The sequence below is a fragment of the Kitasatospora sp. NPDC098663 genome (assembly GCF_044760075.1).
GTDB lineage: Bacteria > Actinomycetota > Actinomycetes > Streptomycetales > Streptomycetaceae > Kitasatospora.
Genome location: NZ_JBIWAP010000043.1, coordinates 1 through 57671, shown reverse-complemented (window position 1 = coordinate 57671; position 57671 = coordinate 1). Strand labels below are relative to the sequence as shown.

19 protein-coding genes (1 of these 19 running past the window's edge) are annotated in these 57671 nt (G+C 75.2%); 6 read left to right on the top strand and 13 right to left on the bottom strand.

Going from position 1 to position 57671, the window contains the following annotated elements:
- The 10 genes from ACIQVZ_RS33740 to asnB all read right to left on the bottom strand — a co-directional run.
- A protein-coding gene (locus ACIQVZ_RS33740; RefSeq protein WP_402455327.1) for a non-ribosomal peptide synthetase crosses the window boundary here: on the bottom strand, positions 1–1314 show its 5' portion. The gene continues 507 nt to the left of window position 1, outside the view; only the first 1314 of its 1821 coding nucleotides appear in the window; it begins with the start codon at positions 1312–1314; the stop codon falls past the left edge of the window.
- Positions 1315–1388: 74 nt separating this feature from the next.
- Positions 1389–4526, bottom strand: a complete 3138-nt coding sequence (locus ACIQVZ_RS33735; RefSeq protein WP_402455324.1) for an amino acid adenylation domain-containing protein — start codon at positions 4524–4526, stop codon at positions 1389–1391.
- Positions 4523–10081 carry an SDR family NAD(P)-dependent oxidoreductase gene (locus ACIQVZ_RS33730; RefSeq protein ID WP_402455321.1) on the bottom strand — a complete coding sequence of 1853 codons (5559 nt, stop codon included), beginning with the start codon at positions 10079–10081 and terminating at the stop codon, positions 4523–4525. The genes ACIQVZ_RS33735 and ACIQVZ_RS33730 overlap by 4 nt, the downstream gene beginning before the upstream one ends.
- A gap of 100 nt (positions 10082–10181) precedes the next feature.
- A complete protein-coding gene (locus ACIQVZ_RS33725) occupies positions 10182–18902 on the bottom strand; it encodes an amino acid adenylation domain-containing protein (RefSeq protein ID WP_402455318.1) in 8721 nt (2906 codons plus the stop codon).
- Positions 18899–23371, bottom strand: coding sequence for an SDR family NAD(P)-dependent oxidoreductase (locus tag ACIQVZ_RS33720; RefSeq protein ID WP_402455315.1), 4473 nt, complete (start codon positions 23369–23371; stop codon positions 18899–18901). Before ACIQVZ_RS33720 ends, ACIQVZ_RS33725 begins: the two co-directional genes overlap by 4 nt.
- Positions 23372–23492: 121 nt before the next feature.
- Positions 23493–24230 (bottom strand): aspartyl/asparaginyl beta-hydroxylase domain-containing protein, encoded by a 738-nt coding sequence (locus ACIQVZ_RS33715; RefSeq protein ID WP_350878856.1) that lies wholly within the window; start codon positions 24228–24230, stop codon positions 23493–23495.
- Between the two features lies 1 nt (position 24231).
- Positions 24232–30729: an amino acid adenylation domain-containing protein gene (locus tag ACIQVZ_RS33710; protein ID WP_402455312.1), complete on the bottom strand. Its 6498-nt coding sequence runs from the start codon at positions 30727–30729 to the stop codon at positions 24232–24234.
- A complete protein-coding gene (locus tag ACIQVZ_RS33705; RefSeq protein WP_402455310.1) occupies positions 30726–32492 on the bottom strand; it encodes a non-ribosomal peptide synthetase in 1767 nt (588 codons plus the stop codon). The genes ACIQVZ_RS33710 and ACIQVZ_RS33705 overlap by 4 nt, the downstream gene beginning before the upstream one ends.
- Positions 32489–33232: an aspartate/glutamate racemase family protein gene (locus ACIQVZ_RS33700; protein WP_402455307.1), complete on the bottom strand. Its 744-nt coding sequence runs from the start codon at positions 33230–33232 to the stop codon at positions 32489–32491. The genes ACIQVZ_RS33705 and ACIQVZ_RS33700 overlap by 4 nt, the downstream gene beginning before the upstream one ends.
- Complete coding sequence (asnB, locus tag ACIQVZ_RS33695; RefSeq protein WP_402455306.1) at positions 33229–35112, bottom strand: asparagine synthase (glutamine-hydrolyzing); 1884 nt, start codon at positions 35110–35112, stop codon at positions 33229–33231. The genes ACIQVZ_RS33700 and asnB overlap by 4 nt, the downstream gene beginning before the upstream one ends.
- Before the next feature lie 324 nt (positions 35113–35436).
- On the opposite strand from asnB, the gene ACIQVZ_RS33690 reads away from it, so the two are divergent.
- Positions 35437–36270: a thioesterase II family protein gene (locus ACIQVZ_RS33690; protein WP_402455304.1), complete on the top strand. Its 834-nt coding sequence runs from the start codon at positions 35437–35439 to the stop codon at positions 36268–36270.
- Positions 36271–36344: 74 nt separating this feature from the next.
- Here the strand turns inward: ACIQVZ_RS33690 and ACIQVZ_RS33685 are convergent, their stop codons facing one another.
- The gene (locus ACIQVZ_RS33685; protein ID WP_402455302.1) at positions 36345–43637 is read right to left on the bottom strand and encodes an amino acid adenylation domain-containing protein; all 7293 of its coding nucleotides are present in this window, start codon (positions 43635–43637) and stop codon (positions 36345–36347) included.
- A gap of 379 nt (positions 43638–44016) precedes the next feature.
- Positions 44017–44493 carry a GNAT family N-acetyltransferase gene (locus ACIQVZ_RS33680; RefSeq protein WP_402455299.1) on the bottom strand — a complete coding sequence of 159 codons (477 nt, stop codon included), beginning with the start codon at positions 44491–44493 and terminating at the stop codon, positions 44017–44019.
- 460 nt (positions 44494–44953) lie between these two features.
- Here ACIQVZ_RS33680 and ACIQVZ_RS33675 point away from each other — a divergent pair, with 460 nt between their 5' ends.
- From ACIQVZ_RS33675 to ACIQVZ_RS33660, 4 genes are all read left to right on the top strand, one after another.
- Positions 44954–45865: an ATP-binding cassette domain-containing protein gene (locus tag ACIQVZ_RS33675; RefSeq protein ID WP_402455296.1), complete on the top strand. Its 912-nt coding sequence runs from the start codon at positions 44954–44956 to the stop codon at positions 45863–45865.
- Positions 45866–45944: 79 nt separating this feature from the next.
- Positions 45945–46769 carry an ABC transporter permease gene (locus ACIQVZ_RS33670; protein ID WP_350878844.1) on the top strand — a complete coding sequence of 275 codons (825 nt, stop codon included), beginning with the start codon at positions 45945–45947 and terminating at the stop codon, positions 46767–46769.
- Complete coding sequence (ddaH, locus tag ACIQVZ_RS33665) at positions 46766–47644, top strand: dimethylargininase (RefSeq protein ID WP_402455377.1); 879 nt, start codon at positions 46766–46768, stop codon at positions 47642–47644. Before ACIQVZ_RS33670 ends, ddaH begins: the two co-directional genes overlap by 4 nt.
- A 49-nt stretch (positions 47645–47693) precedes the next feature.
- Complete coding sequence (locus ACIQVZ_RS33660; RefSeq protein WP_402455293.1) at positions 47694–47894, top strand: MbtH family protein; 201 nt, start codon at positions 47694–47696, stop codon at positions 47892–47894.
- Positions 47895–47986: 92 nt separating this feature from the next.
- Here ACIQVZ_RS33660 and ACIQVZ_RS33655 read toward each other — a convergent pair whose 3' ends face one another.
- The gene (locus ACIQVZ_RS33655) at positions 47987–48523 is read right to left on the bottom strand and encodes a hypothetical protein (protein ID WP_402455290.1); all 537 of its coding nucleotides are present in this window, start codon (positions 48521–48523) and stop codon (positions 47987–47989) included.
- Between the two features lie 265 nt (positions 48524–48788).
- Between ACIQVZ_RS33655 and ACIQVZ_RS33650 the strand changes: the two genes are divergently transcribed.
- Positions 48789–57671, top strand: an 8883-nt coding sequence (locus ACIQVZ_RS33650) for a LamG-like jellyroll fold domain-containing protein (RefSeq protein ID WP_402455288.1), incomplete at its 3' end; no start/stop codon positions are given.

Here is a 57671-nt window from a genome sequence, read left to right as displayed (position 1 = left end):
CCGGACCTCGGGCACCCGCAGGGCGGCGGACTCGATCTCGCCCAGTTCGATGCGGTAGCCGCGGATCTTCACCTGGAGGTCGACCCGGCCCAGGAACTCCAGGCCGCCCACCGGGTGGGTGCGGACGAGGTCGCCCGAGCGGTAGAGCGGGCCGGGGCCGTCGCCGAGGTGGTCCGGGACGAAGCGCTCCGCGGTGAGCTCGGGCCGGTTGAGGTAGCCGAGGGCGAGGCCCTCGCCGCCGATGTAGAGCTCGCCGGGCTCGCCGTCCGGTACGGGCTTGCCGTCCTCGTCGAGGATCCACAGGGTGGTGTCCTCGATGGCCGGGCCGATGTAGACGGTGTCCAGGCCGGGGTCGCGCGGGGGCACCCAGGCGGTGCAGTAGATGGTGCACTCGCTCGGCCCGTAGAGGTTGGTCAGCGGCGCGGTGGACTGGGCGTGGAAGCGGCGGACCAGCTCGGGCGCGAGCGGCTCGCCGCCGGTGAGGACGCGCCGCAGGCCGTCGAAGCGCTCCTCGGGCCCGCGGGCCAGCAGGAACAGCTCCAGCAGCGAGACCACGCAGTAGAAGACGGTGATGTCGGCCGCGCGGATGGTCTCGGCGAGGTAGTCGGCGTCGCGCTGGCGGCCGGGGGCGGCGATGACGATGGTGGTGCCGGTGATCAGCGGCCAGTACACCTCGATCAGGAACATGTCGAAGCTGCACGCGGTGTGGTGCAGCATCCGGTCGTCCGGGCCGAGTCCGTGTCCGCGCTGGAGCGCCCGCAGGCGGGTGGTCACCGCGCGGTGCGGGATCAGCGAGGCCTTGGGCCTGCCGGTGGAGCCGGAGGTGTAGATGACGACCGCGGGCTGCTCGGCGAGGTCGGCCGCCGGCTCGAACGGGTCGGCCGGGCGGGCCGCCGCGCACTCGTCGACGGTGACGACCTCGGTGCCCGGCGACTCGGGGAAGCGGGAGCGCAGTTCGGGGGTGGTGATCAGCAGTCGGGGCGTGCAGTCGGCCAGCATGTCGAGGGTGCGGGCGACCGGGTCGTTGACGTCGAAGGCGACCTGGGCGGCGCCGGCCAGGACCACCCCGGCCACGGCGACCACGAAGTCGGCCGAGCGCTCCAGGTAGACCGCGACCCGCTCGCCCGGGCGCACGCCCCGCTCGCGCAGCAGCGAGGCGACCCGCACGGTGCGGTCCCTGAGCTCGCCCGCGAGCAGGACCCGGTCGCCGTCGACCACGGCGGGGTGCGCCGGGTCGGCCTCCCAGCGGGAGAGGAGCAGGGTGTCGAGCCGTCGTTCGCCGTCGTCGAGAATCGTGGCCGTAGGGCTAGCCATGGAGGTTGTGTCCAATCGGTGTGGTCGGTGCAGGGGCGTCCCGGCGGCCGGGGCCGGCCGGGACGCCGGTTGGTTCACTGGTCGGCGTCGGAGCCCGGGGCGTCGGCGTCGGCCAGGGCGGGGCCGATGGCCGCGGTGAGGTCGCGGACCGTGGAGGAGTCGAAGAGCAGCTCGATGTCGAGCGAGCAGCCGAGTTCCGCCTCCAGCCGGGAGACCAGTCGCAGGGCGCGCAGCGAGTCGCCGCCCAGCTCGAAGAAGTCGTCGTCCAAGCCGACCTCCGGCAGTGCCAGGACCTCGCGGAACAGCCGGGCCACCAGCGCCTCGTGGTCCGCGGTGCCGCTCGGCCCGCCGGCCGGCGCGGCCTCGTCGGCGAACCCGGCCGGGGTGGGCAGGGCGAGCAGGTCGGTCTTGCCGGCCGGGGTGAGCGGCAGTTCGGCGAGGACGGTGACCGCCTCGGGGACCATGTACGAGGGCAGCGAGCGCCGCAGCCCGGCCTGGACGCCGGGGGCGTCGAGCGGGGCGCCCCGGTCGGTGGGCACCACCCAGGCGACCAGGCGGCCCTCCCGGACGGCGACCGCGGCGGCCGCGACCTCGGGCAGGGCCAGCAGGACCTGCTCGATCTCGCCGGGCTCGATCCGGTAGCCGCGCAGCTTGAGCTGGCGGTCCATCCGGCCGAGCAGTTCGATCCGCCCGTCGGGCAGGCGGCGGGCGTGGTCGCCGGTGCGGTACATCCGGCCGCCCGTGAACGGGTCGGTGACGAACCGCTCGGCCGTCAGCTCGGGCCGCTGCCAGTAGCCCTCGGCCACGCCGTCGCCGCCGATGCACAGCTCGCCGACGCAGCCGACCGGCAGCAGTTCGCCGTCCACGGTGTCCAGCACGTGCAGCACCGTGTTGGCGATCGGGCGGCCGACGGTGACCCGGGTGGTGTCGGCGGTGATCCGCTCGACGCTGGAGTACACGGTGGTCTCGGTCGGCCCGTACATGTTCCACACCGACTCGCCGCGCTCGGCCAGCGGCGCCGCCAGGTCCGCGGGGAAGGCCTCGCCGCAGCTGTAGAGCCGGGGCCGGCCGGCGCCCTGCCAGTCGGAGTCGAGCAGCGCCCGGTAGCGGGACGGGGTGGCCTGGAGTGCGGTGATGCCGTGCTCGACGCTGTAGCGGTCGAGTTCGCGGCCGCTCAGCCCGAGCGCCTGGCCGCCCACGTGCACCGTCGCGCCGACGGCGAGCGGCACCAGCAGCTCGGCCAGCGAGGTGTCGAAGCTGAGCGTGGTGAGGGCGAGGAAGCGGGTGTCGCCGTCGAGGCCGGGGTGCCGGCGGGCCAGGCTGTCCACCAGGTTCGCCAGGGCCCGGTGGCCGACGGCGACGCCCTTGGGGCGGCCGGTGGAGCCGGAGGTGAACATCAGGTAGGCGAGGCCGTCCGGGGCGGCGCCCGGCAGCTCGGCGGAGGCCTCCGGGAGCGTGAGGTCCAGGGAGGCCAGGTCGACGGCGGTGCCGTCCCAGCCGGCCAGCGCGGGCGCGCCGGTCGCGTCGGTGAGCACCACGGCCGGGGCCGCGTCCGCCAGGACGAGGCCGATCCGCTCCACCGGGTGGGCCGGGTCGAGCGGGACGAACGCGGCCCCGGCCCGGGCGACGGCCAGCATCGCGGTCACCAGGTCGGCACTGCGGCCCAGGCAGACGCCGACCCGGTCGCCGGGGCGCACGCCGCGCGCGGCCAGCTGCCGGGCCAGGGCGTCGGCCCGCCGGTCGAGTTCGCGGTAGCTGTACCGGGTCTGCTGGTCGACCACCGCCGGGTGGTCCGGGCGGCTGCGGACCGCGTCGTCGATCAGCCCGGACAGCAGGGCCGACGGCTCGCCGCGGTCGATCTCGCTGCCGTTCCAGGTGTCGAGCTGGCGGGCGCGGGCCGCCTCGGGGACGGCGAGCAGCTCGCGGACCGGGCGGTCGGGCCGCGCGGCGATGCGGGTCAGCACCGCGACGACGTGGTCGAGCAGCGCGCCGGTCTCCTCCGCGGTGATCCGCCCGGCGTCCACCACCGCCTGGAGCTGCATCTCGGCGGCGGCCCGCACGACCAGGGTGACCGGGTAGTTGGTCCGGGTCTCGTAGCGGACGTCGCCGACCGTGACCGCGCCGTGGGAGAGCACCGCCTCGGTGCGGTCCGGGTAGTTCTCGACGACCACGACGGTGTCGAACAGCGGCACGCCGGGCGCGGTCTCGGCCCAGCGCTGGATGTCGGTCAGCGGGGTGTGCTGGTGGTCCAGCAGCGGGTGGCGGGTCGCGGCGTGGCGGGCCAGCCACTCTTCGCCGGGCAGCTCCCGGTCGATCCGCACCCGGACCGGGACGGTGTTGATGAACATCCCGAGCATCTGGTCCGCCCGGTCCAGGTCGACGGGGCGGCCCGAGACGGTCACGCCGACCACCACGTCGTCGCGGCCGCTGTGGCGCGCGACCGTCCCCGCCCAGGCGGCCTCGACCAGGCTGCTGAGCGTGGTCGCCCTGCCGGCGGCCAGCCGCCGCAGCGCGGTGACGGTCCCGGCGGGCAGCTCGGCCCGCACCGTGCGGAAGTCGCCGGACGGCTTGGCGCCCGGGCGCACGCCCGGCAGGCTCAGCGTCGCCGGCTCGCGGTAGCCCGCCAGGTAGCCGGTCCAGAACGCGCGGTCGCGTTCGGCCTCCTGACGGCCCAGCCAGGCGATGTACTCGCGGAAGGCGGGCGGCGCGGGCGCCTCGGCGGCGTCACCGGACAGTCCGGCGGTGACCTCGGCCAGCAGCAGCGCGGCGGACCAGCCGTCCAGCAGCAGGTGGTGGTACGTCCACACCACCAGGTGCTCGTCGGGCAGGCGCAGCACCAGCAGCCGCATCAGCGGCGGCCGGGCCAGGTCGAAGCGCTCGCGGGCGCGCTGCTCCAGCTCCTCGGCGACGGCGCGCTCCCGGGCCGGCTCGTCCAGCCCGGACAGGTCGCGGAACTCGATCGGCAGGTCCGCCTTGGGCAGCACCACCTGGTGCGGGGTGCGGATCCGCTCGCGGACGAAGGCCGTGCGCAGCACCGGGTGCCGGGCGATGGCCCGCTGCCAGGCGGCTCCCAGCTCCGTCAGGTCCAGTTCGCCGCGCACCCGGAAGGTGGTCAGCTCGACGTACAGGCCGTGCTCGGGGGAGGTGGTGCTGTGGAAGAGCATCCCCTCCTGGGTCGGCGAGAGCGGGTAGATGTCCTCGATGTCGTTCACTTGGTGTCCTCTCCTGACCGGAACAGGGCGAATACCCGGGCCAGGTCGTCTTCGCTGAGGTCCGCGTCCGAGAACGCCTCGCCCGACCCCTTCGCGGGGGCCGGATCGGGCTCGGCGGGAGCGGTGGGCGGGGCGGGGGTGTCGGACGCCGGGGCGGCGGCGGGCGCGCGGTCCGCGCGCAGCCGGGCGGCGAGCTGTCCGACGGTGGGGTGGGCGAAGAGGTCGCCGGGGGAGACGGCCAGGCCCTGCCGCTGGAGTTCGGCGGTGATCTGGACGATCAGCAGGGAGTCGCCGCCGAGTTCGAAGATGCTGTCCTCGGGGCCGATCCGGGGGACGCCCAGCAGCCGGGACCAGACCGCGGCGATCTGCTCCTCCAGCCCCTCGGGGCCGGTCGCCGGCGCGGCCTGCGGCGCGGACGGTGCGGCCTGCGACGCGGCCGGGACGGGCGCGGCCGGCCCGGTCGCGCGGGGGCTGACCAGCACGTGCGGGAGGTGACGGTTGGCCAGGATCCGGTCGAAGGCCAGCAGGCCCTGCCGGGTCGGGATGCCGCTCTCCGCGTCCGGGCCTGGAGCGTCCGGGCCGGGAGCGTCCGGGCCGGGGGCGGCCGGGGCCGGGCGCAGCACGAAGCCCTCGACGAGCACGGCCGCAGTGCCGTCCGGCCCGGCGACGACCACGTCGACGACCAGCGTGTCGCCCGCCCCGGCGTCACCGGAGCGGCGGTCCACCCGCACCACGGCCTCGGGGCCGAGCGGGCCGAGCACCACCAGACGGCGGTAGGCGACCGGTAGGTGGCTGCCGGTGCGGGCGGTGACGGCGCCGGTGGCGGTGTCCAGCAGCGCGGGGTGCAGCGGGTGCGCGGCCAGGTCGCCGTGGAACGCCTCGGGCAGGCGCAGCCGCAGCATCGCCCCGCCGCTCCCGTCCTCGCGGACCTCGGTGACGCTCTCCCAGCGCGGCCCGGTGCGCAGGCCGCTGGCGCCGCCGGGCCGCTCCCCGGCGACGGAGGACACCGCGACCTGCGGCACCGGGGCGCAGCGGGCCGCGAGGCCGTCGAGGTCCAGGCGCTCGGGGGCATCGCCCCCGTACGGCGCGATCCGGCCCTGGGCGTGCGGCCTGGACGGCACGGCGGTGGAGCGCACCTCCCACAGGTGCCCGCCGTCGGGCGCCGGACGCAGCCGCAGGGTGACCTCGGGCGGGGCGTCGGCGGGCATCCGCAGCGGGTGGGTGAAGACCGCGTCCAGCTCGACCGGCCCGTCCCCGACCGCCAAGCGGTGCCCGGCGACGGCGAGTTCGAGCAGCGCGGTGCCGGGCAGGACCGGGACGTCGCCGATCCGGTGCTCCTCGGCCGGCCAGGTACTCTGCCCGGTGCGGCGCAGCCGCAGCTCCACCGTCCCGTCCGGCTCCGCCCGGCGGGCGTCGAACAGGGCGTGGTCGAGCACCTCGCCGCCGTCGAGCCAGTCGCGCCGGCCGGACCGCAGCGCCATGCCGGTCTGCGACCAGCGGTCCCAGCCGATCGACACGGCGGCCCGGGATCCGGCGGCGAAGCTGTCCAGGAAGGCGTTGGCGCCGGTGTAGTCGGCCTGGCCGACCGCGCCGGTGACCGCCAGCACCGAGGAGCAGAGCACCAGCACCGGCCGGTCCACGGCCGTCAGCCGCTCCAGCAGGACGGTGCCGAGCACCTTGGGGGCGAGCACCCGCGCCATCTCCCCGGTGCTGCGCAGGGCGGTGACACCGCCGCCGGGCACCCCGGCGGCGTGCACCACCCCGGCGATCGGGCCGTACGCGGACCGGACCCGGTCGAGCGCGGCGCCGAGCGCGGCCTCGTCGGTGACGTCCGCCTGGACGAGGCAGAGCCGGGCGCCGTGCGCCGTCAGCCCGGCGAGGGCCTCGGCCAGCTCCGGCGGGCAGCTCGCGGCGGGCGCCGAGCCCTCGGGACGCAGGCTCCGCCAGCCGGCGCCGTCGGGGACGGCGCGGCGGGTGAGCAGGACGAGCGTCCGGTCGGCGTCCTCGGCGAGGTGGCCGGCCACGGCCAGACCGATCCCGCCCAGGCCGCCGGTGACCAGCCACACGCCGGACGGCGCGGCGGGCTGCGGCCCGGCCGGGTCGGTGAGGACGGGCCGCTCCGGGGCCGGCACCAGGTGCGCCCGGCCGCGGACGGCGGTCAGCGGCGCCGCGGCGTGCCCGGCGCGCAGCTGCGCCACCACGGTCTGCGCCGCCAGGGCCAGTTCCGCGGGCTCCCGGGTCGGGCAGTCCAGGTCGAGGGCGTGCACGGTGACGCCGGGCAGCTCCTGCGGCAGCACCCGCACCGCGCCCAGCCCGGCGGCGGCCTGCGGGGTGCGGGCGGGCTGCCCGGGCAGCCCGTGGGCGGCGTCGGTGACGAGCAGCATCCGCAGCGGCCGGCCGGGGAACGCCTCGCCCAGGGCCCGGGCGAGTTGGACCGGGACGGTGAGGGCGCGCAGCGCGCCGTCGGCCGCCTCGCCCGGGGTGGCCGAGTGCAGCGGCGGGGTGTCCAGGGCCCAGCAGGAGAGGACGGCGTCCGGCGCGGTGCCGCGCGTGGCCAGGGCGGCGGCGAGCGCGGGGAAGGCGGCGGGGTCGTCGGCGTCGAGCGTGAAGGGGGTGTCGAGCGTGAACGGGGTGTCCTGCGCGGTGGACGCCCCGGCGCGGGCGCGGACCAGGCTGACCTGGGCGCCGGCGACGGTGAGCTCTCCGGCGACGGCCTCGGCGAGGCCGGACTCGTCGGCGAGCAGGAGCACCGACGGCGGGAGCGGCCCGGTGCCGGACGGCGGCAGCGCCTGCGTCCAGGACACGACGTGCAGCCAGTCGTCCACGCCGCTCGCACCGTCGGAGACCCGCGCGGGCTCGGCGGGGCCCTGGGCGGTGACGGCGGCGGTGGGCTCGGCGGCGGTGGGCTCGAACCAGTGCCGGGTGGGCTCGAACGGGTAGCCCGGCAGCGAGACGTGCCGGCGCCCGGCCCGCTCGCCGAGGGCGGACCAGTCGACCTCGGCGCCCCGCTCCCACAGCCGGGCCAGCGCGGTGAGCCGGGCCGGCGGCTGGTCCGTGGCGGGCGCGGCACCGCCGAGGGTGGGCAGCGCGGGGCGCCCGGTGCCCAGGGTCCGCACGGCGAAGCCGCTCAGCCCCCGGCCGGGGCCGAGCTCCAGCAGCGGGCCGTCGCCCGGCAGCGCGGCGAGCGCGTCGGCGAAGCGGACGGTGTGCCGCAGCTGGCGCGCCCAGTACTCCGGCGACGCGGCCTCCTCGGCGGTGAGCTCACGCCCGGTCAGGCCGGAGACGAGCGGCACGGCGGGCGCCTGGACCGGGACGGTGGCGACCAGCCGGGCGAACTCCTCCAGCAGCGGTTCGGCGTCCCGGGAGTGGAAGGCGTGCCGCACGGCCAGCTGCCGGGCGGCCACGCCGCGCGCGGCCAGCCGCTCGGCGAGCCGCGCGACCGCCTCGGGGGCGCCGGCCACCACGCAGCGGTCGGGCGCGTTGACGGCGGCCGGCTCCGGCCCGGCCGGGTCGTCCAGCAGGGCGCGCAGCTCCGGCTCGGGCAGCGGGACGCTCAGCATCGAGCCGGGCGCCATGGTGCCCATCAGCCGGCCGCGTTCGGCCACCAGCCGGGCGGCGCCGGGCAGGTCGAAGACCCCGGCGGCGCAGGCGGCCGCGAACTCGCCGACGCTGTGCCCGGCGAGTGCGACCGGCCGGATGCCGAGCCCCGTCCACCACGCGGTGAGCGCGTACTCCACCGCGAACAGGGCCGGCTGGGCGGTCTCGGTCCGGTCGAACAGGTCCGGGTGGGCCGGGTCGAGCAGCAGCTCGCGCAGCGGCGCCGCGGTCCACGGCCGCAGGGCGTCCAGGCAGCGGTCGAGCGCGGCGCGGAAGAGCGGCTCGGCGCGGTACGGCTCGGCCGCCATGCCGGGGTGGCCGGCCCCCTGCCCGGGGTAGAGGAAGGCGACCTTCTGACCGGTCCCGACGGCCTGGACGGCCTGGACGGCCTGGGCGGCGGGGGACGCCTCGCTCGAACGCCCGGTCAGGACGGCGCGCCGCCAGGAGTGGTGGCGCCGCCTGGTCTGGAGGGTGAACGCGGCGTCGCCCGCGTCGGGCGCACCGGGGCCGGCCAGCGCCGCGCCGATCCGCTCGGCGGCCCGGTCGAGCGCCCGCTCGCTTCTGGCGGACAGCGGCAGCAGCTCCCACCGCGCGGGCTCGGCGGCGGGCGCGGCGGGCTCGGCGGGCAGCGTCGGCGCGTCCTGGAGGATCAGGTGGGCGTTGGTGCCGCCGATTCCGAAGGAGCTGACGCCCGCGATCCGGGCGCCGTCGCGGCCGGTCCACGGCTCGGCCTCGGTCAGCACCCGGAACAGGCCGGGGGACAGTTCGGGACTGGGGTTCTCGAAGTGCACGGTCGGCAGCAGCGTGCGGTGCTGGAGCGCGAGCACCGTCTTGATCAGCCCGGCCATCCCGGCGCAGGTGTCCAGGTGGCCGACGTTCGACTTGACCGCGCCGAGCACCCGGCGGGAGTCCGGGGCGTCCGCGAACACCCGCCCCAGCGCGGCGAGTTCGATCCGGTCGCCGAGCGCGGTGCCGGTGCCGTGCGCCTCGATGCAGGAGACCTCGCCGGGCGTGACCCCGGCCACGGACTGGGCCGCCGAGACGACCCGGACCTGTCCGTCCAGGCTCGGCGCGGTGAAGCCGACCTTGCGGTTCCCGTCGTTGTTGACCGCCGAGCCGAGCAGCACGGCCCGCACGGTGTCGCCGTCGGCGACCGCGTCGGCCAGCCGCTTCAGTACCACCACGCCGACGCCGCTGCCGAAGACCGTGCCGGTCGCGTCGGCGTCGAAGGGGCGGCAGTGCCCGTCGGCGGAGAGGATGCCGCCCTCGGCGTGCAGGTAGCCGAGCCCCTGGCCGATCCCGGCGGAGACGGCGCCGGCCAGCGCCACGTCGCACTCGCCGCTGAGCAGCGCCTCGGCGGCCAGGTGGACCGCGAGCAGGGCGGAGGAGCAGGCGCTCTGCACGCTCAGGCTCGGGCCGGTCAGGCCCAGCCGGTAGGAGGTCTGGGTGGCGAGGTAGTCCTTGTCCCCGGCGGCCAGCCACTGGACGTCGGCCCGGTCGGCCAGGTGGGCCGCGTTGGGCAGCAGGTGGTGCGTCAGGTAGGAGTTGAAGCCGGCCGAGGCGTAGACGCCCACGCCGCCCTCGACGCCGTCGGTCAGCTGCCCGGCGTCCTCCAGCGCGGTGACCGCGCACTGCAGGAACAGCCGGTGCTGGGGGTCCATCAGCTCGGCGTCGCGGGGCGGGATGCCGAAGTACTCGGCGTCGAACTCCGCGAGGCCCTCCAGCACGCCGCCCGCCCCGACGAACCGGGGGTCGGCCAGCCGTTCGGCGGGGACGCCCAGGGCCGCCAGCTCCTCGGGGGTCCGGAAGGTGACGCTCTCGCGGCCCGCGACCAGGTTGGCCCAGAAGGCCCCGGCGTCGGGAGCTCCGGGGAACCGGCAGGCGAGGCCGGTCACGGCGATCGCGTCCGGCAGGTCCGGCGGTGCGGCGGCCGGGCCCCCGGGGGCGTGGGTGGTCATCGGGCTTTCTCCTCATGGGTGGTGATGCGACGCGGCTCGCGGGGGTCCGGCGGCCGACGCCCGGCACGGGGTGCGGGGTGTCGGCCGCCGGCCGTCCAGGTCAGCCGGTCGGGCCGGTGCCGGAGCCGCCTCGGCGGGCGGCGCGGCGCCGTTCGTGGTGCTGCCGGCGGTCGCCGCCGGCGGGCTGCGCGGTGTCTGCCGCGGCGGTGTCCGGGGCGGGCTCGGGTGCCGGTGCGGCCGGTGCGGCCGGTGCCGCCTGCGGCGCCGGGGCGGCGGCCGGGCGGTCCAGCAGTTCGGCCAGGTGACGGATGGTCGGCCGGTCGAACATCTCGACCACCGAGAGCTCCTGCCCGAAGTCCTCGGCGATCCGCCGCTGGACCCGGACCAGGTGGATGGAGTTGGCGCCGGCCTCGAAGAAGTTGGTGTCGACGCCGACCTCCGCCCCGTCCATCACCTCCCGCCACAGCTCGGTGAGCCGCTCCATCGCGCCGAGCGCGCCCGGCCCGTGCGCGCCCGGCCCGTGCGCCGCCGCTCGTGCCGCCGGTGCCGCCGGTGCCGCCGCGAGGGCGGGGGCGACGGGGCCGGTGGAGACGACGGCGGGGGCGGGCACCGCGGCGCCCAGCCGGGCGAGCGCCGCCCGGTCGACCTTGCCGTTGGCGGACAGCGGCAGCGCCTCCACCGCCCGCACCTGCTGCGGAACCATGTAGCCGGGCAGTCGCTCGGCGAGCGCGTCGCGCAGCGCGGCCGTCCAGTCCGCGCCGGAGCCGGTCTCCTCTGCGGCCGCGTTCAGCGGCCGACCGCCGACGAGCGTGTGCAGCACGCGCTGGCCGTCCTCCAGCCGCAGCGCCTCGTGCAGCGGCTCCGGGAAGACGTCGCCGATCGGGCAGAGCGCCACCGCGCAGTCGGCGGCGCGGTGACGCAGCAGCTGCGCCATCGCCCCGGCCTCCAGCAGGCAGAAGCGGTCGGCGAGGTCGCCGTACACCGGGGCGATCGCGGCGGTCCGGGAGACCAGGAAGACGGCGAAGCCGGCCTGGTCGAGCAGCGGCCCGTTGGCCTCGCTGTAGAGCGCCCGGTCCAGGGCCCGGGCCGAGCCCGGTGCACCGTCGAGGGCGACCAGCGCCGGCCCGGCCGGGTCGACGTAGTAGGTGCCGGCCGGCAGGCCCGCCACCTTGCCGGGGGCGACGGCCAGGTAGGTCTGCACCGGGTACAGGCCGCCGGCCGAGCCGTAGGCGTACCGGGGCACGCCGTCCTCGTCCTGGCGGGCGAGCACGGTCAGCAGCGCGTGCAGGTCGGCCAGCCGGACGGGGGCGTCGGCGAAACCGGTGGCGGCGCCGCGCAGGGCGGCGGCCCGGCGCAGGTCCAGGGTGTCGGTCGGCAGGGCGAACGGCAGGACCTCACGGCCCGCCAGGTCGGCGCGGCGGCCGGGCTGGCGCAGGCGCGCCTCCAGCCGGCGGACCCGCTCGGCGTCCAGGGCCGGGGCCACCGCGGGAGCGGGGGCGGCGGGCTGCGGCCGGGCGGCCTCGCGGACCACGAAGGCCGCGAGCCGGGCGCCGAGCCCGTTGCCCTCGACCAGCGCCGCCGCCTCCCGGACGCCGTCCATCCGGACCAGCGCCGACTCGATCTCGCCCAGCTCGATGCGCATGCCGCGCACCTTGACCTGGCAGTCCTCCCGGCCGAGGAACTCCAGCTCGCCGTCGGGCAGCAGCCGGGCCAGGTCGCCGGTGCGGTACAGGCGCTCCCCGGTGACCGGGTGGGTCCGGAACGCCCGGGCGGTGAGCTCGGGGGCGTTGCGGTACCCGACGGCCAGGCCCACGCCGGTGATGAACAGGGCGCCGGCGACGCCGACCGGGCGCGGCCGGAAGGCCTCGTCCAGGACGACCATGCCCTGATTCCGCATCGGCCGCCCGTACGGGATGCTCGGGCGGCCCGGCTCGACCGCGCCGATCGGGTGCAGCACGGACCAGATCGACGCCTCGGTGGCGCCGCCCAGGCTGATCACCTCGGCCTTGGGCGACAGCGCGCGGACGTGGTCGGGCATGCCGACGGGGATCCAGTCGCCGCTGAGCATGACCAGGCGCAGCGACTCCAGGTCGGCGGCCGGGTTGCCGCCGGCGTACGCGAGCAGCATCTCCATCAGCGCGGGGACGGAGTTCCAGACGGTGACGCCGTGCTCGGCGACCAGCCGGGACCAGCGCGCGGGGTCGCGTTCCTCCCCGGGCCCGACCAGCACCAGCGCGGCGCCGGCGGCGAGGGTGCCGAACAGGTCGTAGACCGAGAGGTCGAAGCCGAGCGAGGAGAGGCCGAGGACGCGGTCGGCGGGGCCGACCCGGAACCGGTCGTTGACGTCCACCACGGTGTTGAGCGCGCCGCGGTGGTCGATCATCACGCCCTTGGGGTCACCGGTGGAGCCCGAGGTGTAGATGACGTACGCGAGGTCCGCCGGGGTGGTGGGCACCGGGGCCGGCTCGGTGTCGGCCGGGGCGGCCAGCGCCTGCTCGAAGCCCAGCAGGGTGACGCCGGCCGGCACCGCGCCGGCCGCGTCCCAGGACTCCCGGGCGAGCAGCGCGGTGGCGCCGGCGTGTTCGAGCGAGCGGGCGACGCGGGCGGCCGGCAGTCCGGCGTCCAGCGGCAGGTAGGCGCCGCCGGCCCGGATCACGCCGATCGCGGCCGCGACCTGCTCCCAGCCCCGGTCGGCGCGCACGCCGACCAGCTCGCCGGGGCCGACGCCGGCGCCGCGCAGCGCGTGGGCCACGGCGGCGGAGGCGCGCTCCAGCTCGCCGTAGGTCACGGTGCCGGTGGCGGAGACGACGGCGGTCCGCTCGGGGGCGGTGCGCGCCTGGGCGAGGAACGGCTCGTGCAGCAGCCCGTCGGGCCGCGGGCCGTCCGTGGCGTTGAGCGCGCGGTAGGCCTCGGCGTGGGCGGCGGGCAGGGCGGCCAGGTGCGGGTCCGTCCAGGCGTCGGGCCGCTCGGCGAGGGCGGTGAGCAGGCCGGTGTAGGCCTCGAACATCGCGTCGAGCAGGCCCTCGGGGAAGAGCTCCTCGACGGCGTCCCAGGTCAGCCGCAGCCGGCCCTCGTCCTCGGAGATCTGGTGGTCCAGCCAGACCTGGGGGGTCTGGGTGATGGTGTGGGCGACCCTGGCGCCGAGTTCCCGCAGGACCCGGCCGCCGCCGACCTCGCCGGCGCCGAGCTCGCTGGTGAAGACGACCGGCATGGCGGCGTCGGCCACCCCGCGCCGGCGGGCCAGGTCGCCGCCGACCCGCACGCCGCTGACCAGCTGGTGGTCCAGGTCCTCCCAGAGCCGGTCCTGGAGTCGGCGGGCCCGGTCGGCGAAGGAGCCGGCGGTGGCGCCGTCCACCTCGAAGAGGCTGAGCGCGGTGAAGTCGCCGACCATGGCGGCCAGGTCGGGGTGCTCGCCGACGCGGTTGAACAGGGTGAGGTTGAGGGTGAAGCGGTCGGCCGCCGCCCAGGTGCCGAGCACGGTGGCGTAGGCGGCCAGGGCGAGCGCCGAGGGCGTGACCCGGCCGGCGGCGGCCCGGCCCTTCAGCCGCTCCCACAGCTCGGCGGGCAGGTGCGCCTCGCGGCGGTGGAACCTGGTCTGCGTCAGCTCCTCGGGGCGCCGGGCCAGCGGCAGCGCGGGGGCGGGCGGCAGGGTCTCCAGGCGGCCGTGCCAGTAGTCGAGGTCGCGCTGCAGGGCGGGGCCCTCGCGGCGGGTCTGCTCGGCCAGCACGTAGTCGCGGAACGAGAGCTCCATCGGGCGCGGGTCGAGCGAGCCCTGGTAGATCGCCAGCAGCTCGCGCAGCAGGATCTGCACGCTGCCGCCGTCGGCGATCAGGGTGTCGATGCTCAGGTGCAGCCGGGCGTCGGTGCCCTCGGTCCGGCTGGCGTGCAGCTCGAACAGCGGCCAGGTGTCGGCGGGCAGCACCTGGTGCGACATCCGGGCCCGGGTCCCGGCGAGGGCGTCGGCCCGCTCGGGCTCCGGCAGCCCGCGCAGGTCCTCGACGGCCAGCTGGTACGCGGGCACCTCGGGCAGGATGCGCTGGGTGCCGTCCTCGGCGAAGACCAGGCGCAGCGCGTCGTGCCGCCGCACCAGGGCCTGCCAGGCGTCCTGGAGGCGCAGCGGGTCGACGTCGGCGACGTCCACCTCAAGGTAGAGGTGGCAGGCGACGTCGCCGCCGACGGCGCCGCTGCGGCCGATCCAGTACGCGCGCTGCACGTCCGTCAGCGGGAAGGGCTCGTGGCGGCGGGCCGGGTCGGGCAGCAGCTCGACCGGTTCGGCGGGCGCCGCGGTGGCCCCGCCGGCGCCCAGCGCGTCCACGGCCCGGGCGAGGGCGGCGACGGTCGGCGAGTCGAACAGGGTGCGCAGCGGCAGCTGGACGTCCAGGTCGCGGCGGATCCCGGCGACCATCCGGGCGGCCAGCAGGGAGTGGCCGCCGAGCTCGAAGAAGTCCTCCTCGGTGCCGACCTCGTCGAGCGTCAGGGCCTCGCGCCAGATCGCGGCGATCCGCTCCTCGGTCGGCGTGGCGGGCGCGGTGCGGTCGCGGCCGGCGGCGGGGACGGTCTCGGGGGCGGGCAGCGCCGCGCGGTCGACCTTGCCGTTGCTCGTGAGCGGCAGCGCGTCGAGCGGGATGAACCGGGACGGGATCAGGAAGCCCGGCAGCTGACCGGCCAGGGCGGCCCGCAGCTCGGCCGGGGCGGGCGGGGCGGCCGGGTCCTCGGGCACCAGGTAGGCGGCCAGCGCGGCCCGGGCGGTGCCCAGGCCGTAGGCGGTGACCACGCACTGGCGGATGCCGGGCAGCGCGGTGAGCGCGGCCTCCACCTCGCCGGTCTCGATCCGGAAGCCGCGGATCTTGACCTGGTGGTCGTTGCGCGAGAGGTACTGGAGGCGGCCGTCGGGCAGGGTGCGGACGAGGTCGCCGGTGCGGTACAGCCGGGCGGTCGACTCACGGCCTGCCGTCTCGGGGGCGGCCGACTCGGGGCCCGCTGACTCGGGGTCGGACATCTCGGGGGCGGCCGTCTCGGGGTCGGCGACGAAGCGTTCGTCGGTGAGCCGGGGCAGCCCGAGGTAGCCGGCCGTCACCCCGGCGCCGCCGATCAGGAGTTCGCCCGGCACGCCGACGGGCACCCGGCGCCCGTACGGGTCGAGGACGCGCACGGTGGTGCCGGCGATCGGGCCGCCGATGGTGACCAGGCCCTCGGCCGGGTCGACCTCGGCGGTGGTGGACCAGACGGTCGTCTCGGTCGGCCCGTACATGTTGCGGATCGGGCCGCCGAGGTGTCCGGCCAGCCGGCGCACCAGCTCGGCGTCGAGGGCCTCGCCGCCGAGCAGCAGCTGCCGCAGGCCGCGCAGGGCCTGCGGGTCGGCCTCGTCGAGCAGGGTGCGGGCCCGCGAGGGGGTGCACTGCAGGTGGGTGACGCCGTGGGCGCGCACCAGCGCCGTCAGCTCGGTGTCGGCCGCGACCGCGAGGGCGGCCGGGGCGGGGGCCGGTGCGGCGGCCGCGGTGCGGCGCAGCTCGGCCAGCCGGGGCAGGGCGGCCAGCGCGACGTCGGTGTCGACGCCGAAGTCGACCAGGCAGCCGATCTCGTCCACGCCGGCCGCGGCCAGCCGGTGCACCAGAGGCAGGCACTCCTCGGCGGTGCCGATCAGCGAGCCGTGGCCCAGGTAGCGGGCACAGGCGTGGTCGAGCAGGGCCTCCTGGTCCTCCGCGGTGAAGTCGCTGCTGCGCACGTCCATGCCGAGGCCGCGGGCCAGGTTCTCGATCAGGCCGACCGAACTGCGCAGGTAGTCGCGGAACGGCTGCCAGGCGTGCGCCCGGACGTCGGCGGCGTCGGCGCCGACGTAGCTGTGCAGCATCAGGGTCACGTGCGGCTCGCCCGGGTGGCCGGCCTCGTGCCAGGCCTCCCGGTAGAGGGCGATCTTCTCGGCGAGTTCCTCGACGCTCTGGCCCAGCAGGTGGGTCAGCAGCCGGGCGCCGACCCGGCCGGCCGTGCGGCAGGTCTCGGGGTTGCCCGAGGAGGTGAGCCAGTACGGCAGCTCGGCCTGGACGGGGCGGGGCAGCACCTGGACGTCGACGGTGCGGCCGCCGGGCCCCTCGAAGGGGAGCCGCTCGCCGCGCCACAGCCGGCGCACCTGCTCGATCCCGCTGACGGTGAGCGCCTGGCGGTCCTGGTAGGCGTCCTTGGCGAGGACGAAGTCGTCGGCGTGCCAGCCCGAGGCGAAGGAGAGCCCGACCCGCCCGCCGGACAGGTTGTCGACGACCGACCACTCCTCGGCGACCCGGACGGGGTGGTGCAGCGGTAGCACCACGCTGCCGGCCCGGATCCCGATCCGCTCGGTGGCCTGGGCGATCGCGGCGGCCAGCACCGAGGGGGCCGGGAACGGCCCGCCGAAGGCGTGGAAGTGCCGCTCGGGCAGCCAGACGGCGGAGAAGCCGTTGGTGTCGGCGAAGCGGGCGCCGTCCAGCAGCAGCCGGTACTGGTCGGGGCCGGGCTCGGCGCCGGCGGTGTCGCTGGCGAAGTAGAAGAGGCTGAACCCGGGGACGGCCGGGGCGGCCGGGGCGTCCGACGAGGCCGGTGCGGTCGGTGCGGCCGGGGCGGGGGCCGCCGTGCCGGGGTCGGGGTTGACCACGACGCGGTGGCCCCGGCTGAGAGTCCAGAGCAGTTCCAGGACGGAGATGTCGAAGGAGACGCTGGTGACGGCCAGCCAGGTGGCGGGCTCCCCGTCGTCCGCCAGCACGCGGTCCATCGCCGCCAGGAAGGCGGTGAGGTTGCGGCGCAGCACGACGACGCCCTTGGGGCGGCCGGTCGAGCCGGAGGTGTGGATGATGTACGCGGGCGCGTCCGGGTCCACGGATACGGGTGCGGATACGGATACGGGTGCGGGTCCGGCGGATTCGGCGGACCCGGCCGGGGCGTCGAGGTCGAGCAGCGGCGCGCCGGCGGGCGCGGCGTCCCGGGTCGCGGCGTGCACCACGACCACGGCGGGCTCGGCGTCCTCGACCACGTGGCGCAGCCGGGCCGCCGGGTAGTCCGGGTCGAGCGGCAGGTAGGCGGCGCCGGCCCGGAGCACGGCGAGCATGGCGGCGGGCAGGTCGGTGCCGCGGCGCAGGCACAGGCCGACCCGGTCACCGGGGCGCACCCCGGCGGCCTGGAGCCGGGCGAGCAACTCGTCGACCCGGGCGTCCAGTCGGGCGAAGGTGAGGGCCAGGTCCGGGCGGCCGCCGGGCAGCACGGCCTCGGCGTCCGGGCGGGTGCGCACGGCCTCGGCGAAGGCCGTCACGACGTCCGGCGCGTCCTCGGGCAGCGCCGGGCCGTCGCCGGCCGAGACCAGCAGGGCCTGCTCGACGGGGGTGAGCGCGAGCAGGTCGGAGAGCCGCAGGCCGGGGTCGGCGGCGCCGCGGGCCAGCACCCGCTGGAGGGCTTCGGTCAGCGTGCGCACGGTGTCGTCGTCGAACAGGTCGCCGCTGAACTCGCAGACGCCTGCCGTGAGTTCGCCGTCGCGGGCGAGTTCCAGGCTCAGGTCGGTGCGACACAGGCCGTTGTCCAGCTCGACCAGCTCGACCGTGACGCCGGGCAGGGCGATGTCGGGGGCGGGGACGTTGCGGTAGCCGAACTGCACCTGGTAGAGCGGGGCGTGGCTGAGGTCGCGGTCCGGGCGCAGCTCGCGGACCAGGCGCTCGAAGGGCACCTGGGTGTGGGCCAGCGCGCCGAGCGAGGTCTCCCGGACCCGGCCGAGCAGTTCGCCGAAGGTCGGGTCGCCGGAGAGGTCCGAGCGCAGCACCAGGCTGTTGACGAACATGCCGACGAGCCCGGCGAGTTCGGGCCGGTCGCGGCCCGCGGTGGGCACGCCGACCACGACGTCCTGCTGGCCGGAGTGGCGCATCAGGACGGCCTGCCAGGCGGCCAGCGTGACCATGAACGGGGTGGCCCGGGCCGCCCGGGCGGCGCCCTCCACGGCCTCGGTGGTGGCGGCGTTCAGGGTGAAGTGCACCCGGCCGCCCCGGTGGCTGGGCACGGCCGGCCGGGGCCGGTCGGTGGTCAGCTCCAGGACGTGCGGGGCGCCCTCCAGACGCTCGCGCCAGTAGCCGAGCGGTTCGGCCAGCGCGGTGTCGGTGAGCTCGCGGCGCTGCCACTGCGCCCAGTCGGCGTACTGCACGGCGAGCGGCTCGGGGGCCGGGCCGCCCTCGCGGAAGGCCCGGTAGCGGGCGCAGAGCTCCTCCACCAGCACCGCGCGGGACCAGGCGTCGCCGACCAGGTGGTGGTTGACCACGACCAGCAGGGCGCGCTCGGGCGCGGAGCGGATCAGCAGGGCGCGCAGCAGCGGGCCGTGCTCCAGGTCGAACGGCAGGGCCGCCTCCCGCTCGGCCAGCGCGCGCTCCTCGGCCTCGCTCCAGCCGGCCTCGCCGCCGGCCGGCTCGATCACCCGCAGCACCGGTGCGGTGCGCTCCAGCACCCGCTGCACCGGGCCGTCCTGGCCGGCGGCGATGACGGTGCGCAGCGCCTCGTGCCGCTCCACCAGGCCGTCCAGCGCGGCCTCCAGCGCGGCGACGTCCAGCGGGCCGCTCAGGCGCAGGCCCACGTACTCGTTGAACACCCCGAGCCCGGGGGTGAGCTGCTCCAGGAACCAGAGTCGCTCCTGGCCGAAGGACAGCGGCGCCGGCAGCGCCGGGTCGCGCGGCGGCACGGCCGGGGCCGGGGCGGCGGGGCCGGCCGGGGTGGCCGGGGTGGTGCCTGCGCGGCCCCGGGCGCGCGCCTCGAAGGCGGCGCGCTGCTCGGGGGTGAGCCGGGCGAGGCGGTCCTCGCGGCGGCCTGCGGGGTTGGTCACTGGTTCTCCAGGTCGGCGAGGATGCGGTCTTCGATCTCGGTGGCGAGGTCGGCGACGCGGCCGCCCTCGAAGAAGACCCGGGCGGGGACGTCGACCTCGAACTCGGCCCGCAGCCGGGCCGCGATCTGGGCGGCCAGCAGCGAGTGGCCGCCGAGCTCCAGGAAGTCGTCGTCCACCCCGACCCGGTCGAGGCCGAGCAGTTCGGCGTAGATCTCGGCCAGGCGCTCCTCGGTCGGGGTGGCCGGGGCGGTGTACGGCGTGGCGAGCTCGGGGCGGGGCAGGGCCGCCGTCCGGGGGGCCTCGGCGGCCGGGGCGGCGGAGGTGCGCAGCGTGCCGTCCGCGATCGCGGCGCCGGCCCGGGCCACCACGGCCCGGCCGGGCGGGCCCTCCAGCAGGGCGGCGAAGGCGCGGGCGCCCTGCTCGGGGGTGAGCGCGCCGGCCAGCATGTCGGCCTGGAAGGCCCGTAGGGCCTCGGGGACCTCGGCCCGGCTGGCCATGCCGACGCCGGCCCACATGTCCCAGTCGACGGCCACCGCGTGGCGCTCGCCGCGCGCGGCCTCGGCCTCCGCGACGGCGGCGAGGTAGGCGTTGGCGGCCGCGTAGTCGGCCTGGCCGTAGGTCGGGATCAGGGTGGCGAGCGAGGAGCAGAGCACCAGCACCTCGGCCTCCCCGGGCCGCAGCGCGGCGAGCAGGTGGCGCAGGCCGGCGGTCTTGGGGGCGAGGACGGTGCGCATGCTGTCGTCGGAGCGCAGCTCGACGGAGCCGCCGCCGGGCACGCCGGCCGCGTGGACGACGCCGTCGATCCGGCCGAAGGCCGAACGGGCCTGTTCCAGCGCCCGGTCCAGCGATGCGGCGTCGGTGACGTCGGCCTGGACGGCCAGCACCTCGGCGCCGCTCTCGCGCACCGCGGCGAGCGCGGCCTCGTCGGCGGCGCCGCGGCCGAGCAGGACGAGCCGGGCGGCGCCGGCCCGGGCCAGGGCCCTGGCGAGGGTCAGGCCGATCCCGCCGAGGCCGCCGGTGAGCAGCCAGGTGCTGTCGGCCCGCACCCGGGTCGGGGCGGTCGGGACGGGGCGTTCGGCGGGCTCGACGGTGCGGGTGAGCAGGGCGCCCCCGCGCAGGGCGAGCAGCCGGGCCGGGCCGGTGAGCACGGCGCGCACCACCGCGTCGGCGGCGGGCTCGTCGAGCGCGGTGCCGACGGCGAGGTCGACCTGGGTGCAGCGCAGGTTGCGGTACTCCTCGCCGAGCACCTGGACCGGGCCGCTGAGCAGGGCGGCGGCGGGCCGGGGCTGCTCGCCGGGGGCGGCCGGGAAGGCCCCGGCGGTCACGACGCCGAGCCGGACCTCGTTCAGCACGCTCTCGGCGGACATCGCCCGGGCGAGGTGGACCAGGCCGAAGTAGCCGGCGGTCTCGTCCGGCGTCTCGTCCAGGCCCCAGGCGTACAGGACGGCGGTGGGCGTGCGGACCAGGCCGCGCAGGTCGGCCAGCAGCTTCGCGTACTGGGCCGGGTCGGCGGGGTCGAGCTCGTAGACGCCGCGGCGCACCCGGCGGTAGGCCGGGCCGGGCTGGACGGTGGTGACGATCTGGCCGCGCGCCGTCAGCAGCTCCACCAGGGGCTGGGCGGCGCCGGCCCGGTCCAGCAGGACCAGCCAGGTCTGGCGGCGGCCGGCCAGCGGGTCGTCCCCGGCGCTCTCGGCGAGCGGGCGCCAGGTGACGGTCCCGTGGACGGCGTCGAGGTCCGCGGCGGGCAGCGCGGTGGCGGGCGCCCGGCCGGGGACGGCGGGCTCGATCCAGTGCGGGAGCCGCTCGAACGGGTAGCCGGGCAGGTCGGCGGGGCGGGCGTCGGCGTCGACGGGCTCCCAGTCGACGGCGGCGCCGTGCGCCCACAGGCTGCCGAGCGCGAGGACGGCGCTGCCGGGCTCGTCCTCGGCGCCGCGGCGCCCGCGGGTGGGCAGCGGCGGCAGGGCGAGCCGCGGCCCGGCGGTGCCCTCGGCGGCCGCGCGGGCCAGGTCGGTCAGCACGCTGCCGGGGCCGGTCTCCACCAGCACCATCCGCTCGTCGAGCGCCGCCAGGCGGGTCAGCCCGTCGTGGAAGCGCACCGGGGCGAGCATCTGGCGCACCCAGTAGCCGGGGTCGGTGGCTTGCTCGGGGGTGATCCAGTCGCCGGTGAGGTTGGACAGGAACGGCACGGTGGGCTCGTGCAGCGTGACCTTGGCGAGCTCGGCCGCGAACTGCTCGGCGGCGGGCGCGCACAGGGCGCTGTGGAAGGCCCGCTCCACCGGCAGGCGCAGGGCGCGCAGGCCCCGCTCGCCCAGCTCGGCGGCGGCCCGCTCGACGGCCTCGGCGGTGCCGGACAGCACCGAGGCGCCCGGTCCGTTGACGGCGGCGAGGTCCAGGCCGTGCGCGGCGGCGAGGTCGGCCGCGGCCGCCTCGTCCAGCGGGACGGCCAGCATCGCGCCGGGCGCGGTCTGCTCCATCAGCCGGCCGCGGGCGGCGACCAGGGCGAGCGCCTCGGGCAGGTCGAGGACGCCGGAGAGCAGCGCCGCGGTGTACTCGCCGAGGCTGTGGCCCAGCAGCGCCGCCGGGCGCACGCCCCAGTGCCGCCACAGCGCGGCCGTGGCGTGGCCGACCGCCAGCACGGCGGGCTGGGTGACGGAGCTGCGGCGCAGCAGGTCGGCGTCGCCGCCGCGCAGCAGCTCGACCAGGTCGAGGCCCAGGTGCGGGCGCAGCAGGCCGGCGGCCTCGTCCAGGGCGGCCCGGAACACCGGGTGCGCCCGGTGCAGGCCCAGGGCCATGCCCGGGTACTGCGCGCCCTGGCCGGGCAGCAGGAAGGCGACGGGGGCGGCGCCCTGCCCGGCGCGGGCCCGGACCGACTCCCGGCGGCCGCCGCCGCGCAGCGCGGCCACGGCGGCGGCGGTGTCGTCGGCGACCACGACGCGGCGCTGGACCAGCTGGCGGCGGCCGGTGCGCAGGGTGCGGGCGACGTCGGCCAGCGGGCGGTCCGGGTGGGCGGCGAGGTCGTCGGCGAGCCGTTCGGCGGCGGCGTCCAGCGCGGCGGCGGTGCGGGCCGACAGCGGCAGGGCGACGGGGACGGCGCCCGGTGCGGCGGCCTCGCGCGGGGCTGGCTCGGGGGCCTGCTCCAGGATCACGTGCGCGTTGGTGCCGCCGATGCCGAAGGCGCTGACGGCGGCCCGGCGCGGGCCGTCGGCGACCGGCCAGTCGGTGAGGCCGGCCGGGACGAAGAACGGGCTGTCGGCGAGGCCGAGTCCGGGGTTGACGGCCTCGGCGTGCAGGCTCGCCGGGATGCGGCCGCCGCGCACCGTCAGGATGGCCTTGATCAGGCCGGTGACGCCGGCGGCGGTGTCCAGGTGGCCGAGGTTGGACTTGACCGAGCCCAGGCCGCACCAGCCGGTGGTGGACCTGTCGTCGGCGTCCTGCTCGGCGCGGAAGGCGGCGGTGAGCGCCTCGACCTCGATCGGGTCGCCGATCGGGGTGCCGGTGCCGTGCGCCTCGACGTAGCCGATGCTGTCCGGGGCGACGCCCGCGACGGACAGCGCCTCGCGGATCACGGCGGTCTGGCCGGCGACCCCGGGGGCGGTGTAACCCGCCTTGTTCGCACCGTCGTTGTTGACGGCCGAGCCGAGGATGACGGCGTGCACCCGGTCGCCGTCGGCGAGCGCGTCGGCGAGGCGCTTGAGCACCACGACGCCCGCGCCGTTGCCGAAGACCGTGCCGGCCGCCTCGGCGCCGAAGGGCCGGCAGTGCCCGTCCGGCGACTCGATGCCGCCGGGCACCGGCAGGTAGCCGGAGCGGTGCGGCACGGTGACGGTGACGCCGCCGGCGAGCGCGAGGTCGCACTCCTCGGACAGCAGGCTCTGCACCGCGAGGTGCACCGCGACCAGCGAGGTCGAGCAGGCGGTCTGCACGCTGACCGCCGGGCCGCGCAGGTTGAGCTTGTACGCGGCGCGGGGGGCCAACTGGTCGGGCTGGTTGCCCTGGAAGAGCATCGGCACGCCGAGGGAGTCCCGCAGGTCGGTGCGCGGCAGCAGGTTGTGGATCAGGTAGGTGCTCAGCAGCGACCCGGCGTAGACCGCGATCGGCCCGCGCGCCCGGTCGGGGTCGCAGCCGGCGTCCTCCAGCGCCTCCCAGGCGCATTCGAGGAAGATCCGCTGCTGCGGGTCGATGACCGAGGCCTCCAGCGCGTTGTAGCCGAACAGCTGGGAGTCGAAGCCGGCGACGTCCGCCAGCACGCCCTTGGCGGCCACGTACCCGGGCTTGCCGGCCTCGCCGTCCGGCACCCCGGCGGCCCGCAGCTCCTCGGGGCCGAACCGGCTGATCGCCTCGGTGCCGGAGGCCAGCAGTTCCCACAGCGCGTCGACGGAATCGGCTCCGGGGAAGCGGCCCGCGAGGCCGACGACGGCGACCCGGCCGTCGGTCTCGGCCTCGTCGGGAATGACCGGCTGTGCGTTCAAGGTGTTCTCCGTGGGTGAGGTGGGCTCCGCGCGCGGCGGGGCGGGCAGGACCGGGTACGCGGCCGGGGCTCAGAGCGCCATGGGGTTCAGAGCGCCATGGGGTTCAGGGCCGGCGGGCGGCTCAGACCGCCATGAGGTAGCGCTGGAAACGGGGCATCAGGAACTCCAGGGCCCGGACCTCGACGGGCGTCAGCTCCGGGTGCCAGACGTCCCAGAGCAGGACGGCGCGCTGCTGGGTGCCCTTGTTCCAGGCCTCGTGGATGAAGCTGTCGTCGAAGAGGATCACCTTGCCCTCCTCCCAGCCCCGCTCGTCGTCGCCGACCTTGATGGCGCAGCCGGGCGGCACGATCAGCGGCAGGTGCGCGGTCAGCAGCAGGTTCACGCCGCCGGTGTGCGGGGTGATGTGCACGCCGGGGTTGAGGATGGTGAACATGCCGTCGCGCGGCCCGTGCGGGCTCGCCGAGACGGCGGCGTGGGTCTCGGGGCAGCGCTCCAGGACCTCGTCGCGCCAGCTGCCGTTGCGGTACAGCTGGTAGGTGTCCCAGCCCTGCCAGCCGAGCTCCTTGGTGTACAGGTCCTCGTACGGGGCGAAGCGGGCCTGCTCGGCGCGCAGCTCCAGGAACTCGGCCTTGATCCGGTCGTACGCCGCCTCCATCCGGGCCACCCAGGGCAGTTCGGCGGTGTCGTGCCAGGGCAGGGCGCTGATCCCGGGGAAGAACAGCCGGGTCGGCTCCTGGTCGTCGTGCAGGTACTCCGGGGCCTGCTCGCCGGTGAGGATGCGCAGGCACTCCTCGACCCGCTCCAGCCCCTCGGTGCCGAGGATGCCGTGCAGCTCCGTCATCACGCCCTGAACGTCCATGTCAGTCCCTCCCTGTCGGTGCGGTCCGGGTCGTCGGCCCGGCCGGTGTGTGCTGGTCGGCGGCCGGGCCCTCGGCCCGGTCCCGGGCTTCGCGGCGGGCCCTGGCGCGGGCCCGGACGGCGCTCTGGCGGCGTTCGCCGCGCGGCTCGGCGCTCTCGGCGCCGGCCCGGCCGTCCGGGGCGGCGCCCTCGGTGAGGCCGGCCGCGAACTCGGCGATGGTGGGCCGCCCGAAGATGTCCACCAGCCGGACCGGCCGCTCCAGGCGGCGGGCCAGCTCCAGCTGGAGCCGGGCGGCCAGCAGCGAGTCGCCGCCGGCCTCGAAGAAGTTGGTGTGCCGGCCGACCGGTCCGCCGCCCAGCAGCCGGCGCCAGGCGTCGGCGACGAGCTGCTCGACCCCGGCCAGTGGTGCGGCGTCGGCGGGCCGGGCGGTGGCCCCGGGCAGCGGCAGCCGGGCCCGGTCGCGCTTGTTGGTGCGCGTTCGGGGCAGCGCGTCCAGCAGCATCACGGTGTCCGGCACGACCGCCGCCGGGAGCCGTTCGGCCAGGTGCGCGCGCAGTTCGGCGCCGGTGACCCCGGGCGCCGCGACCGCGTAGCCGACCAGCCGGCGGGCCCCGCCCCGGCCGTGCGCGGCGGCGGCCGCCTCGCGGACCCCCGGGTGCAGCTCCAGCAGCGCCTCGATCTCCTCCAGCTCGATCCGGTTGCCGCGGATCTTCAGCTGGCTGCCGATCCGGCCGACGAACGCCAGCTCGCCGTCCGGGAGGCGGCGGCCCAGGTCCCCGGTGCGGTACAGCCGGCCCCCGGCCTGCCAGGGGTCGGCGACGTACGCCCGGGCGCTCTCCTCGGGCCTGCGGTGGTACGAGCCGGCCAGGAAGTCGCTGCGCAGGTGGATCTCGCCGACCACCCCGACCGGGCAGAGCCGGCCCTCGCGGTCCAGGACCACCGCCTCGCGGCCCGGGATCGGGGTGCCGATCGGCACCCCGGCCGGGAACTCCTCGCCCGGCGCCAGCTCGCGGTGCGTCGCCAGCACGCACTCGGTGGGCCCGTAGAGGTTGTGCAGCCGCGGCCGGTCGGGGCGGTGCGCCCAGGCGGCGGCCAGCGCCACCGGGAGCACCTCGCCGGCCATCAGCACGTGGGCGAGGTCCGGCAGGTGCGAGCCGGTGGCGTCCAGCGCCTCGGTGACCAGTTGGAAGAAGGCCGGGACGGTCTGGATCTGGGTGATCCGCTCGGCCCGCAGCCACCCGGCCACCGCGAGCGGGTCGCGGCGCAGCCCCTGCGGCGGCAGGCAGAGCACCGCGCCCGAGCAGAGCGCGGCGAACACCTCGGTGTACGCGGCGTCGTAGGTGAACGGGGCCCACTGGGCGATCCGGCTGTCCGGGCGGATGCCGAAGTGCTCGCGCTGCCAGTGGGCGAACTGGGCGAGCGCCGCGTGCGGCAGGGCGATGCCCTTGGGCGTGCCGGTGGAGCCGGAGGTGTAGACCAGGCAGAGCGGGTCGCCGGGGCCGGCGGGGGAGGCGGCCGGGGCGGGGCCCGCGGGCTCGTCGGCGGCCGGCACCCGCGGGTCGACGGCCTCGATCGGGATACCGGCGAAGTGCCCGTCGGCCGAACGTAGTTCGGGGTGCAGGGCGAGCGTGCTCCCGGTGGCCAGCAGGCACACCGGTCCGGCGTCGGCCAGCAGCGCGGTCAGGCGGGCGTCCGGGTCGGCCGGGTCGAGCACCGCGAAGGCGGCCCCGGTCTTGGCGACGCCGAGGATCGCGGCGCTCTGCACCGGGCCGGCGGGCAGCAGCACCGAGACGAACCGGCCGGGGGCCGCGCCGCGCTCCAGCAGCCGGGACGCGATCCGGTCGCTCCAGACGTCGAGCTGCCGGTAGCCGACCGTCACGTCCTCGGCCCGGATCGCGGGGGCGTCCGGACGGGCGGCGGCCCGGGCCCGGAACAGCTCGGACACCGGGACGGCGTGCTCGGCGCGCGCCTCGCCCGCGGGGCGGGCCGGGCGCGGGGCGGGCAGAGCGGGATCGGTGAGCTCGACGGCGTCGAGGGGGGCTTGCGGCGAGGCCAGGGCGGCGCGCAGCAGGACGTGGAAGTGCCGGGCGAAGCGGTCCGCGAACTGCGGGCCGAAGCGGTCCGCGGCGTACTCCAGGGCGCCGCCGATCCGGTCGGCGCGCTCGTCCAGGGCCAGGGTCAGGTCGTACTTGGCCGCCCCGGTGGGGATCTGGCGCAGCACGCCGGCGGCCGCGCCCAGCCGGATGTCGGCCGGCGGCGCGTCCTGGAACACCAGCGAGGCCTGGACCAGGGTCGGCCGGCCCGGCTCGCGGGGCAGGCCGAGGCCGGCCACCAGCCGGTCGAAGGCGACCAGCGGACGGCCGAGGTCGCCCGCCAGCGCCCGCCCGGTGCGGGCGGCGAGCTCGGCGAAGGACGGCGCCCCGGCCAGGTCCACGCGCACCGGCAGGGTGTTGGCCAACGAGCCGACCAGCGACTCCAGTTCGGGCCGGTCACGGTTGGCGACGGGCACGCCCACCAGCACGTCGTCGCTGCCCGCGTAGCGGCCCAGCAGCGCCGCGTACACGGCGAGCAGCAGGGTGAACGGCGTGGTGCGCAGCCGGGCGGCGCCCTCGCGCAGCGCGGCCGTCAGCTCCGGGGCGAGCGCCACCGGCAGCGTCGCGCCGGCTCCCGTCGGCCGCGTCCGGGTCGGTGCGTCGGCGGGCAGGTCGAGCACCCCGGGGTGCCCGTCGAGCCGCTTCAGCCAGTACTCCAGGTGCTCCTGGCGCAGCGTCAGGCCCGCCTCGTCGGCGCAGCCGGCCGCGTAGCCGGCGAAGTCCAGGTCGAGCGCGGGCGGCGGCTCGGCCAGTCCGAGGCGGGCGGCGTACAGCGCGGCCAGCTCGCGCACGGCCACGCCGATCGACCAGCCGTCGACGGCGAGGTGGTGCGCGGTGCACAGCAGCACCGAGCGCTCGGGGCCGGTGCGCACCAGGGTGAGCCGCAGCGGCGGCTCACCGGCCAGGTCGAAGGGGCGCACCGCCTCCGCCCGGGCCAGCTCGGGCACCTCTGCGGGCGCCGCGTCCAGGACGGCCAGGGCCGGTGCGGCGGGCGGCGCGAGGACCAGCACCGGGCCGTCCTCGCGCAGCTCGCAGCGGGCGGCGAGCACCGGGTGCCGGGCGGTCAGGTCGGCGAGCGCCCCGGTCAGGGCCGCCTCGTCCACCGGGCCGGTCAGGTCGAGCGCGGCCGGCAGGTGGTAGGCGGGCGAGTCGGGGGCCAGGCGGTGCAGCAGCCACAGCTGGCGCTGCTGGTCGGTCATCGGGACGGCGTCCGGGGCCGGCCCGGCCGTACGGGCGGCGGGCGCCGGGGCGGCGGGCCGCACCCGTGCCAGGGCGGCGGGGGTGGGGTCGGTGTAGAACTCGGCGAGCGAGGGCGCGGCGCCGAAGCGGGCCCGGACCCGGCCGAGCAGCCGGGTCGCGGCGATGGAGTTGCCCCCGGCGGCGAAGAAGTCGTCGGTGGTGCCGACCCGCTCGGACGGCAGGCCCAGGACCTCCGCCCAGAGCGCGACGGCGGCCCGCTCGGCCTCGGTGGCCGGTGCGCTGCGCCGGGCGGCGGTGAGCTCCCCGGCGCGCAGCAGCAGCGCCGGCCGGTCCACCTTGCCGCTGGTGTTGAGCGGCAGCGCGGGCAGCGGGGCGATCACCCCGGGGACGGCGGCGGCGGGCAGCCGCTCGCGCAGGTGGCGGCGCAGGCGGTCGGGCAGTTCGTCGTCCCCGGTGCGGGCGGTGACGAAGGCGACCAGCCGGGGCCCGGCGGGCTGCCCCCGGTCCACGACCACCGCCGCCTGGCGGACCTCGGGGTGGGCGGCGAGCAGGGACTCCACCTCGCCGACCTCGATGCGGTGGCCGAGGATCTTCACCTGCTGGTCGGCCCGGCCGAGCACGACGATCCGGCCGTCCGGCAGGTGGCGGGCCAGGTCGCCGGTGCGGTAGACGGTGCCGCCGGCCGGGTCGACCGGGTCGGCGACGAAGGCGGCGGCGGTCAGCTCCGGGCGGTTGCGGTACCCGGCGCTGACGCCGGCCCCGCCGATCACCAGCTCGCCGACGGCCCCGCGCGGCACCGGCCGCAGCCGCCGGTCCAGGACGTAGCAGACGGTGCCGGCCACCGGGCGCCCCACCGTGACGCCCTCGCCGGGCAGCACCCGCCCGACGGTGGACCAGATGGTCGTCTCGGTCGGCCCGTACAGGTTCCACAGCTCGGCGCAGCGCGCCAGCAGCCGATCCGCGAGGTCGGCGTCCAGGGCCTCGCCGCCGCACAGCGCCCGCAGCCCGGGCCGGCCCGCCCAGCCGCCGTCCAGCAGCCCTCGCCAGAGCGAGGGGGTGGCCTGCATGACGGTGGCGCCGCTGCGCTCCAGCAGCGCGCCCAGCGCCTCGGCGTCGCGGACGCTCTCGCGCGGGGCGACCACGACCCGGCCGCCGGCCAGCAGCGGGGCGAACAGCTCCAGGACGGAGATGTCGAAGGTGATCGAGGTGACGGCGAGCAGGGTGTCGTCGGCCCGCAGGCCCGGCTCGGCGCGGACCACGCTGTGCAGCAGGTTGGCGACGCAGCCGTGCGGCACCGCCACGCCCTTGGGCAGCCCGGTGGAGCCCGAGGTGTACATCAGGTACGCGAGGTCCTCGGGGCCGGCGCCGGGCAGCGGCTGCCCGGTCCCGGCGTCCGGGCCCTCGTCGAGCAGCGCGGCCGGGTCGGCGGCGGGCAGCCCCTCGGCGGGGTCGCCGATCAGCAGGCGGGCGCCGCTGTCGGCGAGCACGTGCTCGGCCCGCGCGGCGGGCATGGCCTCGTCCAGCGGGACGAGGACGGCTCCGGCCCGCCAGATGCCGACGATCAGCGGCACCAGCTGCGCGCCGCGCTCGACGCGCAGGGCCACCCGGTCGCCGGGCGCCACGCCGTGCCGGGCCACCAGCCGGCGGGCGACCAGGTCGGCGGCCGCGTCGGCCGCGGCCCGGTCGAACGCGTGGCCGGGTGACTCGACGGCCGGTGCGGCGCCGTTCTGCCGGGCGAGTTCGCGCAGCGCCTCGGGGACGGTGGCCCAGGCGCGCTCGGCGTCGGGCGCCCGGTTGAAGTCGACCAGGACGCGCCGGCGCCGGTCTTCGGAGAGCACCGGAAGCTCGGCCAGCGGCCGGTCCGGGTCGGCCGCGGCGGCCTCCAGCAGGCACAGCAGCGAGTCCGCGAAGTCGGCGGCCGTCTCGGGGGCGAGCAGCGCCGTGCGGTACTCCAGCGTCGCGTCCAGCGCGCCCGAGGGGCGCGGGCGCAGGAAGAAGGTCAGGTCGTACTTGGCCGTGCCGCTGTGCGAGGGCGCCGGGGCGGTGGTGACGCCGGGCAGCTCCAGGGTGGTGGTGGGGCCGCTGTGGAAGGAGTACATCAGCTGGAACAGCGGCGTGCGCCCGCCCGCGGCCCGGCCGAGCCGTTCCAGGACCAGGTCGAAGGGGGTGTCGCGGTGGCGCAGGTCGGCCTTCAGGTGCCGGCGGGTGCGGGCCAGGGCCTGCCGGAAGCTCGGCTCGCCGCCGAGGTCGCTGCGGTGGGCGACGAGGTTGAGCAGCGGTCCGACGACGCCGGCCAGCGCGGTGCGGCCGCGGGTCGCCACCGGCATGCCGACCACCAGGTCGTCCTGGCCCGTCCAGCGGGCGGCGGTGGCGCAGAAGGCGGTGAGCAGCACGGTGGACAGGCTGGCCAGTTCGCCCCGGCCGAAGGCGCTGAGCCGGGCCGCCAGTTCGGCGGGGACGGTGAAGTGGTGCAGCGCGCCGGCCGCCGGGTCGCCGCCGGGGCCGACGTCGGACGGCAGGTCGGCGGTGGGCAGTTCGCCGCCCAGCCGGGTCTGCCAGTGGTCGATTCCGCCGGCGTGGCTGGTGTCGCTGTCGTCACCGCGCTGCCAGGCGGCGAAGTCGCCGAAGTCGGGTCCGTCGGCCGGTGCCTGGGCCTGGGTTGGGCCCGGGCCAGGGGCCTCGCCGCCGAGTTCGGCGGCGTAGCAGGCGGCCAGCGACTCCAGGAAGACGCCGAAGCCCCAGGCGTCGACCACGATGTGGTGGGCGGTGAACAGCAGCAGCGAGCGGCCCCCGCCCAGCAGGAACAGCTGGGTGCGCATCAGAGGGGGCCGGGCCAGGTCGAAGGGCACGGCCACGGCGCGGGCGGTGAGCTCGGCGAGCCGGCCCGCGCGCTCGCCCTCGGGGACGCCGGTCAGGTCGACGGTCTCGACGGCGGGGCGGACCTGGTCGGCGAACAGCTGCCACGGCTCGCCCGCCCCGTCGGCGGCGACGGCGCAGCGCACCACCTCGTGCCGCCGGGCGACGGTGGCCAGCGCCCGTTCCAGGGCGGCCACGTCCAGCGGGCCGCTGACGTGGAAGGCGGCGCTCTCGTTGTGCAGGGCGGTGCCGGGCAGCACCTGCTCGGCCCGCCAGATGGAGCGCTGGGCGTAGGACAGCGGCGCGCGGGCGCGGTCGCCGCGCAGCGGCAGCGAGGTGTCGCGGCTCATCGGCGGCCGCCCTCCGGCGAGGCGTCCGCGCGGCCGGCGGCGACGGCCGCGGCCAGCCCGGCGACGGTCGGGTCGCCGACGTACACCCGCAGCGGCACCTCGACGCCGAAGCGGGTGCGCAGCCCGTCCAGCAGGCGGGCGATGCCCAGCGAGTCCCCGCCGAGCAGGGCGAAGTCGTCGTGCCGGCCGACGGCGGGCACGTGCAGCAGCTCGCGCCACAGCTCGGCGATGCCGGCCTCCAGGCCGTCCAGCGGCTGTTCGCCGGTGCGCCCGGCCAGGGCGGCGGCCGGGCTGGGCAGTGCCCGCCGGTCGGCCTTGCCGCTGAGGGTGCGCGGGATCGCGGCGAGCCGCAGGTACAGGGCGGGGCGGGCGGCGGCGGGCAGGCCCTCGGCGGCGTGCGCGCGCAGTTCCTCGTCGGTGGCGCCGTCGGCGACCAGGTAGGCGCAGAGCACCGGTTCGCCGTCGGCCTCCTCGACCAGGGCGGCGCAGACGTCCGCCACCGCGGGGTGGCGGCGCAGCAGGTCCTCGATCTCGCCGAGTTCGACCCGGGCGCCGTTCACCTTGACCTGCTGGTCGCGGCGGCCCAGGACCTCCAGGGTGCCGTCGGCGCCGAGGCGGCCGATGTCGCCGGTGCGGTACCGGTCCGGTGCGACGAAGCCGCCGGCCGCGTCGCCCAGGTAGCCGCGCAGCGGGAACGGGGTGCGGATCTCGATCTCGCCGATCGCGTCCACCACCGGGCGTCCGCCGAACAGCACCCCGATCTCGACCCCGGGCATCGGCCGGCCGGCGGGGACGGTCTCGGCCTCGGCGTCCTCGGCGGTGAGCCGGCGGAAGACCTTGGTCATGGTGGTCTCGGACGGCCCGTAGAGGTTGACCAGCTCCTTGCCGTCCCCGAACAGGGCCCGCCACCAGGCGATGTCGGCGGGGCGGACGGGCTCCCCGGCCATCAGGACGCTGCGCAGCCGCGGCAGGGAGCCGGCGGCCAGCCCGGCGGCGCGCAGGGTGCGGAACACGGTGGGCACGCAGTGCAGCAGGTCGACCTGCTGCTCGGTCAGCCAGCGGGCCAGGGCCGCGCCGACGGGGATGGCGCCGGGCGCCGGGAGCACGGCGGTGCCGCCGGCGCACAGCGGGACGAGGGCGTCGCGCAGGAAGGCGTCGAAGCCGGGGGAGGTGAGCATGGAGATCCGGGTGCCCGGGGCGATGCCGAACTCGGCGATCTCCCAGTCCAGGAAGTGCGCGACCGCCTCGAAGCTGCCCCGGATGCCCTTGGGGCGGCCGGTGGTGCCCGAGGTGAAGTAGACGTAGCCGGCGTCGGGGCCGCTGATGCCGGTCCAGTCGTCGGCCGCCCAGGGCAGCGGGGTGATCGACTCGGCGGCGAGCAGCGGCAGTTCGCCCTGTCCGGCGACGGCCAGGTGCTGCCCGGCGGCGGCCAGCGCGGAGCGGCCGGCGGCGTCGGCGAGCACGGTGCCCGGCCGGAGGTCCTCCAGCAGGGCCGTCCAGCGGGCGGCGGGCTGGCGGGTGTCCACCGGGGCGAACGGGCGGCCGGTGGCGGCGCAGGCGAGGATCGCCGCGACCACCGGGACGGGGTCCGCGCAGGCGACCAGGACCGGGCCGGTGCCGGTGGCGAGGCGGTCGCGCAGGCCGGCGGCCAGCCCGGCCAGTTCCTGGTGGCTCCAGACCCGCTCGGCGGTGGCGAGGGCGGGGGCGGCGGCTCGGCGCTCGACCTGGTCGGCCCAGCGGTCGAGGATGCTCGTGTGGCTCACAACTCTCCGTTCATGATCCGGTGGGCCACGACCGTCAGCGGGTCGAGGGAGGGCAAGGCCTCGCTCAGACCGGCGTCCTCGATCGCCCTGGTGACCAGGTGCAGCTCGGTGCAGGCGGCGACGAAGGCCCGCACGCCGTAGCGGGGCAGGGTCTCGCGCAGGAAGTCGATGGCGCGGGCCGGGTCCTCGCCGCGCTTGAGGCGGTGGATCTCCCGGTGCAGCGCCTCCTGGTCCGGCGGGCGCAGCGCCACCAGCTGCCGGGCGGCCCGGGCCCCGGCGGCGCCCGAGGTGAGGATGCCGGCCCGGGCGGTGCCGGAGGAGCAGAGCAGCAGGTGCGGTTCGCCGGCCGCGGCCAGTTCCCCGTGCACCACGTCGACCAGCGAGACGCAGCGCGCCGCGAGGTCGGCCGGCAGGTCGCCGAGCACGTGGTGGGCGGTGATGCAGGCGATCACCACACGTTCCGCGCCGGCGGCCAGCAGGCCGCGCAGCGAGGACTCCACGGCGCGGCGCAGCTCGTCGAGTTCGCCGCTGCCGATGGCCTCGGTGCGGTCCACCACGGCGGGGTCGGACCAGAGCAGCACCCGGGGAGTGTCCTGCTCGGGGTGGAGCCGGCAGGCCCGGTAGACGGTGCGCAGCAGTTCGACGGAGGCCAGCGGGCCCATGCCGCCGACCACCCCGACCAGCGGGTGGTGCGGGCGGGTGCCGGGGCCGGCGATCGGCCCGGCGGCTGTGGCGGTCATCCCAGGCACGGCAGATCGAACTCCTCGACGAAGAGGGCGAAGGTCGCGACGAGCATCAGGTAGTCGGTGTCCAGGTGGGCGTGCACCTGCTGGCCGTCGCCGCGCTGACGCCGCGTCAGGGCGGCCACGGTGTCCGGGTTGAAGTAGCCCTGGCGGCGGACGGTCGCGGGGGAGACCAGCTCCTCGAACCAGTCGGCGCCGGTGCTCAGCAGGTGGCTGCTGGTCTGGCCGCGGAAGCCGTACTTCTGCCGGCTGAGCACCTCGCCGGGCACCAGGCCCTCGGCCGCCCGGCGCAGCACGGCCTTCTCCCGGCCGTGGGCGAGCATCAACTCCGGTGGCAGCGTGGTGGCGTGGTCGACCACCGCGTTCGCCAGGAACGGGAAGCGCAGCTCGACGCCGTTGGCCAGGGCCATCCGGTCGCCGTGGTCGCCGAGCAGGTGGTCGGCGAGCCGCAGGTGGTAGTCGAGGTAGGAGCGCTGGTGCAGCGGGTGGCGCCCGGCCAGCCGCCCGGGGTCGACCAGGCGCTGGTTGGTGACGGAGAACTCGTCCAGCCCGTAGGCCAGGTCCTCGGCGTACAGCTCGCGGCGGAACTCCTGGGCGGGCAGCTGGTCCTGCTCGTAGCCGAGGTCGACGCCCCACATCCGTTCGCGGATCTCCCGCTCCAGCCGGGCGTCCAGGCCGGTGAGCCGGCTGCCGCCGAGCCCGGTGGCGTCGAAGCGGTAGCCGGGGTAGCCGCCGAACAGCTCGTCGGCGCCCTCGCCGCTGAGCGCGCCGACCGTCCCGGCGGCGCGGACGGCCTCGGACAGCGCCAGCGAGCAGACGTTGTACGACTCGCGCACGGGTGCCTCGGCGTGGCGCACCATCGCGGTGATCCGCTCGGCCACCTCGTGCTCGCCGACCGGGACTTCGTGGTGCTCGGTGCCCAGCTTGGCGGCGACCAGCCGCTGGTGCGGGCCCTCGTCGAAGTCGCGGCCGGGGAAGGTGACGGAGAAGCTGGGCCAGGCGTGGCCGGGCCGGGCCCGGGCCATCAGCGCGCCGATCAGGCTGGAGTCGAGGCCGCCGCTGAGGTACATGCCGATCGGCACGTCCGCGAGCAGCCGGCTGCGCACGGCCCCGTCGAGCAGTTCGGCGGTGCGGTGGGCGTACCGCTCCAGCTCCCGGTCCAGGGCCTCGGGGGCCACCGGGTCGAGGTCGGCGGCGAGCGGGAAGTCGAGGTCCCAGTACCGTTCGGTGCGCACGCCGGAGCGGTCGGCGATCAGCCGCTCGCCGGGGCGCAGGGCGCTGATGCCCTCGAACATGGTGCGCGGGCTGACCAGTCCGGGCAGTGTCAGCACCTGGTCGAGGCCGCGCAGGTCGACCCGGGCGCTGACGGCGGGGTGGCGCAGGATCGCCTTGATCTCGGAGGCGAAGATCAGCTGGCCGTCGGCGACGGTGTAGAAGAGCGGGACGATGCCGGCCCGGTCGCGGGCGAGCAGCAGCCGCTGCGCGCCGGCGTCGTGCAGCGCGAAGCCGAACTGGCCGTCCAGGTGGGCCGTCAGGTCCTCGCCGTACTCGCGGTACAGGTGGACCAGCACCTCGGTGTCGTTCTCGGTGCGGAACCGGTGGCCGCGGCGGCTCAGCGCGGTGCGCAGCTCGCGGTGGTTGTAGATCTCGCCGTTGCAGACCGAGACCAGGGTGCCGTCCTCGGTGCGGTGCGGCTGGTTGCCGCCGGCGAGGTCGTTCAGGGCCAGTCGGCGAAAGCCCAGGCACAGGCCGTCCGTGGCGTAGTGGCCGTCGTCGTCGGGGCCGCGGTGCACCAGGCACGCCGTCATCTCCCGGACCACGGCGGCATCGGCCGGGCGACCGCCGCCCAGGACGAATACGCCGGTTATTCCGCACATTCTGTCCGCCCTCTCCCGTCGTGCGTTCGGAACTCGTCGTCGGAACTCGTCGTCGGAACTCGCCGATCGAAATACTCTGGAAATATCCGAAAGAAACCCGGACGAGGAGCACCGTAACAGAGCTCGGTGTTCCGGGAAAGACTCAAGATCCTTATGCGCCAACCGACTATTTCAGGGCACAACTGAGCTGCGGCATCGCCCGGTTGGATCTTCTCGGGGCATGCCGGAATGCGGGCTGGACCAACCCGTGAATTACCGCATAAAGTCGTGCGGGAGGCCTGTTCAGGCTTCGCGTAATTGACTGGGGAAGAAAAAGGAGCAGCGATGACCGGTTCGTCCGCCGTACAGCACGACGAGGTGGCCCGATGGACGCCGTGGCACCGGGACGCCGCGCCGAACGGGCGGTCCGGGCCCGTACGCGTCTACTGCCTGCCGCACGCCGGCGGCTCCGCGAGCGCCTACCTGCCGTGGGCCCGGTCCGGCGAGCAGCCGGGCCTGACGATCGTTCCGGTGGAACTGGCGGGCCGGGGCACCCGCCTCGCCGAGCAGCCGTCGGCCGTCATGGACGAGGTGGTCGACGGCCTGCTCGCCCTGCTGGCGAGCCGCCCGGCGGACGAACCGTTCATCCTCTTCGGCCACAGCATGGGCGCCCGGATCGCCTACGAGACGACCCGCCGGCTCGCCGCCGAGGCGCGGCCGTTGCCGCTGTCCCTCGTGGTCTCCGGCGGCCGGGCCCCCGGCACGCCGGACGTCACCCGGCTGCACGGACTCACCGACGACGAGCTCCTGGAGCGCATCGTCGGCCTCGGCGGGACCCCGGCCGAGGTGCTGGAGTTCGCCGACCTGATGCAGATGATCCTGCCGGTGCTCCGGGCGGACGTCACCCTGCTGGGCGAGTACAACGACCGGATCCGGCCGACCGTGCTGCCCTGCCCGGTGCTGGCGCTCGGCGGCGCCGACGACCTGATGGCCGGACCGGAGTGGATCACCGGCTGGCGGGCCACCACGGCGGCCGGCTTCCGCCACCGCATCCTGCCGGGCGACCACTTCTTCCTGCACCAGCGGCGGGCCGAGGTGCTCGCGGAGCTCGCGGCGCAGGCCCGGGCGTGCCTGGACACCGCGGACGGCCCCCAGGAGGGCCGGGCGCCGGGCGCCTGACCCCGGCCGCCCGGTTCCGTACGACGGGGCCGGGCGGCGGGTGGCGGTCCGTCCGGAACGCTCCGGACGGACCGTCATCGCCGGCCCTCGTCGGCCCGTCGCAGGACGGCGGCGACGACCCGGGCGATCTCGTCGATCGGCCCGGCGTCGGCGAGGTCCAGGTGCCGGGCGGCAAGCGGGTGGTCGGCCACCGGCCCGGTGGCGTGGGCCGACCAGACGGCCACCGTCTGCTGCGGCCGGTGGTCGCCGGTCGCGGTGAAGGTGGTCAGCGGCGCGTCCAGCACCCCCGGCGTCCACGCCGCCATCAGCCCGGCGTGGTAGCGGCAGGAGTCGAGGAACACCGCCAGCTCGTCCTCGTCGCGCGGCGCGGCCTCGTGCAGCGCCACGGCCAGCCGGTCGAGCAGCTCCGAGGGCTTGGGCCGCCACTGCTGCGCCAGGACGGCCGCCACCTCGGCGGCGGGCGCGCCCGTCGCCGTCAGCACCTCGGCCAGCACGGCGGTGTCGGTGACCTCCCCGGCGTCCGGCGGCGCCGGATGGCTGTCCAGCAGCGCGACCAGGTCGACCTGCTCGCCCTGCTCGCGCAGCAGCACGCCGATCTGGTGCGCGACCAGTCCGCCGAAGGACCAGCCGAGCACCCGGTAGGGGCCGTGCGGCTGGACGGCGCGCATCCGCGCCAGGTACTCCCGCGCCAGGCCGTCCAGGTCGGCCGGCCGCTCCCCGCCGCCGACCGGGCCGACGCCCTGGAAGGCGTAGACCGGCTGGTCCGGGTCGAGCCCGCGCAGCAGGCCGATGAAGCCGAGGCCGTCGCCCGTCACCGGGTGGACGCAGAACAGCGGTGCCCGGCCGCCCGCGGCCCGCAGCGCCAGCAGCGGTTCGAAGGGGGCGTCGGCGCGCCCGGGCGGCTGCCCGGTCAGCCGCTGCGCCAGCGCGGCCGGGGTCGGCGCCTCGAACAGCGCCTTCACGGGCAGGTCGACGCCGAACTCCGCGTGGATGCGCTCGACCAGCCGGATCAGCAGCAGCGAGTGGCCGCCGAGCAGGAAGAAGTCGTCCTCCGGGCCGACCGCGGGCACGCCCAGCAGCTCGGCGAAGACCGCGACCAGCGTGCGTTCGGCCGGCGTGCGCGGCTCCCGGGCCCGGCTCTCGACGTGGGTCTGCGGCTCGGGCAGCGCCCGGCGGTCCAGCTTGCCGTTGGCCGTCACCGGCAGCGCGCCGAGCAGCACGTAGGCGGTGGGCACCATGAACTCGGGCAGGTGGCCGCGGAGCCGGGCGCGCAGCGCGGCGGCCGTGGGAGGCTGCGCGGCGCCGTCCGGCACCACGTAGGCGACCAGCCGGGCGGTGCCGGCCCGGTCCTCGCGCACGGTGACGGCGCAGGCCGTCACCGCCGGGTGCTCGCCGAGCCGGGTCTCGATCTCGCCGAGCTCGATCCGGTGGCCGCGCAGCTTCACCTGGCTGTCCACCCGGCCCAGGTACTCCACCACGCCGTCGGGGCGGTGGCGGGCCAGGTCGCCCGTGCGGTACATCCGGGTGCCCGGCGCGCCGTGCGGGTCCGCGACGAAGCGCTCGGCGGTGAGCGCCGAGCGGCCGAGGTAGCCGTACGCGAGCTGCTCGCCGGTCAGGTAGAGCTCGCCCGGCACGCCCGGCGGGACGGGGTTGAGGGCGGTGTCCAGGACGTAGCCGCCGGAGTTCCAGACCGGCCGCCCGATCGGCACCGGGTGCGCCTGCTCGTCCGCCGGGCCGCACTCCCAGGCCGTCACCTCCACGGCGGCCTCGGTGGGCCCGTAGAGGTTGTCCAGCCGGGCGCCCGGGAGCACCTGCCGGAACCGGCGCACGGTGGCCGCGGGCAGCGCCTCGCCGCTGGCCACCACCAGGCGCAGCCCGGTGCACTCGGCGGCCCGCGGGTGCTGGAGGAAGACGTCCAGCATGGACGGCACGAACTGGGCGACGCTCACGCCCTCGCGCTGGATCAGCTCCGCCAGGTAGGCCGGGTCGCGGTGCCCGTCGGGCTTCGCCAGCACCAGGGTGGCGCCGGTGATCAGCGGCCAGAAGAACTCCCACAGCGAGATGTCGAAGCTGGCCGAGGTCTTCTGCAGCACGCCGTCCCGGGCGCCGAGCCGGTACTCCTCCTGGCCCCAGCGCAGCCGGTTGGCGATGGCGTGGTGCGGGACGAGCACGCCCTTCGGCCGCCCGGTCGAGCCCGAGGTGTAGATCACGTAGGCCGGGTCGCCGGGGCCGGGGGCGGTCGGCGTGACGCCCTCGGGTGCCGGCAGGTCCTCCGGTGACAGGCACGGTACGCCCTCGGCGGGGCGCAGCGCGGCGGCCTGCTCCGGGGCGGCGATCACCGCGGCCGGGCGGGCGTCCGCCAGCATGTACGCGAGCCGGTCGGCCGGGTAGTCCGGGTCCAGCGGCAGGTAGGCACCGCCGGCGCGGTGGACGGCGCACAGCGCCACCACGAGCTCCACCGAGCGGGGCACGGCCACCGCGACCCGGCTGCCCGGGCGGACGCCGACCGCGGCGAGCCGGCGGGCCAGCGCGTCGATCCGGCGGTCCAGCTCGGCCGGGCCGAGTTCCCGGCCCTCGAACACCAGGGCGGGGGTGTCGGACGGCGCGGCGAGCCCTGCCGACACCAGGGCGGCCAGCGTGGTCGGCGCCAGTTCCCGCCGCTCGCCGGCGGAGCGCTCCAGCAGCCGCGGCCGCTCGCCCTCGGCGGACAGTTCGAGCCGGGAGATCGGCCGCTCGGGATCGGCCGCGGCCGCGCCGAGCAGCCGCGTCAGGCAGCCGGCGATCGCCTCGACCGTGGCCCGGTCGAACAGGTCGGCGCGGTACTCGACGGCGCCGGTCAGCTCGTCGTCCGGGCCGGCGGGCGTGCCCAGGGTGACGGTGAGGTCGAACTTGGCCGGCGCCGGGCCGGCGGTGAGCAGCTCGCTGTCGAGGCCGGGGATCTCCACGGCGGCGCCCGCCTGCTCCATCACCAGGGCGACCTGGAAGAGCGGGTGGCGGCCGGGGGAGCGCTCCGGGTTGACCAGCTCGACGATCCGCTCGAACGGCAGGTCCTGGTGGGCGTAGGCGGCGAGGTCGGCGTCCTTGACGCGGCGCAGCAGTTCCCGGAAGCCCGGGTCCCCGCCGGTGTCGGTGCGCAGCACCAGCGTGTTGACGAAGAAGCCGACCAGGTCGTCCAGGGCCTCGTCGGTGCGCCCGGCGATCGGGGTGCCGATCGGCAGGTCGGTGCCCGCGCCGAGGCGGGTGAGCAGCGCGGCCAGACCGGCCTGGACGGCCATGAAGAGGCTGGCGCCGTCGGCCCGGGCGAGCTCCGCCAGGGCGCGGTGGTCCGCGCCGCTCAGCCGCAGCGGCACCCGGCCGGCCTCCTGGCCGGTCCCGGCGGTGCGCCGTCGGTCCACCGGCAGCGCGATCTCCTCGGGCAGGCCGGCCAGCGCCCCGCTCCAGTACTGCCACTGCCGGGCGGCGGTGCTGCCCGGGTCCTCGTCGTCCCCGAGCAGCGCGAGCTGCCACTGGGTGTAGTCGGCGTACTGGACGGGCAGGGCGCTCCACTCGGGGGCCCGGCCGGCCGTGCGGGCCTGGTAGGCGGCGCCCAGGTCGCGGGCGAGCGGGCCCATCGACCAGCCGTCGCAGGCGATGTGGTGGACCGTCAGCAGCAGGACGTGCCGCTCGGGGGCGAGGGTGAGGAGGTGGGCGCGCAGCGGCGGCTCCGACGCGAGGTCGAAGGGCTGGGCGGCGGCGGTGCGCAGGGCCTCGGCCAGGCCCTCCTCGGTCACCGTGGCGGTGCCGGAGTGCCGCAGCAGCGGCGGGAGTTGCTCCGGGGCGAGGATCCGCTGGCGGGGGGCCGCGTGCTCGCCGCGGGGGAGCGGGAAGACGGTGCGCAGGGCCTCGTGGCGTACGGCGCAGTCGTGCAGCGCGGCGGCGAGGGCGTCCCGGTCCAGGGCGCCGGTCAGGCGCAGGGCCAGCGGGATGTGGTACGCGTCGCTGTGCGGGTCCAGCTGCTGGAGGAACCAGAGCCGGCGCTGGGCGTGCGAGAGCGGGATCCGCTCGGGGCGGGCGGCGGCGGTCAGCGCCGGGCGACATCGCCCGGCGTCCACCGCGCGGGCGAGCCCGGCGGCCGTCGGGCTCTCGAAGACCGCCCGGATGGGCAGTTCGGCCCCCAGGGCGGTGCGCACCCGGCTGACCAGCCGGGTGGCGAGCAGGGAGTGGCCGCCGAGCGCGAAGAAGTCGTCGTCGGGGCCGACCTCGGCCACGCCGAGGACCTCGGCGAGCAGCGCGCACAGCGCGGCCTCGCGGGCGTCCCGGGGGGCCCGGGAGCGGCCGGTGGCGGCCCGCAGCTCGGGCTCGGGCAGAGCGGAACCGTCCAGCTTCCCGCTGGAGTTGAGCGGAAGCCGGGCCAGGACGGCGTAGGCCGCCGGGATCATGTAGTCGGGCAGCTGCCCGGCCAGCAGCTCGCGCACCTCGGCGAGGTCGGGGGCGTTCCCGTCCTCGGTCACCAGGTAGGCGGCGAGGTGGCGCTCCTCGGCGCCGGCGCCCCGGGCCAGAACGGCGGCCTGCACGATCGCGGGGTGGCGCAGCAGCACCGCCTCGATCTCGCCGGGCTCGATCCGGAAGCCGCGGATCTTGATCTGCCCGTCGGCCCGGCCGAGGTACTCCACCTGGCCGTCGCGGCGCATCCGGGCGAGGTCCCCGGTGCGGTACATCCGGGCGCCGGGCGGGCCGTACGGGTCGGCGACGAAGCGCTCGGCGGTCAGCGCGGGGCGGCGCAGGTAGCCGCGGGCCAGGTGCGGCCCGGACAGGTAGAGCTCGCCGGGCACGCCGAGCGGGACGGGGCGCAGCAGGTCGTCCAGCAGGTACGCCCGGGTGTTGTCGAGCGGGCGGCCGATGACGGGGGTGCGGCTGTCCGCCAGGGAGCAGGCGAGCGCGTCGACGGTGCACTCGGTCGGGCCGTAGTAGTTGAACACCGCGACGTCCGGCAGGGCGGAGAGTTCGGTCCACAGCGCCGGCCCGACGGCCTCGCCGCCCAGCATCAGCACGGCCGGGCGGTGGTGGCCCTCGGCGAACAGGCCGGCGGCGGTGAGCGCCGGGACGTACGTCGGGGTGAGGTCCAGGAAGTCGAGGCGCTCCCGGCGGACGTAGCCGACCAGGGCCTGCGGGTCGAGCCGGACCTCGTCGCTCAGCAGGTGCAGCGGGTGGCCCTCCAGCAGCCAGAACAGCGGCTCCCAGGCGGTGTCGAAGGTGATCGAGGCGACCAGGCCGAGCTGGAGGCGCCGGCCCTGCGGGCCGCCGGACGGGCGGACCATGCGGGTGCGGTGGTGGTGCATCAGGCTGCTGAGGCCGCCGTGCGGGATCACCACGCCCTTGGGCACCCCGGTCGAGCCGGAGGTGTGGATGACGTAGGCCGGGTCGTCCGGGCCGGTGGGGCCGGTGCGGTCGGCGTCCGTCAGGTTCCCGCCGGGGTGGGCGGCGACGGCGGCCCGCGCCCCGGGCTCGTCCAGCACCAGGACGGGCGCGCCGTCCGGCAGCCGGCCGGCGCCGGCGGCCGTGGCGAGCACGCAGACCGGGGCGGCGTCGGCGAGGACGCCGGCCAGCCGCTCGCGCGGCATGGCGGGGCTGACCGGTACGTAGGCGGCGCCCGACTTGAGGACGGCGAGCAGCGCGATCAGCAGGTCGGTGGTGCGCGGCAGCGCCAGGACGACGTAGCGCTCGGGGCCGGCGCCGCGCCGCACGAGCTCCCGGGCGAGCCGGTTGGCGCGCTCGTTGACCTCGGCGAAGGTGAACCGGCCGTCCTCGGCGACGAGGGCCGTGACCTCGCCCTCCAGGGCGGCGCGCTCCTCGAAGGCGCCGTGGTACGTCACGGCGGGGGCGTCGTGGCGGGTCGCGGTGAGGGCGCCGTCGTGCGTCGTCGTGGCGGCACCGTCGTGCGGCACCGCGGGTGCGTCGTGGTGCGGCACCGCGGGGAAGGGCAGGGCGGGCCCGTGGGCGCGCTCGAACAGGTCGAGCCGCTCCTCGGCGCCGAGCAGGTCGTACCCGCCGATCCGCTGGTCCGGGTCGGCGGCGGCCGCGGCGAGCAGCCGGCCGAGCCGGGCGGTCAGGGCCTCGGCGCCCGCGCGGGTGAACAGGTCGGTGCTGTACTCGACGAAGCAGCCGAGCCCGGCCGGGGCGCCGTCGGCGTCGTGCACCTCGCGCATGTTGAAGGACAGGTCGAACTTGGCTCCGCCCGGGCCCGCCTCGGTGATCTCGGTCTCGATGCCGGGCAGCGCGAGGGAGGCCTCGGGGGTGTTCTGGAAGGCCAGCATCACCTGGAACAGCGGGTGCCAGCCCAGCGAGCGGTGCGGGTTGAGCGCGGTGATCAGCCGCTCGAACGGGAACTCCTGGTGGGCGAAGCCCTGGAGGTCGGTGCGGCGCACCCGCTTGAGCAGCTCGCGGAAGGTCGGGTCACCGGAGGTGTCCAGGCGCAGGACCAGCGGGTTGACGAAGTAGCCGACCACGTCGTCGTAGCGCTCGTCGGTGCGGCCCGCGATCGGGCTGGCGATCGGGATGTCCGTACCGGCCCCCGACCGGGTCAGCACCGTCGCCAGCGCCGCCTGGAGCACCATGAACATGCTGACCCGGCAGGAGCGGGACAGCGCCAGCAGCTCGCGGTGCAGCTCGGCCGGGAGGTCCCACGGGAAGTACTCGCCCCGGTGCGACATCGCGGCGGGGCGGGGGTGGTCGGTGGGCAGCTCCAGGAAGTCCGGCAGTCCCGCCAACGCCTGGCGCCAGTAGGCGAGCTGGCGCCCGCCCTGGCCCTGCGGGTCGTCCAGGTCGCCGAGGTTCGCGTGCTGGCGCACGGCGTACTCGGCGTACGTGCCGGGCAGCGGGGACCAGACGGGCGCCCGGCCCTGGCTGCGGGCCAGGTAGGCGGTGCTCAGGTCGCGGGCCAGCGGGGCCAGCGACCAGCCGTCGCCGGCGATGTGGTGCAGCACCATGAGCACCACGTGCTGCCGCGGGCCGAGCACGAACAGGTGCACCCGCAGCGGGGCCTCGGCCTCCAGGTCGAAGACGTGCCCGGCCCCGGCCTCGATCAGGGCGGGCAGCTCCTCCTCGGTGACGGGCACCACGGTGAGGACCGGCGGCAACTCGGCCATCGCCAGCACGTGCTGGCGCGGCACGCCGTCGCGCTCGGGGAAGACGGTGCGCAGGGCCGCGTGCCGCTCCACCACGTCGGCGAGGGCGGAGCGCAGCGCCTCGTGGTCGACCGGGCCGGTCAGCCGCAGCGCCACCGGGACGTTGTACGAGGCGTCGCCGCCTTGGAGGCGGTCGTTGAACCAGAGCGCCAACTGCGCGTACGACAGCGGTGTCTCCGCGGGCAGGCTGTGTTCGCCCAGCACGGGGCATCCCTCCAGGTGGAACCGCCCCGCCGGCCGGGTGGGTCGGGCGGGCCGGACGGTGGTTTCCGGTGGCTCTTGGCCGTTGTGGGCCCCGGCCATGGTGAGTTGCGGGCACGGTGAGTCGCGGGGCGGCGTGGGCCCCGGGGCCGTCGGGGGCCGCGGCCGTGGTGAGTTCAGGCCGCGGTGCGCCCCGCCGTTGTGATGAGCGGGCCGTGGTGATGTGCAGGCCGCGGTGATGAGCGGGCCGTGGTGAAGTGCAGGCCGTGGTGAGTCGCGGGCCGCCGGGGGCCCCGGGGGTCCTTGTGGGCTCCGGGGCCGTGGGGCCCGCCGACGTCCCTCGGCGGCGGGACTACCGGCTACCGCGTTGTGCGGGCGGGAGTCACGCGGTCCAGCGGTAGGTCATGTCCGGCTCGTTCTCCTCGTTGCGGCTGCCGTCGTTGGTGTCCACCACGACGAAGCCGTGCCGCTCGTAGAAGGCGCGCGCCTCGGTGTTCTTCTGGAAGACGTGCAGCGAGAGCTCCTGCGGGCTGGCCGACTTGACGGCCTCCAGCAGTACGGTCCCGATGCCGCGGCGACGCGCCTCGGGGCGCAGGTAGAGGTGGTCGAGCAGGTTGCCGTCGAGCGAGGCGAAGCCCAGCACGGCCCCGGTCCCGGCGTCCTCGGCGAGCCACACCCGGGTGTCGGGGAGTACGACGTGGGTGATCCAGCTCAGGGTGGCCTCGTCACTGTGCAGACGGGGCAGGTACGGCATGGTCGCGGTGCGGGAGGCCAGGAAGACCTCGGTGACGACACCGGCGTCCTCGGCTACCGCGGCCCGCAGGCGGACGTTCGCGGTGAGCGGTCCGTCGGACTGCATCCACATCTCCTCGGTCAGGTGTGTGAAGGGGCGGTGGTGCCGCGGGTGACGACCGAAGGAGGAATACGTGATCTACACCCGTCGTGCGCGGACGCTACGGTCGCGAACTACGGGTGATGGAGCCGAATTTCCCCCCGGATGGGCCGACACAGTGCGTCCCGGCGGCATTGATCTTCGAGCAACCTAACACCTGGTCATGGACAGGGGAACCCCCGAAAGCAGGTTCCTGACAAGTCGATTCTGCGGTTAGATGATCGCGCGGGCCCGGCCCCCGGGGAGCGAGGATTTCGGCGCACCGGGCGGTGACATTCCCCGACTTCCCTTGTACCTTCCCCGACGCCGAACTTCCCCTGGCTGCGCCCGACTTCCTCCGCCTTCCCCCGCACATCCCCTGCTCTTCCCCGGCGCTTCTCCCGCCTTCCCCTCCTGCCTTCCCCGACTCCCCGAAAGGAGCGCCCGCGTGGACACTCCTGCCGTCCGAATCAGCGGCGCGGTCAAGACGTTCGGTGCCACCACCGCGGTGGGCGGCCTGGACCTGGAAGTGCCGCCCGGCATGTTCCTGGGCCTGCTCGGGCCCAACGGTGCGGGCAAGTCCACCACCATGCGGATGCTCACCGGGCAGACCCGCGCGGACGCGGGCACCGTGGAGGTGTTCGGGCACCGGATGCCGGAGGACTCCCGCCGCGCCCGCTCCCTGGTCGGCGTCGTCCCGCAGCACGACAACATCGACCCCGAACTGACGGTGCGCCAGAATCTCGACGTGTTCGTCCGGTTCACGGCCCTGCCGCGCGAGCGCTACCGTGAGGCGGTCGACCAGGCGCTGGCCGCCGTCCGGCTGACCGACCGCGCGAACACCCGCGCCGACGCGCTCTCCGGCGGCATGCGCCGGCGGGTCCTGCTGGCCAGGGGCATCGTCAACAACCCGCGGCTGCTGCTCATGGACGAGCCCACCGTCGGCCTGGACCCGCAGATCCGGCAGGACCTGTGGGACGTCATCGACGGGATGCGCGAGAGCGGCACCACGGTGGTCATGTCGACCCACTACATCGAAGAGGCGGAACGGCTCGCCGACGAGGTGGCCGTGGTGACCGGCGGCCGGGTGATCGCCCGGGGCACCCCCGCCGAACTGCTGCGCGCCCACGCGGGCGTGCAGGCCGCCGAGTACCGGGGCGACGCCGCCCGGCGCGAACTCGTCGAGGCCGAGGCCGCCCGGGCCGGACTGCCCAGCCGGCGGACCGGGCCGGCGGTCTCCGTGCTGCGCGCCGAGACGATCTCCGCGCAACTGCGCGAGCGCCTCGGCCCGCCGGACGTGCTGCGCCCGACCTCCCTGGAGGACGTGTTCGTCGCGCTGACCGGAGAGCTGTTCGGCTGAGCCCGGGCCGGCCGCTCCCTCGCCCCCTCGTCCCCCTCGCCTACCGCCCGCCTGCCCGCCCCCACAGAGAGGACACCCGATGACCACGGCGACGCCCATGCCCCGCACCGAGGCCCAGACCGGTCCCGCCCCAGGCCTCCCGCCCGCCCTGTGGCCGACCATGCGGGCGGTGTGGCTGCGCGAACTGCTGCTCTTCCGCCGCTACTGGCCCGCCATCACCTTCGGCTCGCTGATCGAGCCGCTGGTCTACATGACCGGGTTCGGCATCGGCTTCAGCCGGCTGATCGACTCGGTCCAGGGGCACCCGTACCCGCAGTTCGTCGGCGTCGGCATGGTGGTCACCTCGGTGCTCTTCGCCTCGGCCTTCGCCGGGATGTTCGAGAGCTTCAACCGCCGCAAGTACCAGAAGATCTACGACGCCGTCCTGTGCCAGCCCGTCGACGTCTGGGAACTGGTCACGGCCGAGGCGTCCTGGATCGCCGTCAAGTCCTCCGTCTACGGCACCGCGCCGCTGCTGGTCTGCCTCGCCATCGGCCTGCCGCCGGGGCCGGAGCTGCTGCTGGTGCCGCTGGTGGCACTGGTCTCCGGCTTCGCCTTCGCCCTGCTCGGCATGTGGGTGTCCTGCCTGGTGCCGGCGATCGACTGGCTGCGGCTCGTGGTGTCCGGCGTGCTCACACCGCTGGTGATGGCCGCGGGCGTGTTCTTCCCGCTGGACGGGCTGCCCGACTGGGTCCAGGGGGTGGCGGCCGTCAACCCGATCTACCACTGCACGCAGCTGGTGCGCCACGCCGCCTTCGGGACGCTCGGGGCGGGCGACGCCCTGCACGGGGCCGTCCTGGCCGCATTCGCCGTCCTCGCCTGGTTCCTGGCCGTCCGCGGGATGCGCCGCCGGCTCATCGACTGAACCGGCCCCGGACCGGACACGAACACCATGCAGCACGCAGACCGAGGAGAACCACCCCGATGACAGCCCGCGTCGCAAGCCAGCGCCGTTTCCTGATGTGCCGGCCCAGCCACTTCGGCGTCAGCTACTCCATCAACCCCTGGATGCACCCGGAGAAGCCGGTCGACGGCGCACTCGCGCTCGCCCAGTGGACCAGGCTGCGCGACCTCTACCGCGAACTCGGCCACACCGTCGAGGAGATCGCCCCGCTGCCCGGACTGCCCGACATGGTCTTCGCGGCCAACGGCGCGACCGTGGTCGACGGGAAGGTCCTGGGCGCGCGCTTCCGCCACGCCGAGCGCACGGCCGAGGGCCCGGCCTACCTGTCCTGGTTCCGCGAGCAGGGCTGGTCCGAACTGCTGTGGCCCGAGCACATCAACGAGGGCGAGGGCGACTACCTGCTGGCCGGCCGTCGGCTGCTGGCCGGCACCGGCTTCCGCACCGACCCGAGGTCGCACGCCGAGGCCCAGGAGTTCTTCGGTGTCCCGGTGACCAGCCTGACCCTGGTCGACCCGGAGTTCTACCACCTGGACACGGCGCTCGCCGTCCTCTCCGACGACGAGATCATGTACTACCCGCAGGCCTTCACCCCCGGCAGCCGGGCGGTACTGCGCGAACTGTTCCCGGACGCCGTCCAGGCGACCGCCGAGGACGCCGCCGTCTTCGGCCTCAACGCGCTCTCCGACGGCCGCCACGTCCTGCTCCCCGAGTCGGCCACCCACCTGATCGGCGAACTGCGCCGACGCGGCTTCGAGCCGATCGGCGTGGACCTCACCGAACTCCTCAAGGCGGGCGGCAGCGTCAAGTGCTGCACCCTGGAACTGCGCGGCCGCTGACCGCACCGGCAAACCCACCGGTTTTCACCAAGCACGAGAGGACGACGTGGTGACGAACCCCTTCGACGACCCCGACGCCGACTACCTGGTCCTGGTCAACGCAGAGGGCCAGCACTCACTGTGGCCCGCCTTCGCCGCCGTGCCCGAGGGCTGGAACACGGTGTTCGGCGCGGCGCGACGCCAGGCCTGCCTCGACCACATCGAGCAGACCTGGCCCGACATCCGCCCCCGAACCCTGGCCCACGGCTGACCGCCGCCCCACCCCGCCCCGCCCACTCGCCCCGCCCGGTCGTGCCGCAGAAACGCAGCAACCCTCCCTGGCTCGCAGACGGCTGCCCGGGATCAGTGACCAGGGGCGGGCACGGCAAGCGCCCGGCGGCGGATTTCGGCGGCTTTGTCGGTATCGCTGCCCGTGACCGCATCGACCCCGTCGGGTGCAGGCAGTCCCTCGGCGGTCACCGCGACGAATGAAGCGTGTGGGTTGGCCTTGGCGGCGGCGTTCAGTGCCTGTCCGAAGGCGGGGCCGACGGCGACGACCAAGTCGCAATGCTGGGCAGCGAGCCCGGCGAGGTAGGGCAGGGCCTGGTCGGCGGTGGGGGCTGGGACGAGCAACTGCTGGATGTTCAACTGGTGCTGCTGGCTGGCCTCCTGGAGGGCGGTCCAGATGGCGCTGGTGTCGGTTCGTGAAGCGGCCTCGGAGGCGTCGCCGGTGAGGCAGGCGGTGCGGCGCCCGGCGATGTTGGAAGGGGCGATCGGAGCCGGGTGGCTGTTCCCGTCGTCGTCCGTTCCGAGAGTGAGCAGGACCGTGATGGCGGTTACGGCCGTTGCCGAGGTGAGTACGAGCAGCCAGCGCAGGTGAGGGCTGGCGGGGAACTTCATGGCGGGCTACTCCTGGCGTTGGGCCGCGACGTGCGGCGGCGCCCAGCGGGTTGGTCAAGTCTCGCCCAGGAGTTTCTTTCGCTTGGTAAAGAAAATGAAAAAATTCTTAAGTCCATGTCTGGAAATTATGGGAAAGCATGGCACGTAACGGTCATGATCCTGCCAATTTCGCTCTGTGCCAAGAGGGCTGACACCAGATAGGAAAGACGCGGACCGGCACCAGGGGAGGGCCGGCCGCTTCGTCTGTGTCTGTGGGGGACTGGTCGTGCGTCGCTTGCTTGCATTCATCACCTCTCTGCTCGTCCTGCTGACGGTCGGCACCCAGGAGGCGAGCGCGTTCACTGCTGCCAACGCCCCGACCCCGACCGTCACACCGAGCACTCCGCAACAGGTCAGCGGCGACCCGAGTCAGGGAAGCCACACGGTTCCGTCGTCACAGACCAAGAAGGACGAAAGCGCCCCCGGGAAGTCCGCGCACCAACCGGGCCCGGGTGAATTGCCCGAGGCCAAGGCGATGCCGGGTGACACCACCCCGCATCCCTCGGGCGACGGGCGGCCCCGGATCCCGGTGAAGGGTGAGGCCGTCACCCCGCCGCCGTCCTTGGAACACCACCCCGGCGACGCCGGATCCGGCAGTCCTCAGTCCGGCGGTACGGTGCAGCCGAAGGCTGCCGCCTCGCCACAGGACGACACCAAGGACGGAAAGGGGGCGAAGCACCCCACCGCCAGGTCGGCATCGCCCTCGGAGAATGACCTTCAGGCCCACAACGACGCCGCCACCGGTGCCGGCTCCCCGGGCGTTCCAACGGAGGGGGCCGAGGTCACCGTTGCCCGGACCGACAGCACCTCGATGTACCAGAACCTGGACGGTACCAAGACCCTGCGTGTCTACCCCCGCCCCGTGCACTACCAGAAGGCCGACGGCAGCTGGGACGACATCAACACCAACTTCACGCTCGACCGCGCCGGCCGTTGGGCCGAGCAGGCCAACAGCCAGCAGGCCAGTTTCGCAGTCAAGTCCGACGACCCGTCGCTCGTGAGCTGGTCCCTGGACGCGGAGCACGTGGTCTCCTACGGCCTGGCGGACGTGGCCCCGGTGCGCGGCGTCGTCCAAGGCGACACCCTGACCTACCCGCTCGCGCGCCCTGCGAGTGACGTCGTCTACAACGGCCTCGCCCAGGGCATCAAGGAATCCCTGCTTCTGCACGACGCGACCGCCCAGACCAGCTGGGTCTTCCCACTGCACGTCACCGGGTTGACCCCGGGGATCGGGCCGACCGGCGAGGTGCAGTTCAAGGACGCGTCCGGCGTGGTTCGGCTGACGATTCCGCGCGGCTTCATGATGGATTCGAAGGTCGACCCGGCATCCGGCGACGGTGTGGTCAGCGACGGTGTCAGCTACCGTCTGATCGACCAGAACGGCGTGCCCGCCCTGCAGATGGACCTGGACGCGGCCTGGCTGCACGACCCCAAGCGCGTTTTCCCGGTCACCGTGGACCCCTCGACCGTGAGCATCGGCGTCGGCCAGTCGACCTTCGTCCGTTCCGATCAGAAGGCGAACTTCTCGACCGACCCGCTGCTGCGGATCGGTACCTCTGACGGCGGTGCCTCGAAGGTGAACAGCTACCTCTACTTCCCGGGCGTGGCCAATGCGTTGTCGAACGACTACCTGCACGCCGTCACCCTCAATCTGAACAACACGCACTCCTATGAATGCTCGCCGCATCCGGTGTACGTGAACCAGATCACGAGCGGGTGGGACGCGGCGACGATCAACAGCTATCCCGGTGTGTCGATCGGTCAGCAACTCGGCGCTGCCAGCTTCTCCGCAGGCGACTCCTGCGGCGGTGCGAAGTGGGAGCCCATCGACCTGGGCAGGAACCACAACGACGCTGGCGTCCAGTTGGTCGAGAGCTGGGCCCGCGGCGGTGCCAACTACGGCCTCGCGCTGACGGCCAGCACCACGAACTCGTACGACTGGAAGAAGTTCTCCAGCGCCAACAGTGCCTACCCGCCGTACCTGTCGATCGTCTACAGCGACTGGGCCGCTACCTACGCGCCGGCCGGCAGCTACATGCCGCCGACCTACGACACTCCCGGCTACCAGCAGGTCACCCTGACGAACATGGCGGCCAACTGGTGGAACTGGCAGAGCATGCAGGTCAAGGCCCGCTTCTTCGACTCGAACTGGAACGAGCAGTGGTTCAACGCTCCGCCCACCGGAGTCTCCGGGCTGGTCAAGACCTATGAATCCGTGACCGTCAACGGGGTGATCCCACCGCTGCCGCTCGGACGCTCCTACTACCTCTGCTGGGACGGATACGTCGGCGGGACCACGTCCTTGCACGACTCCTACTCGATACCCTTCGGCAACTGCACGACCGTGTCCGGGGTCAACACCTCGCCCCAGCTGGACATGCTGGCGCCGCTCAACGACACGGTGGTCGGCAGCCTCACGCCGCAGCTCTACGCCACCGGCCACGACCCGGACAACTATCCCGGCACGGGACTGGACTACTACTTCAAGGTCTACACCAACCCTGCCTCGGGCGATCCGCAGCTCGTCGCCGAGTCGGGTTGGCAGCCCAGCGCCTCGTGGGCCGTGCCGCCAGGCAAGCTCGCCTGGAGCACCAGCTACCTGTGGAACGTCATGGTCGGCGACCACATCGGCGCGAGCCCGCAGTCCGGCATGGTCTCCTTCTCCACCCAGGTCCAGCAGCCGGTCATCACCTCCCACCTGGGTGGTGCCGTCGGCGACGGAGCCGGACGCCCCTTCGACGCAAAGGTCGGCAACTACACCACGTCGGCGACCGACGCGGACGTCAAGAGCATCGGACCGGCTCTGACCGTCAGCCGCTCGTACAACTCCCTGGACCCGCGCACCTCGACGCTGTTCGGCAGCGGCTGGACCTCCAACTTCGACATGCGGGTCCAACCCGACAACGACGGAACCGACTCGGTCGTCCTCACCACCGCCAGCGGCCGGGCCGCCCGCTTCGGGGCCGATCCGAACAAGGGCGCCCTGTACACGCCGCCACCGGGTGAGTTCCAGTCCCTCAGCAAGGCCGCCGCCGGCTTCGATCTGATGGCCAAAGACGGCACCCGCTACGAGTTCCATGCCGCTTCGGGCGACGGATACGCGCTGTCCCTGGTGCGGGACGCGCTCGGCCGAACCCAGGAACTGAGCTACGGCAACGGTGTCCTGGCGGCGGTGAAGGACACCTCCTCGGGCCGGGTGCTGCACTTCGAGTGGACGACCGGCAACCGGCACGTCGCGAAGGTGTACACCGACCCGGCCACCGGAACGGACTGGAACACCGCCCAGGCCTGGACGTACACCTACAACACCAACAACCCCGACGAGCTGGACCAGGTCTGCGCGCCGGCGACCGGGGGGAACACCGCCCGGTCCTGCACCGCGTACTCGTACACCCCGGGCTCGCACTTGCGCTCGGCCGTCCTCGACTCCGCCCCCGTCTCGTACTGGCGCCTCGGCGAACCCTCCGGGAGCACCGCGGCCAGCGAGGTGATCGAGAACCAGGGCAACGACAACGCGACCTATTCCTCCAGCGGCGTGACCCTGGGTACCCCCGGGCCAGCCGCGTCCGCGACGGCGGCGACGTTCGACGGAAGCACCGGCTATGTGACGCTGCCCCAGACCGAACTGTCCACGTCCTCCTATACCTCGGTCGGGCTCTGGTTCAAGACCACTGGCTCGGGTGTGCTGTTCAGCTACCAGACGGAGAACTTCCCCGGCAGCGGCACCACGGCAGGCGACTACACCCCAGCGCTCTACGTCGGCACGTCCGGAAGGCTCCACGGCAAGTTCTGGGCCGGCTCCTCCATCCCCATGCAGTCGTCCAAGGTGGTCAACGACGGCCAGTGGCACTTCGCGATGCTGTCGGCCTCCGGCGTCTCCCAGACGCTGTACCTCGACGGCCAGGCCCAGGGCACGCTGGCAGGCCCGGTCCTCGCACCGGGACAGCGCGCAGGGGCCATCGGCGGCGGCTTCACCAGCGCCTGGTGGCAGGACAGCCCCTTCGACGACTTCACCGGCCGGGCCAGCTACTTTACCGGCAGCATCAGCGATGTGGCGTTCTACAACCGGACCCTCGGCGCCCCGACCGTCCAGGCCCTGTGGCAGGCCGGCAGCCAGCCCTCGGCCGAGCTGTCCGGGCTGAAGCTCCCCTCCGGCAAGACCCGGCTCGCGGTCACCTACGACACCGCCAAGGACCGCGCCTCCCAGGTCACCGACGAGAACGGCGGCACCTGGAAGCTCGACGCCCCCACCGTGACCGGTTCCTCCCAGAAGTACCGGGGCACGGTCATGGGCTCCCGGCCGACCGACTACTGGCGGCTGTCCGACGGCGCCGGCGTGCAGGCCGCGAACCAGATCTACACACCGCGGCCGACCCCCAACAACGGCACCTACTCCGACGTCGCGCTGGGTGCCGCAGGGCCGATGACAGGCTCCACCGGATCGGCCTCCTTCAACGGCAACACTTCCTGGACCGAGCTGCCGGCCTCCTACGCACCCCAGTCCGGCCCAGGCGCACTCGGGGTGTGGTTCAAGACCCGCAGCGCCGGCGTCCTGCTCAGCTACCAGTCCTTCCCCGTCAACGCCCCCCACTCCCAATGGGGCCTGCACTGGAACCCGGCCCTGTACGTCGGCACCGACGGGAAGGTCCACGCACAGCTGTGGACCGGCGACGCCTCTCGCACCATGGCCAGCGCCGCCACCGTGAACGACGACAAGTGGCACTTCGCCGTACTCTCCGCCGACAGCCCCACCTCCCAACGGCTCTACGTGGACGGCGCACAGAGCGCCGGACCGCTGGACGGCACCATCACCCCCAACGGTGTCGAGCACGTCTTCGTCGGCGCCGGCGCCGTCTCTCTCGGCTGGCCCGCCGCCCCGGGCGACGACTCCGGCCACTTCAAGGGCCAGATCTCGAACGTTGCCGCGTTCCCCCACAGCATGGACAGCGCAACGGTCGCCAACCTCTACCAGCTGGCCACCACCAATGGCGCAATCCAGTACGACGCGGCCGTCGTCGACGCCCACCCCACCGGCTACTGGCGCATGGACGACACCACCGGAAACCAGGCCACCGAGCTGATCTCCTCGGCCGCGCTCGCCCAGAACCGCGGCAGCTACCACAACACCACCTGCTGCCAGCCCGGCCCCTGGGCCTCCGGCACCTCCACAGCCACCGGCTTCAACGGCACCAACGCATACGTCCAACTGCCTCTCAACACCGCCCCCAAGCACTGGGGGGCGGCCACCGTCGAACTCTGGTTCAAGACCACGACCCCCGGAGCGCTGTACAGCTACCAGTCCTTCCCGATCGACGGAAAGCCGAACGGCCCGACCGACCACTGGAACCCGGCGCTCTACATCGGCTCGGACAAGAAGCTCTACGGCGCGCTGTGGACCGGCTCGGCCGACAACGCCCTGGTCTCGGCCTCCACCGTCACCGACGGCGCCTGGCACCACGTCGCCCTGACCGGTGACGGCTCCGGTCAGACCCTCTATCTGGACGGCGCCCCCACCGCGACCAACAGCACCGCGCTGCCCATCACCTACAACGGCTCGGCGTACGCCTACCTCGGCGCGGGTTGGACCGGCGGCTGGCCAAACCCTCCGACGGGCCAGGCAAGTTACTTCAACGGAGCCATCGCCGACTTCTCGATCTTCCAGTACCGGCTCACCAAGGACACCGTTTCGGGCCACTACAACCGGGCAATCTCCGCCGCCACGGTCGGCGGTCTGGACGCGGCGGGCGCCTACCGCGCCAAGATGGTCCAGGACGGTGCCATCGGCTACTGGCGCCTCAACGATCCGTCCGGCTCCGGCTACGCCGCGAGCCAGCTCGGCGCCGCCCGCCCCGATGTCAACACCGGCAACCTGACCGACGTCCTGCTGAACGGCAACGGCCCCTCCAGCGACCTCAACCAGAGGTCGGCCGTGTTCAACGGCACCACCTCGCAGATCCAGCTCCCGCCCGACGCCGCCCCCACACGTGGACCGGCCAGTGTCGAGCTCTGGTTCAAGACCACCAGCGGCGGCCCGCTGTACAGCTACCAGGACTTCCCTGTTGGGTCCCCGCTCGGGAACACCTGGAACCCGGCGCTGTACGTCGGTTCGGACGGCCGCATCCACGGAGAGTTCTGGATGGGCTCGGGCGCCGTGATGACCTCCGACCGAACGGTCAACGACGGCACATGGCACCAGGTGGTCCTCGCTGCCGACGACAGCGGCCAGACCATCTACATCGACGGTCGTGCCAGTGCCTCCGACACAACCGGGCGCAAGATCACCTTCAACGGCACGCCGTACGTCTACCTCGGTGCCGGCACCACCACCGGCTGGGGCTGGCCCGGCGGTGGAGCCGATCACTTCAACGGCAGCATCTCGGAAGCCTCCTATTACACGAGCCGACTCGACGCGGACACCGTCACCGCCCACTACAAGGCCATGGGCGACGGTGGTACCGCCACCCCGGTCACCACCGCCGTCGTCACGGACCCGACCGGCTACAACCTGACCTACCAGTACGACACCCGCTCCTCCCAGCTGCTCTCCCGCAGCGACGGTTACGGCAACACCACCCGCTACAGCTACGACACCGCCGGGTACCTCTACGCCGTCACCGACCCGAACGGACACACCATCACCACTGGGCACGACGCCCGCGGCAATACCGTCTCCCGGACCACCTGCCGCGGCGCCGGGAGCTGCCAGACCAGCTACGCCACGTACTACCTGGACACCGGGAACCCGTTCAACCCGGCCAACGACAAGATCCTGACCTCCAGCGACGGCCGATCCTCGGGCCCCGGTGACACCACGTACACCACGCGGTACGCCTACGACGCCAACGGTCAGCTGACCTCCACCACCGTCCCGGCCACGCCCGACTTCCCCAAGGGCCGGGTCAGCTACACCGTGCGCACCGACGCAGGCACCCAAGCCCAGGGTGGCGGAGCGGTTCCGGTCGGGTTGGTGCAGACGCGAACCGGGCTGCTCGACGCGGCGGCCTACCCGGACCCGGGCACGGTCCCCTCCGACCAGCAGACCACGTACACCTATCGGAGCAACGGCGACGTCGCAGCCGTCGTCTCGCCACTGCGACCCAAGGTCACCTACGGCTACGACAACCTTGGTCGCACCATCATCCAGTCGTACAGCTGTGACGACTGCCCGGGCGGCACCACCTCCGCACCCCGGGTGCTGGAGACCAGCTACAGCTGGGACGGCCAGGGCAACCAGGTCACCCGCACCGACCCGTACACCACCGACGCCGTCACCGGCACCAAGCACACCCGAAAGACCACCACCGCCTACGACCTGGACAGCAACCAGGTCAGTCAGACCCTCGCCGACACCACCGGTGGCGACCCGTCGCGCACCACCACCTGGACGTACGAGCCCGACACCAGCCGGGTGAAGCAGGTCAAGGATCCCGGCGGTCACGTCACCTCGTACACCTACGACCGCTACGGCAACGTCGCCACCCGTACCGACGCGGCTGGCACCGCCTACAGCTACAGCCATTCGCCAATGGGTCAGCTGCAGCAGACTGCCGTGAGCAACTACACCGGCAGCAGCGCAACCCCGACCGCACCGCGCTGGCAGGTCATCGGCTCGCGCGCCTACGACCCAGCCGGCCGTCCCGCCACCGACACCGACGCCATGGGGCGCACCACCCACACCTACTACAACGACGACAACACCATCGCCGAGATTGACCTGGACGGCTACCACAACACCGACGGCACGATGCGCAACGTGGTGCTCCAACAGAACACCTACGACGACGCCGGTCACCTCACCCAACAGGTGACCGGCGGAGGCAAGACCACCACCGCCACCGCCTACGACGCGGCGGGCCGGGTCGTCAGCACGAGCGTCGACCCCGGCGGCCTCAACCGCACCACCACGTACACCTACGACGTGGCCGACCGCCCGACCACCGTGGTCAGCACCGGCGGCGCCGACGCGTCGGTCTCCGCCGAGACCGACTACGCCTACGACGCCACCGGGAACGTACTCAAGCAGACCGCCCGCAACCAGCCCGCCGATTCCGTGCTCGCGTACGGCTACAACAGCCGCGGCCTGCGCACCAGTACCGTCAGCCCGAACGGCAACGCGGTCGGGGCCGACCCCGCCCCGTACACCGGCAGCACCGGCTACGACGAGGCCGGCCGGCCCACCGTCACCACCGGCCCGCTGATCAGTGCCGAGGCCTACGATCCGACCAGCCGCGGCAGCAAGCCGCAGCAGGTTCGGCCGATCGGCCGAACGGGCTACGACACCTTCGGCCAACCGACCTCCCAGGTCGACGCACTGGGCAACACCGTCACGTACACCTACGACCTCGACGGCAACCGGGTCGCCGTGGCCGGCGCCGCCTACACCGACCCGCAGTCCGGCACCACGATCACCCCGGCCTCGACAATCGAGTACGACGCGCTCGGCCGGCCCGTCACGAGCGTCGTCGACCCGGGCGGCCTCAAGCTGACCCGTACCAACCGGTATGACCAGTTCGGCAACGTGGTGCAGACCACCCTCCCACCTAGTGGCGGGGCCACCGCCCCGACCGTCACCAACTCCTACGACCTCGACGGCGAACTGCTCGCCACCACCAGCCCCACGGGCGCGGTCGGCCAGGCCACCTACGACGACCTCGGCCGGCGCATCACCAGCACCGAGTTGGAGCGCTACCCGGCCGCAGCCGCCTACACCAGTACGTTCACCTGGGACGACGCTGGCAATCAGCTCACCTCCACGCTGCCGGGTGGCGCCACCAGCAAGGCGGCGTACAACGCCGTCGGCCAGGTGCTCAGCGCCACCGACCCGGCCGGTGTCACCGTCCGTTCCGCCTACGACGGGCTCGGACGGACCAGCCGGGTGACCAGGGCCGACGGCACTGCGACCACCACCGGCTACGACCGGCTCGGGCGGACACTGAACACGACCGACCTGGACACCTCGGGTGCCACCGTGGCCAGCCAGTACGCCACCTACGACCTGGAGGGGAACGTCCTCAGCGCCACCGACAAGGTGGCGAGCAGTGCCGACATTGCCGCGCACGCGCGGAAGTTCAGCTACGACCCGGCTGGACAGCTGGTCCAGCAGGTCGAG

Excerpts from the sequence above, each read along its gene's own strand:
- ACIQVZ_RS33690 (WP_402455304.1), top strand. The coding sequence starts at position 35,437 with ATGACCGGTTCGTCCGCCGTACAGCACGACGAGGTGGCCCGATGGACG.
- ACIQVZ_RS33655 (WP_402455290.1), bottom strand. The coding sequence starts at position 48,523 with ATGAAGTTCCCCGCCAGCCCTCACCTGCGCTGGCTGCTCGTACTCACC.
- ACIQVZ_RS33670 (WP_350878844.1), top strand. The coding sequence starts at position 45,945 with ATGACCACGGCGACGCCCATGCCCCGCACCGAGGCCCAGACCGGTCCC.
- ACIQVZ_RS33700 (WP_402455307.1), bottom strand. The coding sequence starts at position 33,232 with ATGACCGCCACAGCCGCCGGGCCGATCGCCGGCCCCGGCACCCGCCCG.
- ACIQVZ_RS33680 (WP_402455299.1), bottom strand. The coding sequence starts at position 44,493 with ATGCAGTCCGACGGACCGCTCACCGCGAACGTCCGCCTGCGGGCCGCG.
- ACIQVZ_RS33730 (WP_402455321.1), bottom strand. The coding sequence starts at position 10,081 with ATGACCACCCACGCCCCCGGGGGCCCGGCCGCCGCACCGCCGGACCTG.
- ACIQVZ_RS33715 (WP_350878856.1), bottom strand. The coding sequence starts at position 24,230 with ATGGACGTTCAGGGCGTGATGACGGAGCTGCACGGCATCCTCGGCACC.
- asnB (WP_402455306.1), bottom strand. The coding sequence starts at position 35,112 with ATGTGCGGAATAACCGGCGTATTCGTCCTGGGCGGCGGTCGCCCGGCC.
- ACIQVZ_RS33710 (WP_402455312.1), bottom strand. The coding sequence starts at position 30,729 with ATGAGCCGCGACACCTCGCTGCCGCTGCGCGGCGACCGCGCCCGCGCG.